Origin of the sequence: Shewanella sp. A32, assembly GCF_029167175.1 — a bacterium.
Classification (GTDB): domain Bacteria; phylum Pseudomonadota; class Gammaproteobacteria; order Enterobacterales; family Shewanellaceae; genus Shewanella; species Shewanella yunxiaonensis.
Genome location: NZ_JARFTS010000019.1, coordinates 1 through 57501, shown reverse-complemented (window position 1 = coordinate 57501; position 57501 = coordinate 1). Strand labels below are relative to the sequence as shown.

Genomic DNA, 57501 nt, shown 5'->3' with positions numbered 1-57501 from the left:
ACATAAGCCTGACCGTGAATAGTGTCTGGTTGATAACCATCACCATTCAAATCGATGCGTAAAGTCAGGTGTTGCTGTGCCTGTTGTGAGTCATCAAGATACAGCGCGCCGCTGCCCTGATGCGATTGACCATGATTCTGCCAGCGCAGATCGCCAATATGGATGGGCCGATAATGGATCTCTTTGGATAACAGCTGCACCGTAGCATCACCAACGGAAAAGCGCTCCAGTTGTTCCAGCAGCAAAGAGTACAACCAATCCAGATTGCCGCCATGTTGGGGAGACGTATTGTCCGCGGCGGCCGCATTCAACTGATCCATGTCGAGCGCCAGTTTTACCCCGTCAAAGATGACATTTTCCACTTGCGGCTTGGCCGTGAGCAGGGTTTCCCAGAAATCTAATTTAACTTGGACATTCTGCACCACCAACGTGATTGGCAGATGTTCCTGTTTTGGCAATACCAGTTTTTCGATAGTGAGCGATGGACCATAAGCCTGCCAGTGCGCCGACAGTTGCCCCAGTTCGACACGGACACCGTAGTGTTGCGCTATGTAGGCGGTAACTTGCTGACGAGCCTGATCCAATTGCGGCAACAACCCCCGGATCAAGCTCACCAATAAAGCAAACAGCAGCAGTGAGACCGCCAGCATTTGCCAACAGAAACGACCAATCTTATAAGGGCTAAAGCGTAAATTCACTACACCATTACCACGTCATATTTGCTCTGCACATACATGGGTTCACATTGAATACGTACCCGTTTACCGATATACACTTCCAGCTCGGCGACTGTATGTGCCTCGTCTGCCGACAACACTTCGTAGACCGCAGGCGCACAATAGATAAGAAACTCATCGGCCTGATAGGTTCGATTCAAGCGGATAATTTCCCGGAAAATATCAAAGGACACGGTTTCAACCGTTTTCATCGTGCCGGTACCGCGACAAGCCGGACACTCACCGCAAAGAACATGCTCCAGGCTTTCCCGGGTACGTTTGCGGGTCATTTCCACCAGTCCTAAACCGGAAAAACCAGAGCCAGAGATATTGGTTTTCACTCTGTCGGCGCTGAGTGCAGAGGTCAGGCTACTAAGCACCCGCTGTTTGTGTTCCTCTTTCATCATATCAATAAAGTCGATAATGATGATGCCCCCCAGATTTCGCAGACGCAGCTGACGAGCGATGGCCTGAGTGGCTTCGAGATTGGTATTAAAGATGGTTTCTTCCAGATTGCGATGCCCCACAAAACCGCCGGTGTTGATATCTACTGTCGTCATCGCTTCGGTCTGATCGATGATCAGATAACCACCGGATTTAAGCTCGACTTTGCGCTCCAGCGCCCGCTGGATCTCATTTTCTACATCATAAAGATCGAAAATGGCTGCTGGACCGCTGTAATGCTCAATCTTGCCCGCCACATCGGGCATAAATTCTTGGGCAAACTGCAGCAATTCTTCATACGTGCTTTGTGAGTCCACTTGCACCGAGTCTAGATCCACTCCGACAAAATCCCGGACAATCCGCACTGGCAAGGCCAAGTCCTGATACAGTAAAGTGGCCCCTTGGCGTTTACGACGCTCACTGACTTTGGCCCACACCCGCCGCAAAAATGCGGCATCCTGCGCTAATTCTTCTGCGCCTACGCCCTCTGCTGCGGTGCGGATAATAAAACCGCCATCAGCGTCGACGAACGGCAATGCAATCTCCTTGAGACGCGCGCGCTCGTCTTCGGATTCAATCCGCTGCGATACCCCCACATGACTGGAGCCCGGCATAAATACCAGATAGCGAGAAGGTAAAGTGATATCTGTGGTTAATCGTGCGCCTTTGGTGCCCAATGGATCTTTTACCACCTGCACCATGATGTCCTGGCCCTGGCGTACCAGCTCGGCAATATTACGCACCACAAAATTGCCTTTTTCGGCATCAGCAACACATTCGGTATGTGGAAAGATATCAGAGGCATGTAGGAATGCGGCTTTATCTAGGCCGATATCGACAAATGCGGCTTGCATCCCTGGCAACACCCGGCTGATTTTGCCTTTGTAAATGTTGCCAACCAAGCCACGTTTCATGCGCCGTTCAATGTGCACTTCCTGCAGCACGCCGTGTTCCACCAGCGCGACTCGGGCTTCGGTAGGTGTCACATTGATCAGCAGTTCTGATCCCAGCTTGCCGGGAAGCCGCTGTTTCACTTCACTGCTGTGTTTCACATTAAGCCCTTATTGAAAGTCGATAGGATGATTTTATCGTTAGCAGGCGGGGAAATCTGCCAGAAATTGCGATTTTATGTCAATGTGGCCTTACAGCAGCTGCATCTTTTGTAACAAGATTCTGGTCTCCACCAGTGGCAATCCTACCACAGCAGAATAACTGCCGTTGATACGGGAAATAAAACTTCCGCCCAGCCCCTGTATACCATAGGCACCCGCCTTATCCATAGGCTCGCCACTGGCAACATATGCGGCAATTTGTGCTGCCGTCATATTGCTAAACGTCACTGTGGTTGCGACCAATGCCGACTCAGTGCAGTGCCCATCAGTAACCGCCACCGCCGTCATGACCTGATGTTCGCGGCCACTCAGTTGACTAAGCATTGCTATCGCTTCTTCAGCATCAGCGGGCTTACCGAGGATATTATCGTCGACAACAACGATGGTGTCGGAACCTAATGCGACAGTATTGGGGTGTTGCCAGCGGTTGAGTCCTGCTGCGGCCTTTTCTGTGGCTAAGCGCATGACAAAAGTGGCCGCGGCTTCTCCCTGATGACGCGACTCATCAATATCCGTGGCGAGTACATCAAAGGAAAAGTTCGTAACTCCCAGTCCCAGTTGCGCCAGTAATTCACGGCGACGGGGCGAGGCTGATGCCAACAACAATTTTTTCATTATCGAACCTTGTAACGACGCCGAAACCGCCGCAGCACCCAATATATCCAGGGCCACAGCACCATGCCCGAAACCACGGGCAGCAATTGCTCAAGGTCAAATTCGCTGTGGAAAATAATAAACTGCAGCCAGAAGACAATCAGATGATAGAGCAACAGTAAGAAAGCGATAATCAATGCCTGTTGCCATACGGAAAAATTGCGTAACTTCTGATAGTTAACAACTATGATGTAGATGATCAACGAAAAAGTCAGCGACCGGATACCGAGGTAAGCGCCCAACAATACGTCCAATATGGTGCCCAAGACCCACGCGGTCAGGATGTTATAACGGTGCGGCAATGCCATTGCCCAATAGATCATCACCAGCAATAACCAATCAGGACGGGATGCTTCAACCAGTTCCGGCACCGGCATAATCTGGAACAACAAGCCGATTAACATCGAGAACCACACCACTAAACTGCCGCGAGTATTTTCCAGCATCATGGCGTTTCTCCCTTGGTGTCAGCGTTAACTGCCGGCACCGCATCCTCTTTGTTAACTGGAGCAGAATGCTGTTCTGGCCAGATCAGCAGCAGATAACGGATGCGATCCAATGCTGCCATTGGCTGCGCCATCACTTTCAGATAGCTTTGACCATCATCATCCTTTACCGAGATCACCCGTGCGACCGGGTAACCTTCCGGAAAGCGATTGCCAAGACCTGAAGTCACGAGCAGATCACCAACTTTGATATCGGTGCTTTTCGGCACATAACGTACCTCAATTTCATCCACTTCACCGGTACCATTGGCGATCAGTCGCACATCATTACGGGTGATCCGCACCGGGATCCCCTGCTCAGGATCCGACAGCAATAACACCCTTGCGGTGAGCTCACTGACCTGAACCACCTGACCAACAATTCCCTGCGCGTCCACTACCGGTTGGCCGACGAACACCCCATCGCGAACACCATGGTTGATCACCACGTATTGATGGAAAGGATCTGATGCCACTTCCATCACTTCGGTCACCATCTTGCGCGAGTCCATATGAACCGGCGACCCTAGCAGCGCGCGCAGGCGTTCGTTTTCCTGACGCAGATGTTCAAAACGTTGCAACCGTTCGCTCATCAGCAACTGTTGCCGCATCAGTTCCTGGTTTTGGGTTTGCAACATATCGCGGGTAGCAATGGCTTCAGAACCCCAATCCAGCAGGAGTCCCGGCACATTGGCGAGGTATTGAATAGGACTGAGAAGGGACGCGAGTGATTGTCGAACTGGCTCTAATCGATTACTGGTCAACAGCAATACCACCGACAGAATAACTGCCAGTGTCAGACGAAACTGATTGGACACACCACGGACAAAAATAGGTTTCATCACAAAAACCAAGGCGGTGATTTCACCGCCTTGTTTATCGACCTATCAGGTCTCTTCCGAGAACAGGTCGCCGCCGTGCATATCAATCATCTCAAGCGCTTTACCGCCACCGCGAGCCACGCAAGTGAGAGGATCTTCTGCCAGCATGACTGGAATTCCAGTTTCCTGCATCAGCAGCCGGTCGAGGTCACGTAACAACGCGCCACCACCAGTGAGCACCATACCGCGCTCAGAGATATCAGAAGCCAGTTCTGGTGGTGATTGTTCCAGGGCCACCATCACGGCACTCACAATACCTGACAGCGGCTCTTGCAGCGCTTCAAGGATTTCATTGCTGTTAAGCGTGAAGCTTCTAGGTACACCTTCTGCCAGGTTGCGACCACGTACTTCAATCTCCAGCACTTCATCACCTGGATAAGCAGTGCCGATAGTGTGCTTGATACGCTCTGCGGTCGCCTCACCGATCAGGCTGCCGTAGTTACGACGAACATAGTTGATGATCGCTTCATCAAACTTATCACCACCGATACGGACGGAAGAAGAATACACCACGCCATTCAGGGAGATAATAGCAACTTCTGTAGTACCACCACCGATGTCAACGACCATAGAACCAGTCGCTTCGGATACTGGTAAACCAGCGCCGATCGCCGCGGCCATGGGTTCTTCAATCAGATAAACTTCGCGGGCACCGGCCCCCATAGCGGATTCTTTAATGGCACGGCGTTCCACCTGTGTTGCACCAACAGGTACACACACCAGCACGCGTGGGCTTGGACGGAAGAAGCCGTTGTTGTGCACCTGTTTAATGAAGTGCTGCAACATCTTCTCAGTCACGTAGAAGTCGGCAATCACGCCGTCTTTCATAGGACGGATCGCCTGAATATTTCCCGGTGTTCTACCGAGCATCTGTTTAGCTTCCATCCCTACAGCGGCAACAGATTTCTGACCGGAACTATTACGCTCAGCGCGGATCGCCACTACAGAGGGTTCATTCAGCACTATGCCTTCGTTACGTACATAAATAAGTGTGTTGGCTGTACCCAGGTCGATCGAAAGATCATTAGAAAAAATGCCACGCAGCTTTTTGAACATGTAACTTGCCTGTATTCTGTGGAATCAGAAGAGAAGGATTTTAAAATCAGCTAACTTTATCAATGCCACCCCCATACCACAAGCTTTGCTGACCCAACATTTGCGAATATTCGGATTTTTTTTAACTCGAGTCATGATGGTGGCCGATGACAATATTCAGTACTGTAAAACTTGGCGGATTTAGCGCTAGTTATTTGGCAGAGTCAAGTTATTTACCGACAGCTTAACTACGCTCATCTGACTTCGCGCCAGTTAATAATCCGGTCATTGCCACGATAGCGACCGAAATAAGCACTGGATCTGGGGTCAAGTAATTCCTTGTTTACACCATTCCAGTTCCAATACCATTGCAGCCATTCCGGCACGGGTAAAGGCGCGGTGACTTTACCCCGATAAGCACCATTGGCCTGCCACAGTAGCTCAAATTGACCACCGCTAACGGCAGCGTCGCCGCCACGGCTGATGCTTTGACCACTGCTTAATGCTGGATCAAACACATAGCCTAGCGCTGCATTGTCACTTTGCGTCACCAATGTTGAGGTCACGGTACTGCAGCTATCACTGGTATTTTGTTGCCAATTGCTGCCATTCCAGTATTGCGACTGGCCTGTCATCGACAGTGTCTGGTTTTCCGGGCCATAGGTGTTAGCCACGACAATGCGGCCATGACGCATATCCAGGGGACCCAGTTGCTGAGATACGCAATCAGCGGCGGTCTGACAATCACCTGCGGATGTCGCATTCATGTCGGGCGATAACATCGGCACACTATCGCTGTCGCTGACGTCAACCCCAAGGATCAGATGACTAAAGGGGCCATCGACACCCGGGGCGGTTGTCCGAGCAAAGGTTGGGGTTCCCGCGTAAGTCAGGCTACCGAGCTGCCAGCTCGTGCTGAGACTGCTCAAACGTCCAGAGAGATCAACACCATCATCATTGTTTTCTGCATGCAATACCGGCACACCTTTCGCAAACGCGTCAATGTAGTTGCTGGTTTTGGTACCTGCACTATTCAGTGCCGTCAGGGTAAAACTGAGTGAAAACGGTTGGTCCATGTAGCTAAAGGAGCCACAACTGTTGCTCATCGCCACACTGGTTAATTCAAATGCAGCAGGATAAAAGCGCCCAATTGCCACTGAATAAGCCGGGGCAAGTACAAAGGCATTACTGCCAAGATAAGTTTGGTCGCTGTAGGCGCTAAAACTGAATACACCTACCTCGCTGACACTCTGATTAACTAACGTCCCAGCAGTACCCGCATGTTGATCGTAACTGCTGACCCCCAAGCTACCTGGAAGCCCGCCAGTTGGTGCAACTAACTGATGACCCAGTGAGACATTGGCCATCGCAAAAGAGGGGGTATCAGCATTGTCACAGATGTCGGTATCACCATCTGACTGCCAGGCTTTGGCGGTGACGATTAACGGGAAGCTGGCTCCGGCTTTTTTGTAGGCAGCACAGGTTGCATAATCGGCATTTGTGCACTCAGCATTACTTTCTTGCGGTGTAACACACAACCCCACTGGAAAACTGACAAACTCGTCAGCGCCGCTCACGTCCATTCCTGCATCATCGCCGCTACCGAGATACTGCGCGTTAAGTTGCATTTTACCGGCATCTGCGTAGTTCACACTCACCGTTGCTTGGCCTGAGCTATTAAACGTCAGCATCTGACTGCTGGCAGTCGCAGAGGATGTGGCAATGGTTTGGTTGTTCACGGTCATCGGTTGCGGCGTATAACCGCTGAAACTGGCGGGATTGATATAGTCGCTCCAGAAACGGATAGCTTTGCTGCCCACAAAAGCGGGGATACACTGCTGACTGCTGTCATCTTTTTTAACCGCACTGATGAGCACGGTTGCTGGCTTGGCGGCAAGTTTATCTGGTACATCAAATACCAAACCCGCTTCCGCAAAACTCATGGTACAGGCCGCTGTAGTTGCCGTGCCACTACCGGCAACACATAACGTATTGCCTGTTGCGGTGGGAGTAGAATCTGCAATGCCAATCGTAATAGGTGCAGTATCATTTTTCTTTAACTGAATCGTGGCGACACCATCGGTAAAAGAAAGCCCATTACCCCCAACCCAATACCCATTACTGACAGCAGTCGGGCTGACACTGGCATTAATAGTCCCAGTGTAATAACTGCTGCAACTGCTGTCTTTACATGCGTAAACAGTGATGGTTTCCGGAGCGCAGACTAAGGGTGATGACGCATAATGCAGTTCAAAATGATCGATAGTGTCAGTACTTTGTTGGGTACACATACCGCCGAAATCGGCCTGTTCCACTACGCTAAGATCAACCGTAATCGAATTCCCTTTTGGATCTAAGATGCCGCCCGCGGCAATTGCACCATCGAGCTTAAAGCTACCATTAACGGTAGCTCCGGGCGCCAAATACAGGATGCCATTGATATGCGAATCACCCTGGATATCCAAATTATGACGAATGTAGATTATCAGGTTGGCACCACTGTCTAAGGTATTAAGATTGGCATTTCTCAATGACAGATTGTCAAAATATAAACGTGTAGATATGCCTGATACGCTTAATTGATCGTCTGAACTGCCATTACCAATGACCGAACCATTGGCATAGTTATAATCACCAGCCGTAAAGGAGCATGGTGAGCTTTTTGTGCAACTCAGGTCGCCCAAACTACTGCCTAGCGATGATGGTGGATATAAACCATAAGGTGAGTGTTCACCAGTGGGTGGATCAGTGAAAATGGATTCGCAGCTGGGGACTGTTACAAGCGAGCCATATGCAGCATCGTTTACCTGACTGTTGGAATTCATCAGCAAATTTTTACTGGTGATACGCCCATTCACTACGTCTGAGCTGTTAACGGTGACGGTTCCATCACTATAAATGTAACCGTTAAAGACAATATTGCTGCTATTAAAGGTCACCGAATCATAAGCGATCAGCGTCAATAAATTAGTTGCCTGCGGATTAATCTGAGTAGCAGTGCCAACGTTTACCGCATTTTTCACGAATAACCTGACATTGCCATTGAGATTAATGGTATTAGCGGAGCCGTTAAACGTAAGTGATTCAACCCAATAATCACCCGCGGCGAGATTCACCGTCGTACCATTTAACGTCAGGCTTTTGATGTAATACACACTGTTATCGGAGGAAAAATTCAAGGTACAGCCACTACGATTGAAATTCAGCGACCCAAAATTTTGCTGCCCCCCCGTTCCCAGCGTTATCCCGCCATCACAACTATCGTAATTAACCCCGTTGGTATCAGTTGAGCTAATAAATTGATTATTGGTTGCGCTTAAGTTCAGTCCCGCAATATCTTCCTTTGAAATACTGCAATCTGACCGCGTTCCCAACCCTGTGTCACAATGTAAGCCACCTACACTCGGATTAAAGGTACTGGCACAATAGTTAAGCGCTACACCGCCGGTGCCATTAATGTGAGCTCCTTGGTTTACGGTAATCTGTGCGCTGTTCTGGCAGATACTGCCAATACCGTGATGACCTTGCACGACAGCGGGAAACAGCTTAGCGTAATTAATGGTCTCAAACGCAGAAGCGGTAACAGGCAAGAACAACAGTAGTAATAGCCAGCAGAATCTAGTCACGGGCCTCAACCTCCACACTGCGATTAACGCGTAAACACTGATTGCTTGCACCATCACAATTACCGGTTTCACACACAGCGGTGCTGCGCACAATATATTGGGTGACATCATCGGCCGTTTGGCTGACACAACTCAGAGATACACGGCAGCCATGAAACCCTGTTACATCTGGCGGAGCCCAGCTTGCGCCAACCGCGGCACAACCGCTGCTTGTTCCGGTAACAGGAAATAATTTTGCCAACGCCGCGTCAGCGCCACTATTGGCCGCATTAAAAGCCCGCAAACTCCAGACTTCAATATTGATGCCTTCATCAGCATTGCTGCCAATACGCAATAATGCTGCCGCCAATATCGACATCACCACTATCACAAAAATCGCAATCACCAGAGCGCTGCCCTGCTGGCGCGAATAGCGCTGGCATTGCAAGAGTTTATGGGACATTGAACACCTGCACCTGGTGCTGATATGTGAAGGACTCTCCCAGAATACTGAATCGGGGATGCAGCTGTACAATGGCGTTGTTGGTTAAACTGGCCGGAGCCAAGGCCAGGGGTAATTCTGTGGCAAAATCATTGCTGAGATCTTCAGCCATCAACACGCCGGTAGTAGCCGGTGGCAAAGGCTGCGTCGCAGCGTATCCATAATTGTCATAACGACGGATCTGACCACTAGCAAAAAAACAGTAACTGACCGGTTGTTCTGCTGCATACCAACGTTTGCCGGGAGAGGCTTCGGCAAAACTTACGGTACTATTGAATACAATCTCGGTAACGGCACCAGTTGTTGAGAAGCTTTTTATATCGAAACGCTTGCCATTGGTTGCAGCATAAACATCCGCATTGGAAAGGGGATACACCAGCAGTTGCATGCCATTTTGCAAAGACGTTTGCGGCGTAAACACGCGCATAGTATTGCTGCTGTTATCTGGTGTCTGAGGCAGACTCAGATAACTTCCCGCAACACTTACCGGCAAAAATTCCAAACATTGAACGCTACCATTATCTGCGAGACGCACACTGCCCGGAACGGCATTCTGTAACTCCCGCGTCATGCGCGCCAGAACAAAACGACTGCTGCCGATGATGCGATCCACCGCGCTGGAATCCATAAAGATGCGCGTACCAAAGATGACAAAACTGCTGATGCCAACCACCAAAATGCCCAGGATGATAATCACGGTTACTAATTCGACCAGCGTAAACCCTTTGGCGTTATGCATCAGTAGTTACTCCTGAGCGCATTAAACTGGATAGCTTCGCCTGCGGGCGTTGTAACTGTGATGGTAATCAGCTTACTGATTTTCGGATCATCACTGCTGATGTTGACAACCAAGCCATAGCCTGGGTAAGTATCGTGATAAGTCTGACCGCTATTAAGCATCTCTGAATTTTCGTTCAGACCATCATAATCATCCACAATACTGTAATTATCGCGATTCTTTACTGTATGACTGATGGAACAAGGATTATCAGCCTGGCTACCGCACGCTGGCACACCGCCGAAGCCAGTATTTTTATCATAGGTTTTACCCCAGATTTCATTCAGTACTGAACCTGCCAGTTCGCTGGCACGCACTCGTTGTAAGGTGGCGGCCGCGCGGTCACTCTGCGGAAACAACACGCTGGTCAGCAACACCATCACAATACTCAACACCGACATACCGATGACCAGCTCAATCAATGTGAAGCCTTGCCGCTCAGCCTTCATGGATATAGCCCTCAGACTCAATGGCAATCCCCAGCGTTTCATCCGCAATCACCTGCAAGCAGGCGCCGCTACAGCTTAGGCTTCCGGGTAAAAAGGTACTGCGACCATCGCTATCGAACTGGATGGAAAATGTCGCATTATTGTGAAATTCAAGGTGTGAATAACCACGAAACCATCGAGTATTATCTGGGTGCGGATCATTATCAGGAGGGTCTTCATCTGTGGGTTCACTAAAAATCAGGGTATTACAATCACTTTGCAGATGATCAACCCGAAAACCCGTGTCATTAACCTGCAGCCGATAACAACGATCGGGATTATTCACGGCGAGCATCTGCGCGCGTCGCAACTCACTGATAACTTGCTGCCGTAAGGCATAGGCGCTGTACGAGCCAGCGCCGATGAATCGAGGTAACACCACCATCGACAGAATTGCCAGCAGCAGAATTGTCACCACGAGCTCTATTAATGTGAACCCGAGCTGTCGCTTTGGCAGGTTTAAGTTTGTAGGAAAGATCATTTGCACGATTTAATTCCTTAACTCAACTGCCTAATGTTTGACAATTACTTATCAGCAGCCAGTGGTAACTGATGATACTGACACAGTTCCACTTTCATTTTTATATTCAACGTAACATGTACCTATCGCTGAGTTTCCATATGGGAAAAAATCAATGATATTTGTGCTTTCACTGTACTTCCAATCTGCGGAAGATGTCGTATCAGTGCTTGCAACAGCCTTAATATCCAATAAATTCGCGAGTGAGCCTGTCCATATAGCTTGAGCATGACCTATATCTAATAGAACTGTATTAGTATTACTCCCATCAATGCTGATAGTTGGATTTTCAGATCCTGCAGTTTTATTGTTACCCGCGATAAGCGATTTAGAGTAAACCATCGAATCCGCCCCTTTAATGGCAGCCTCCAAACCTTTAACAGTAGAAGCTCTGGCATCAGACTGCAGATTAATAAACTTAGGTGCTGCGACAACGGCCAGGATCCCCAGGATGATGATCACGACGACTAATTCGATCAATGTAAAACCTTGTTGCTTTCTCATAAAAAAACATCCCTTAAGCATTTATAAAAATATTAATTGGTAAAACTCAATACCTGGCCGGTACCCGGATTATAGGTAATGCCTTTAGCACCCGAGGTGGTCAAATCTGGGGTAGGCGTTGGCACACCGCTGGTTTGATTCAGTGTCAATGAAGACACCTGATAGAACACACACAAATCTAGATTGCTGACAACGGTACCGCTGATAGAGGTGGCGCTGCCGCCCTGACCGCTCATCACCTGCACCACATAACGCTGATCTTGCGCATTCTGGGTAGCCAGCACGTTCTTTGGCGCACTTTGTAGCACGTTATTGAACACTTCCTGACAGCTAGAACTCGACATTCCCGTTACTGAAGTATTGGTCAAGCCAGTCGGATAACCAAAACGCGTATCCAACGCAATACTGGTGCCATCCAGCGTCACCGTATTATTACGACGACCATCAACTTCCCATTGGGAACGTACAAAGGCGACTGCCGTGGCCAAACCACCAGTGACGCCTTCAAGACTGGCATTCTCAGCATCGTCGGTTACGTTAAGAAAACGTGGAATAGCCGTCGCCGCCAACAGCCCCAGTATCACGATCACGATGACCAGTTCAATTAATGAAAAACCTTGTACATTCCGTTTCATCTAAGACTCCTTTTCAACAGGAAGCTCAATTTTATCAACTATATATTTAATTGCATCACTGTTCTGTCTGCGCCGTCAAAAAAATGACTCTTCCAGTCGACAATTGATAGTTAATGCGTTGCCCCGAACTACCACGATACTGACATTCTTTAGTATCTGTTTGATAACTCACGTCTAATCCGGCCTGAACCGCTGAAGCTCCTAACAGTTGCAGCCACAGTTGATCGCATCCGGTGACATCCAAAGTTACCGGTAACGGCCAGCCACCTTTGTCCATCAGCAGTGACTCGTGTTGACTGGTCGCTTCTGGCAGTTGCCAGTCAGCCTTTAACATGGCCGGCTTGCCCTGTGTCAGCCATTGCGAGCGCACCATTGCCAGCAGATTCAACAAGCGATTATGTTCAACCTGTAATCCATTATCTGCCACCTGTTGCAGCCCATTAAAATAGCGGCTGCCAAGAATGCCCAGAAACAATAACAACAACACCACGGCAATCAGCTGGCGGAACACCGACATCAAATCATCATCAGCGCTGCGCTGCGGCCCTGCCATTAATGGCCACCTTTGACCACACTGAGCATATCCCACATTGGCAGATAGATGCCCAATGCCAGTACCAGCACAATCGCCGCCACAATGCCGATCAGAATCGGCTCCAGTTTGGCGGTAAGGTTCTTCAAATCAAAATCCACTTCACCTTCATAGAAGTCAGCAGCGTCATTTAACAGTTGATCAATCTGACCGGTTTCTTCACCGACAGCAACCATTTGCAATACCAGCGGCGTAAACAGGTGGCTGGCATTCGATACCCGCAGCATCGACTCCCCGGCCTCAATCCCGCGGCGCATGTCGACGATTTTGTCATGCATGTAACTGTTATCCACCGCATCGGCGACCAAACTTAGCGCCTGCGTCATCGGCACGCCTGCGGTGAGCATCATGGCGAAACTCCGACAATAGCGGGCGAGCGTGGAACGTTCAATAATCGAACCGACGGCAGGAATATGTAACTTCCATTGATCCCACTGCTTTTCACCGGATGCTGTGTTGTGCCAATAACGGATTCCCAACACTACCGCCAGCAAGCCAACGAGCAACAACGGCCAGTAATGCACAAATAGGTTGGAGGTTCCGATAAGGATGCGGGTGGGCAGCGGTAACTCCGCGTGAAATCGCGCGAACATCTCGGCAAATTTGGGGATGACCATGATATTGAGGATCACCAATGCCAGCGCCACTGCGATCAGCACAAACATAGGGTAACGCGTTGCGGATTTGATCCGACGGCGGGTTTCCTGTTCGCGATCGATATACACAGATAACTGCAGGAACGCATCTTCCAGCATGCCGGTGTTTTCGCCAACATGAACCATCGACACAAACAGCGCATCAAACACATCAGGATGATGATTCATCGCCGATGACAACGTACGCCCGGCGGTCAGTTGTTCTGATACATCCTGTAGGGCTTCTTTCATCCGCTTGGAGTGAGTAGTCTCAGACAAGCCAGCAATCGCGCGTAAGATTGGGATGCCGCTGCGCGTCAGCGAATACATCTGCCGAGTAAAAATCTGTAACTCATCCAATCCGACTTTGCGGCGCAACAGACTGGCAAAATCCAGCTGCTGCTTGGGCTTAATCTCCTTCAGTTGCAAGGGGATCACCGCGCGAGACATCAGCAAGTCGGCAGCCGCACTCTCTGACGCCGCTTCTAGCTGGCCGCTAACTGCGGCGCCGTGACCGTCTCTGCCACGATATTCATATAGTGCCATCAGCGGCCCTCATCCCGAGACTGTAGTGCCTGCGCCAGTGATTTAGGATTGTCGGTAACATCTTCCACCAGCTTAGCGACTTCTTCGATAGTTGTAAGTCCACGCTGCAGGTATTCCAACGCCGACGCTAATAGCGGCGTAAACAGCGGACTGGCTTTTGCAGCATCGGCAAATACCTGCGGATTACCAGTACGCATCGCGTCGATCATCGCTTCATCGAGTTCCAGTAATTCAAACACGCCGATACGCCCCCGATAACCGGTACCGGAACAACTCTGGCAACCGGTACCAATACGGAAAGTGGCTTCACTAAAATCCTGCTGACTGACACTGGCAAGCCAGGCGCGCTCTTGCGGCGACGGCTGATAAGGTATTGCACAGTTTTTACACACGCGCCGCACTAAACGCTGGGCAATGATGACTCGCAGTGCGCTTGCCACCAGATAACCGGCGGCCCCCATATCCAGCAAGCGCAAGGCGCTGGTGATGGCGTCATTGGTGTGCAGTGTGGACAACACAAAGTGACCGGTCAGCGCACCGCGCAAACCGATTTCCACGGTTTCGCGGTCACGCATTTCGCCGACCATGATAATGTCCGGATCCTGACGCAACGTGGTTCGCAGTACGTTGGAAAAATCCAGCCCAATCTTATGGTTGACCTGCACCTGGTTGATACGCGGCAACTGATATTCCACGGGGTCCTCAACAGTAATAATTTTACTCTCGGCTTTGTTGAGTTCGCTGAGAATGCCGTAAAGTGTGGTAGTTTTACCGCTACCGGTAGGCCCGGTGACCAGTAACATACCATGAGGCCGTTTTATCTGCCGTCGCACCCGGTTAAGAATTGCCGGAGGCATCCCGGTTTCATTGAGGGTCAACAATCCGGCTGATTGATCCAGCAAACGCATTACCACGGATTCGCCGTGTGTGATCGGCATGGTGGACATACGGATATCAATCTGGTGGCCTTTAATTTCGATATGAAAACGACCGTCCTGTGGCAGGCGCTTTTCTGAGATATCCAACCCCGCCATTAGCTTAAGTCTTAGTACCAGCGCTGAGGCAATATTGACTTCCTTCAGCACGGTCTCCTGCAGCAGACCGTCGACACGCTGGCGAATGCGCAATGACTTGTCGCCAGGTTCAATATGAATATCGGAAGCACGCACTTGCACCGCATCTTCAAAAATGGTCTGCAACAACTTAACGACGGTGGTTTCGTTATCGCTGTCACCTTGCGTCAGCGTCGCGAGATCAAACTGTTCGTCAGCGGCGTATTCTTCTTCCAACTGCCCCGCCATTTCCGCGATATGGCCGGTCAGGCGATACAGGTTATCAAATGCATCGAACAGCTGTTGCTCTTTGACCACGGCTAATGTCAGACGTCTGGGGGCCAGTAGCAGCTCCAGTTCATCCAACGCCTGCAGATCAGCAGGATCGCTCATTGCCACCTGCACTGAGTCGCTGGTTGCCGAGATCACCAAGGCCCGAAAGCGTCTGGCTTGCCCTTCGGTGAGCAGATTGACCACGCTTGCAGGAATCGCCAGGCGACTGATATCCATCAGCGGAATATTCAGCTGCTGCGACAAAAATTGCAGTAGCTGATCCTCAGAGATGTAAGCCATATCAATCAGCGTACGCCCGAGCTTGCGGCCGGTTTTCTTCTGCTCCGCCAGTGCACTCAGTAACTGTTCTTCCGTGATGATCTGTTCCTGAACTAACAGGTCACCAAGGCGCATTTTCAGCTTTGGCTTCACTGGCTATCTCCTATCTGGGCGATTCGGTTTTCTATATAAGCTCGAGCTTCCACTGACAAATTATCTCGTTTTAATGCGTCACGGTAAGCGTCAGCGGCAGCAGGGTAACGCTGTCCAGCGTCCAATCCGTGCGCCAGCCCCAGCCACCAGCGGCCATCATTGGGGGCGGTTTCAATCAGCTTACGATAACTTTGCTGCACCAGCGGCCAATTTTGGTTTTCCTGCCCAAGTTTGGCTAACGTCAGCCACTTATCGGTGGCGAATCCCGAGTCATCAGCAATGTGATGCAAACTGGCGGTGGCCGCTGCTGTTTTGCCCTGTGCCGACTGCACGCGGCCAAGCAGCAACCATAACTGCTGTTGCGTGGGATAAGCGCTGACGCCAGTTTGCAGCAACTCTTCGGCTTGTGGCAATTGACCACTGCCATAATAAAGTGCCGCCAGTTGTGTTCTGGCTTGATGCAGTGCCGGATAAATCTCAAGCGCTCGCTGAAATGCAGCGACTGCGGCTTCCAAATCGCCATTTTGCTGCGCTGACATGCCATGTTGATACTGCTTTCGGGCTAACTGCTCGGGAGTCAGTTTCACTTCCGTAATTTGCATCTGTTGCGGCTTCGCGGTAGCGACACTTGCCTTCGCCGCGACAGTAGTGTTCTTAACGGATGAGGATGCAGCTTGCGATTTAACGGGGGTTAACCCTGTGGTTTTTACCGTGTGTTCAATGGCGACGTCAGGCACGCTTTGTGTAGTTTCTGTCGCACTTGCGCGCGGTGATGGCAAAATCTTTGCGGCCTCAGCAACCGCCTCATCAGCAGTTACTGGCTCAGCAGACGGAGCGGCTAGGGTTGAACTAGTCGCATCAGTGATACCTGCCGGTGACGCGTCAGCCGCCTTGTCGGCGACAACCGGTGACACATTCGGTAACGCAGTTGGCTCTATGCCTTTAGACGCGAATGGGACAGCCGCTGTATGGGTACTGGCAATGACGGCTGGCAGATTGCCAGAAGCTGGCTTCGCCCCGATTTGGCGCCAGCCATACCCCCCTGCGGCTACCAACACTACGCCAATGGCGACGCCAATGAAGATGCCACGCCAAGAAGCTGTAGCCGATACAGTGGTTGTCGTTGTGTTGGGGATCCCTCGCAAACTATGAGGTTGCTGGCGTTTATCGAGATCTTTCAACATCTGATTGACGACACTCACCATGCCACTCCTTTTAATAGTCCGACGGCGACTAATAACACCAGCACTACAGTCCCGGTCCATAACCAGCGCCAATCAGACGCGTGAGTGGCATCTTCGGTATCGGCAATGGCGGCGCGCAAGTGCTTATCACTGACTTGCTCGAGGCCAGCACCATAACTCAATAACAAGGCTTTGTGCGCTAACACATTAATGAGTCGCGGGATCCCTCTTGAGGCTTGCGCCAATAATTTTTGCGCTCTTGGGTTAAACAAGGGGCGGCCCTGATAACCTGAAACTGCTAACCGATGCCGTAAATAAGCGCCAACTTCTTCCCGCTGCAACGGACGCAGTTGATAACTAAAAGTGATACGTTGCCGTAGTTGGCGAAATGCCGGTTGCGCCAGCCGCTGATCCAGTTCCGGCTGACCAAATAACACCACCTGCACCAACTTACGTTGCTCAGTTTCCAGATTGGTAAATAAGCGCAGCGCCTCCAGACTATCATCCGGCAACGCTTGAGCTTCATCGAGGATCAGCACAATCTTTTTATCCTGGGCGCTTAGTGCTAACAGTTGTTGCTGGATCAGACCGGTCAGATGTAACTGGTCACGCACTTCATCCAACACAATTCCCAGTTCCTGAGCCACTGCCGCACGCAACTCCTGAGGACTGAGATAAGGATTGGGCAACCAAGCGCAGACAAATTCATCCGAAAGTTCATTGAGTAACTTGCGGCAGATTAAGGTTTTACCGGTGCCGACTTCGCCAGTGACTTTGATAAAACCTTCGCCGGTTTGCAGCGCGACCTGTAACACCTGCAATGCCTCGACATGCGGCGCTAACCCGAAAAAAAATTCGGTATTCGGAGTCAGGGCAAACGGCATGCTATGCATACCAAAGTGCTGCAAATACATGACACCTCAGCCTGTTAGTTACTCTGCGGATACCAGCGATTTAGCAACGACTGGGATCGTTTTAGCTCCTGTTTCCAGGTATCCCCCTCTACGACAGTGGGCTTTAACAAGATCACTAATTCTGTCTTCTCGACCGCTTTTACCTTGTTAGTAAACAGCTGCCCCATTAACGGAATATCGCCCAGCAAGGGCACTTTAGAGACCTTCTCAGAAGTGTCACTCTTCATGAGTCCGCCAATCACAACCACATCGCCGGACTTGGCGCGGATGACCGTATCAGACTCGCGAATTTCACTCTGCGCTAACGGCAGATCCAACGTTGAATCCCCGACTTGAATGCTTTTTTGCTGGTCATTCACTTCGGTCACCGACGGGTGGACATGCAGTAACACATTGCCGTCATCATCGATTTGCGGCGTGACGTCCAGCGCAATCCCGGAGAAAAATGGGGTTAACTGAACATCCGGGGTGGTCACAGAAGTTGATGAACTGGCCACGGTGGTAGACGACACATCAGTGACATAATACTCATCGGTACCGACTTTAATCACCGCCTTCTGATTATTAGAGGCGGTGACACGGGGACTGGACAACACATCCACATCCCCCTGAGTATCCAGTAAGGTAATCAAGGTCGAAAAATCAGCGCCCGTCAGTGACAATGAGGTCACGCCACCCAGTGTTTTGGAGATGGTGTCGCTGAAAGACCCGGCACTGGTATTAAAGCTGACTTTGGTATTGCCGTTACCCAATGCACTGCCGAGCACGTCCTGCCACTGAATGCCCTGTTGATAACCATCGGACAACCGCACTTCGAGAATTTTGGCTTCCAGAATCACCTGCCGTTGCAGATGCTCCTCGGATTGCTTGAGGAAGTTATGGATCTGCCGTAGTTCATCAGGGTAGGCGCGCACTGTGACCAACCCGGCCTGTGGACTGACGACCACACTGCGGCCATCGTCACTTTTACCAATAATCGCTTCCAAGGTTTTTTGTAGCTGGCCCCAGAAATCGGTCTTGGTTTTGGAACTGATGTAAGTGCCGTTAGTGGTGTTGCTCTGATTGTTATAACCATTATTACTGTTGCTGGAGCCACTGCTGCCGCTGCTACCGAACATATTGTTGTTATTGTAATTGCGGTTGTTAGTGTTGTTATTGTTACTGTCGGTGATGCGACCGGAACTGACGGATGTCAGAGACAGGCCAATGCGTTCCATATCGAGATAATTGACCGGGAAAGTTTCCGTGCGCATACCGGCGGGAAAGATCTGCAACACTTTACCGTCCTGGCTGATCTCATAACCATAGATATCCTGCACCACTTTCAGCACTTCACTGAGGGTAACGCCCTTTAATGACAGCGAGATAGTACCGGTAACATTGGGATGGATGGCAACGCTCAGCGGTGTCCCTTCGACCAGGCTGGCAAAAAATACCTTGGCATCCACATCGTGTGCCGACACATTAAACCGCCGCTCTGCAGCGACCTGAGTATGCAACCCCGTCAGTAAGCCGTTACCGGTCAGTTCCTGTTGCAATTGAGCCGGCAATGGCGCCGCTGGCGGCACTGTTTTGCTGGGAGCTGGCTGCAATGATTCTTTCAACGCAGAGCGCGACGCCTCCGGCGCCGGACGCGAGGTCTGACAAGCCGCCAACGTCAAAGCAAGCAACGGCACGATAAAAAAAAGTCTGCTCATGAATTATCTCTTCTTATTTGGCTCGGTGATTGTCTGAAACAGGCGTAACTTGCGGCCATCCGCCAGCACGACTTCGTTAGCATGTATCGCGCTGATGCTTGTTCCCTGCAGCCGGTCGCCCCGGCGATAAAGCTGATTATTAATCACCGCACGGGTCCCGGAAGGTCCTTGAACTACGCTATTCAGCACTAACGTGACAGGCGCGTTAGTGCTACTGCTGGACATACTCTGCAGCCCATACGGCGGCAAAGTAGGGTCCCGCAGACTGGCAGCCCCGGCCATCACGGGTAAAAGTGTTGAAATTGTCACAACCGCTTTAATGGGATGCCACACTGATAAAGTCCTTATTAATGCTGACGGTATAAAGGGCGAGTTTGACGCTGGCTTTCGGGAACTGCTGCACCTGATAGTCCAGGCTCTGCCAGTAGAGCTTTTCAGGCATATTTTCGACGGTACGGATGAATTTCAGCACCGAAAAATAATCTCCATCAAAGGTCAAATTGATGCCATGGCTGTATAGATTCATCTGCCCATGTTGATCATCACCGACCACCAGTAACGGCGTCGGCGCAACGGAATGAAACGCTTCTAATTTCACGCCCTGCGTTTGCGCCAACAGCTTCGTCAGCAATGATGGCATGCGTTCCGCCGGGATCAGATCAACGGTTTCATTGTTCAGGCGTTGGTCCTGTGCTGCGATTTGCTGCTTTAATTGCGCAAGTTGTGTTCGCAGTGGCTGATTGGGATCCTGCGCCAGTCGGTTCTGCATCAGGGAAATTTGCTCGGTGTTGCCCTTCACCATTTTTTCTGCGGCGTGCAACTGTTGCTGCTGTAACAGATGTTTCTGCCACCAGGATTCCAATGGCAGATACAAAACCACTGCTATCACCAACCAACAGGCCAACGCGACCATTACCCGTTCGCGCCGCGAAAGATGATCAAATTTTTGTGGCAGTTCGGCTAACGCACTCATTTTTTATCCGCCTCCTTGCTATCGGTGGTCAGCTTGAATGCCAACGGTTGGTGTTCGCCACGATTCATGGTCATGGAGGCGAAAGCCTTACCTTGGAAACTGTCAGTGTGACTGAGGCGTGCTACCCAATGCGGCACATTTTCTGGCTTCAGCGTATAACCTTCAAACAGCAATTTTGGGGGTTCAAATTGTATGTGTGACAGCCAGATACTGCCGTCAGCGACCTGTGCCAGCTCTTGCAGCATGTCGGTAAACCCCACCGATTTAAATTGCTCACGCTTATCCAATTCTGTCAGCAGTAATGACTTTAATTGGTGTTCCTGAGTTAACTGTGTCACTTGCTGCTGCAACAGCGAATCGGGCTGATGTTTAGCTAAGGCTTGCTGCAGTGCGGTTTTTTGCTGTTCAAGAGCAGCATTTTGTTGTTGCACCGTCTGCAGTTGTTGCTGCAGCGTCTGCTGCTGCCACCAGCCCAAGATTAACGCCACAGCCCCTAACAACACCAGCAGTAATGACAAGGATACGGTCTTAGCAAAACTCAGGCGCAATTTCGCCGGTAACAGTTCGGGGGAAAATAGATTGACCCGGGTCTTACTCATAAACGCCCCCGCAGTAATTCCGTTAAGGCCAGTTCTGCCATTTTTGCCCCGACGTTTTCACAATTCACCGTCGCCACCGGTTGGTTAAAATTAACCGCAATGGCATGCGCCAGTGCCTGTGACGCCCCTTCGACGAGCAGCTCAATTGAGGCGACCGGAGGCTGTCTTAACTGACTCTCAAAAAAGTCCATCGACCGTTGAATTTCCAGACTCAGATTATCAGCAATACCGTAGCGAAGATCCTCAGCCGTGGCGCTATCCAACTCCTTAAAACCGCGGATCCGGCGATGCATATAAAGCTCGCCACTGCGCACCACAGTCAGCAGCACTTCCTCGCCGGGAATATGGCTGATCACTAGTCGTGCTTGGGAGGCGTCGGTAAACAGATTAGCGGGCATAAGCTCTTCGACTGAGATCCCCGCAAAGCTCATTCCCTCGGCATCCGCCGCCTGCACCATGGCACTGAGCTGAGGTTTGTCGGTGATCACTACTTGTAATTTGTTGCTGCCGGCAAGGGGAGACTCAAAATAATCGAGATAAATATTTTGCGGTGGCATTGCCACAATGTCCTTCACCGACCATAGCAGCGCCTGTGTAATTTCGTTGTCAGGCACAGCGGGTTTATCCACTGCCACCTGTTGGTAGGATTCCTGACCCAGTACCACTTGCAGCAATGACGGACCAATATCTGCTGCCAATTGACGAAACAATAATGGCCAGTTTCGAGGACGCGGATAGCGGGAAATAAGAGGTGATGTATCGGCAGCTGACTGAAACACCCACACATGTTCAGCACCCAGAAATACCCCTGTTGGCTTAGTTGCCTGTTGGGCTCTGAAAAAAGGCATTTTTATTAGTGAGTTTTTTGCCATATTTAGATTTGATTCCACATCCTGTAAAAGTCGTCTGATAGCGCCCGTACCAGCAATTCAAAAGCGTCAAAAAAATGTCAGCGACGCCATTTTACACACTAATTTTTTCATTTTATAAGGAATATTTGCGTAAACCCTGCAGCAACGCAAGCTCTGGTCAATAAATCGCATGGTTATGCCGGCTCTGGATCACCAAACCACGGACCTTGTGCGGCACTGACCCCCAGTACCCGCAACGTCTGCCATTCTTCTAGCTGTTCAACCCCTTCGGCCATAATTTCAATATCGGTTTTATGAAGGCCCCCCAGTAAACTACGAATAAATAGCTGATTTTCTGTGCGTAAATGGATCTGTTTGATCAATGAACGATGCAATTTCACCAACGTAAAGCCGCCTTCCACAATGTACTGACTGCTGATCACTTGTTGCCCAACATGATCGACGCACAATCTGGCCCCCATTTTGCGGATTAACCGCAGTTTCGGCGCTAACGCTGCCGGTGCGCCGCTGGCAACCGCTTCATCAATTTCAAAAATCAGTCGAGGTGCCAGGTCGCGATATTCCAGCAGTAAGGTTCGTAGCCAACGCATAAACTCGGCATTCAACAGCGAATCTTCGGATAAATTAATGCTAAACACGGCATCGGCATTGGCTTTGGGTAACAGATCAAACACCACGCGTTCGATGGTCTGGCGTTCGATTTTTGCTATCAGCCCACATTTTACCGCCATCGGTAAGAACAAAGTGGCTCTGACCAGATTGCCATTAGGCTCTTTCGCGCGGGTGAAAACTTCCTGATGATGGAGGTTACCATCTACATCAACAACCGGTTGTGTAAAGGCGACAAAGCGTCGCTGCTCCAGTGCCAGCTCCAGAAAACTGCGCCAGCGCACCGAACCTCTGGCAAATTCAGCATCCACAGCGCCTTTGTCGTACATAAACCAGGTGTTGATGCCCTGAATTTGCGCTGCTCGCAACGCCATTTCTGCTTCTTCCAGCAATTGTTGCTGATTATCACCCAACTTGAAATAAGCCGCACCGAGATGACAGCTGTTATTACGATTTCCCATCTCCCGCGGCAACAGGCTGGAACACAATTTCATTACCTTTGCCGCCAGTTGTTCCGCTTCCGCCAAACTGATCTGCGTCACTACAATCGCTAACTGGTTGTAACTGCGCCGGGCAAAAACACTGTTGGCCTGGCTATGAAGCAAACGGCTGATGTGGGCGACATTCAGGTTAAGATAATCCACCATCTGACCATCACCGTTCAGTTGTTCCAGTTCTTCAAACTCCAGTAATAACAACACGCCATGCGCCATCATTCCGTGAGCGTTACTCAAGGCATTAAGGCGGTTATCCAGCAGTAAGCGGTTACCGATGTGAGTATCATGATCGAGGAAGGTGTTAGTGCGAATAAAATCATCAAAGCGGGCCCTTTCTTTGCGCGCATCCGCTAACTCATCCAACAGTTTACTCAATGCCCGGTTGATGAAACGCGGACGACTGGCACTGCTCAGATTACGCGCTCGGGAATAATGCCCCTGCAGAATCAGGCGGCAACGTTCGGCAACTGTTTCCATCCCGTCCAGTTGCTGCGAATACCAGTGGTAGCCCAAACGCAATACCACCACCAAAGTTAACAGACTCAGCAGCATGACGACCCAGTCGCCCATTTGCGGGTAATAATGGTGAAAGGGAGAGCGTAGCAGTAATTCCACGTCGATATTATGTGCCGCGTCCACCGTAAAACGCATGCTATAGCGACTGCTTTCCACAATCGGGCCGCGGTATTGTTGCAATAATTTGCGCCCCTGCCACAGACGCAACTCCACCACATCCGTTAACGCCAACATACTGGGTAACCAGGGATCAGCATCCTGGAGTTGGTTATCTTGATACTGATGTTGCAACTGTTGCTGTAAGACCTGCACCTGAAGCAATTGCTGCTGACTGACAAAACGCCAGTAACCAGCCGCAGCGAACGCCATACCAACAAATAACAACGTCAGCACAGACCACAGCCAAAAGCGGGTCAGACGGGTGGTCAGCATACGGGTCAGATTCATTATCAGGCGTTCCTGCCAATGTTATTGGGCATCCGAACACAGCTCAGTCAACCTGAACTGCGATTTTACCTGTTTGATTATTAAGCGGTATTACACAAATGGCAACAGTGATAACAAGGAGAGTAGGCAGTGGCACACCATCGCGCCACTGCCATTGAGGTTAGAGAAGGTAATCTGCCGGCAACACTTTAATCTGTGCCGCACCTGAAGCGATAGCTGCTTCGGCGACCGCGCGAGCTACACGAGGTAACAAACGTGGATCCATTGGCTTTGGCAATACATAGGTCGGACCAAAACTCAGAGAGCTGACGTTAGGATAAGCCGCCAACACCTCTTCTGGTACCGGCTCACGAGCCAAACCTGCAATCGCCTGCACCGCCGCCAGTTTCATTTCGTCGTTGATACGACTGGCTCTGACATCCAGTGCGCCACGGAAAATAAACGGGAAGCACAACACATTGTTGACTTGGTTAGGGTAATCACTGCGACCGGTTCCCATAATCAGATCATCACGTACGGCATGAGCCAGTTCCGGTTTAATCTCGGGATCGGGGTTAGAGCATGCGAAAACAATCGGCTTTTCTGCCATTAATGCGATGTCATCGGCACTCAATACGTTGGCGCCAGATACGCCCAAGAACACATCAGCCCCTTTAATGACATCCTGCAACGTACGTTTGTCAGTGTTGTTGGCAAACAGTGATTTGTATTCATTGAGGTCGGTACGCCGTGTATGGATCACGCCTTTGCGGTCGAGCATGTAGATGTTTTCCCGCAAAGCGCCACATTTTACTAACAATGACATACAGGCAATCGCTGCGGCTCCGGCGCCCATGCAGACAAATACAGCTTCAGCGATCTGTTTACCCTGGATTTCCAACGCATTGAGCATGCCTGCTGCAGTCACAATCGCAGTGCCATGTTGATCGTCATGAAATACCGGGATATTACAGCGTCTGATCAGTTCCTTTTCGATTTCAAAGCATTCAGGGGCTTTGATATCTTCCAGATTGATCCCGCCAAAGGTGTCAGCAATCGCTTCTACGGTATTGATAAACTCTTCATTGGTGCGATGTTTAACTTCAATATCGGTCGCATCAATATTGGCAAAACGTTTGAATAACAGTGCCTTACCTTCCATCACTGGCTTTGACGCCAAAGGTCCGAGATTACCAAGACCAAGAATGGCGGTACCGTTGGTAATCACCGCAACCGTGTTGCCTTTATTGGTGTAACGATAGGCATCGTTGGCATTGGCGGCAATTTCTCGTACGGGTTCTGCCACCCCTGGACTATAAGCTAACGCCAGATCCATGCTGGTAATGGCTGCCTTTGTTAATGCAACCGCCGTTTTTCCGGGAACAGGGAATTGATGGTAATCAAGTGCTTTTTGACGTAAATCGCTCATGGTAAATCCTGATACAGGGCAAAGTATTTTAATAATTATTCGCGAACCGAAACATTAAGAGCAAAGCATCGGAACGCCTGAAAATAGGGCCTGTAAAGATACTTGAAAGCTTAGGTGAATAAAACTGCTTCTGGCTTTTTTTTTACTATAAAAATAAGAATTTATCTAATAGATGCCAAAGCGAAGTAACGCGTGTGCAAGAGAATAGAAGCCAAATTCCAAGAATGTATTAAAACAACATTCAGCGCCCCCTAAAAGCGGCTATTAATGGTGATGTTGCAGCTAAATTTAATTAACTTACTGATCTCTGATACTAACTGACATTTTCATTGGTAAAGCGCTTTTTGCGTAACGACAACTCAAGCGGGGGCAGTAACAACCGCTAAACCTGCTTGCGCAACCTGACCACTTATGGACAGATATTGCCCCCTACAGTGCCAATCTTGTTGATGAAAAAGCACGGGGTGTGACACGCGAACAGTCGATGCCCATCCGTTTACTGCGTGAAATGCGCTCAACGTTTAACAGCAAGCGGTACAGCAAAGGATGTATATCTGGCTCAGCTAAACACACGCGGTTGCCTATTTTGCGCACTATGTTTGCTGCATCGGCTTACCTGAAAAGGTGTTTATCCTTTTGCTAGCTCACGACTGATAGGTATTAACAGTGATTGCCGCCGAGCAAAACGCAGACACCCAGCCGATTTTGTTCCATAAAAATATAAAAGCAGTTATTACTGTTAGATATCAAATCATTACAAATAATCTTAGAGATAAAACTTTGCTTATTCGACAGTGTTATTTGACAAAACATCACAATAAATAGCACTATATAGCACTATTAAGCACTTATATTTAGCTATTTTATGTCCTTACCCGTAGAGCAATACCTGTCAGTCCCGATTCCTGAATCACTCTATCTTGCATTAGCACAACATTATCCCACTGGGGTCGCAGCCAGCATCGCTAACATTCTAAGCGACCATTTAGCCAATAAAGATGAAAACTCCCGACAGGAATATAGTGGCGAAGGCAGTTTCCAATGGGCGCAACTCACGCTGCCACACAAAACGCAACTGCGTACCAAATACTACGGCAAGTATCTAATAGCCGATATTATTAACGGCAAACTGATCTGGAACAGCAAAAGCTATCTTTCCGTGAGTGAACTCATCAACACCATGCGTGGTGGCACCCGAAATAACGCTTGGAGATGTACTGAAATAAAATATCCCAATGAGACTAGCTGGCTGTTGGCCGATCGCTTAAGAAGCCATGAAACCAAACGCTTTCCACTCTAACGTGGTGGCAGGAAGTGAAGTAGACGGGGCAGTTAAAGCATAGGTTTGGCGGCGGTGAACAGAGAGAAAAGCCTGACGCTCAGATACAACAAGGGCCGTAATCCTTGCGGTTACAGCCCTAGAATCAGCTTGCCAGGCGCATGACCTGAACAGCGCTAGTCGTATTATTTTTTGCCCAGCACACCGAAACGTTTGTTGAACTTTTCGATACGACCACCGGTGTCAACCACTTTCTGGGTACCGGTGTAGAATGGGTGACAAGCACCACATACGTCCAAGTGCAGATTTTTACCTGCAGTGGAGTGAACTTTGATCACGTTACCGCAAGTGCAGGTAGCAGTGATTTCTGCATAGTCAGGATGGATACCTGGTTTCATTTGGGATTACCTCAATAAAAGGCCATGTCGCTCTTCCAACCCGAAGTCGGACACCACATGCGGTTATACACAGTTTAGGGCGCAGAATGGTACAGTAACTGCGCTTTAATGGCAATAGCCTACATCAACGCCTCAAATTTTTCCTTTGCCCGAGTCTTGTCAGCATAGAGCTCCCATTGGGGGGCCGCTGGACAATGTAACCTTACATCACTTCTGAGGTTGCCCGGCTTCCCTTTAACAAACGCCTTGGGATTTGCCGCCATAATCGCCAAGGCGGCCGCATACACATTGGTATGCCACTGCTTAGCATACTGGGTTGCCAGACGCCATAAGGTTTCAGTCCCATGGTATTCCAGCGTGCATTGCCCGTCTCGGGCAACAGCGGCTGGCACTACGGGCGCGGCTTTAGTGGCTGGAGTTATTGCCGGCTTGGTTGCGACAACAGCGGATTCTGGCACTTTTTTACCCGTGGGGTTGCGGTACAGTGAAAAGCGCGACGGATCAGGAGGATTCCCTACCGGAACAGACTTGGCAAACACCGGCAACTGACCGATTTCCAACCACTGCTCCCCCTGATATTGTTGTACCAGCAATAAGGCATTAGGATCGTTGACTTCTTCGACACCCATCAACAACAACATGTAGTTATTGATCTGCTGCACCATGAGTTTTTCTTCACCGCTTTTCTGCCGCAGAATAAACTGCAGACGATCCGGATCTTGCGGACCAGCCACAATATTCACCTTAATTAGCGGTGGTTTAGCTAAATCAAACAGTCGTTGATTGATACTGACATGGCTGACCTCGGCCTGCGCCAGCGGCATGAATATCAACCCAAACACTGAGGGCAAAAGCTGCCACAGCCAACGGGGCCAACCGCTTGGTTGCTGTAAATTCATCCTGCTTTCCCCCATAACTATTTAACATTGCTAGTTTATTTTAGATTATTTTGCTCAGGACTGGTTCTGTTATGCCTGCCTGAGTACACTGAGCGTCATGCCTCTTTTGATGAATCCTGATCACCATGCCGCAGTTTGCTGAAGTTGCTTTGCCAGTGCCGATGCGGCAGAACTTCACCTACAAAATCCCGCCCGACCTTGCCTGGCCACTGGAAGTCGGCATGCGGGTGCGCGTCCCGTTCGGACGGCAACAACTGATCGGCCTGGTCGTCAGCACAGCTGATGAATGCTCCTTAGCGCCGCAGCAGCTAAAAGCGATTACCGCGGTATTGGACAGTTCACCATTATTGTCTGACCCACTGTATAAACTCACTTTGTGGGCGGCAAGATATTATTTATGCAGCCAGGGCCAGATGCTGACCCAAGCGCTACCGGTCGCGCTGCGCAAAGGTGCCAGTGCCGCACCAGAATTTATCAGTTACTACGCACTCACGGACAAGGGCACCGCAGCCACACTGGAGAGCCTCAAACGCTCACCGGCGCAGCAAAAAGTATTGCAGCAGCTACAACAAGGCGAACTGACTACCGAAGAAGCACAAGTTCTGGAACTCAGCAAAACCGCCATCAAGGCGCTAAAAGATAAGGACTGGATTGGACTTTACGAACGGCCGCTCATTGCTGACCGCCGCTGGCGTGAACAGTTGGAGCTGGGCGAACAGCCACTCAAATTGAATAAGCAGCAAGCAGTGGCGGTCGCGGCACTGACCGCGCAAGCCGGTTATAAATGTACTCTGCTGGAAGGTGTCACCGGCTCCGGAAAAACCGAAGTCTATCTGTCGTTGCTGGAAACCGTACTGAAGCAAGGCAAACAGGCATTGATCCTAGTGCCGGAAATCGGCCTGACGCCACAGACCATCAATCGCTTCAAACGTCGCTTTAAAGTGACCATTGCGGTGATCCATTCCGGACTGACTGATAAACAGCGACTGGATGCTTGGCGACAAGCGCGCTGTGGTGAAGCGGCGATTATCATTGGCACCCGTTCCGCCTTGTTTACGCCGATGATGTGGCCGGGAGTGATTATTCTCGACGAAGAACATGATGCCAGTTTTAAGCAGCAGGAAGGTGTGGGTTATCATGCCCGCGATCTGGCGGTCATGCGCGGGCATCTGGAAGATATTCCCGTATTACTCGGCAGCGCCACACCGTCACTGGAAACGCTGCACAATGCCCTTAATGGTCGTTATGCCCATCTGCAATTAGGAGAGCGCGCCGGTGGTGCTTTGAAAGTGCGTCAGGGGATTATCGATATCCGCAATTTGCCGCTGCATACCGGAATGTCACAGCCACTACTGAACGAAATGCGCTTGCACCTGCAAGCGGGTAATCAGGTGTTGCTGTTTCTCAATCGTCGCGGCTTTGCACCAGCGCTCATCTGCCACGAATGCGGTTATCTGCATGAATGTGACCGCTGTGATGCCTTTTTCACTGTGCATCAATCACTCGGGGAGATCCGCTGCCATCACTGTGGCAATCAATACGCAATCCCGCGTCAATGTCATCATTGCGGCAGCACCATGTTACAAGGACAAGGCATTGGCACCGAGCAGCTGGAAACCATGCTTACCAAAGAGTTTCCGGATTATCCGGTAGTGCGAATTGACCGCGATACCACCAGCCGTAAAGGTTCTTTGGAAAAACAGCTGGCAGCCATTCACCGCGGTGAATATAAGATTTTGGTGGGTACACAAATGCTCGCCAAAGGTCACCATTTTCCTGATGTCACCTTAGTCGGATTGTTGGACGTGGACGGTGCGCTATTCAGTGCTGATTTTCGTGCGCCGGAACGTTTCGGCCAGCTATATACGCAGGTGGCCGGGCGCGCAGGTCGCGCCAGTAAACCCGGCACCGTGTTGCTGCAAACCCATCAGAGCGACAATCCTCTACTCAAGGATCTACTGCATCGCGGCTATGGCGAATTTGCCCGTACACAACTGGCGGAGCGTCAACAAGCCTTGTTGCCTCCCGCATGGCACATGATCCTGATAAAAGCTGAGGCGCATCAGGCCATTGATGCCGACACCTTTCTGGCTGAGTTTGCCGCGTTGCTGCCGCAAGATAATGAATTTGAAGTGATTGGCCCGATGCCGGCACCGCTGGATCGCAAAGCTGGCAAATTCCGGCGGCAACTGCTGGTACAAGCTGCCGATCGCAGACGTTTGCAGCAGGTATTTGAACAGTTACTGCCGCAAGCAGAAGCCCTGACTAGCGCCAAACGCTGCCGCTGGAGTCTGGACCGAGATCCGCAGGATCTGCTGTAACTCCGCCAAAGTTCACTACCGCTAACTGAAAACCACGCCACAAAAATGCCCGCAAGCGTAGCAATCTTCCTGCCATAACGGCTAGAATGTGCGGTTATTCGTTATCACCCTATTTTTGTAGTCAGTACCGACAGAACGCCAATGAAATCACATATCCAATCTTTGCTTGAACAGACAGTAGCCAAGTTAAAACAACAGGGAATTATCCCTGAAGATACTGATCCGCGCATTCAGGTAGACCGAACCAAGGATAAAAGCCACGGCGATCTGGCCACTAACCTGGCAATGATGCTGACCAAAGCCGCCGGTAAACCGCCACGGGAACTGGCACAGTTGCTTATCGACAATCTGCCAGCCTCCAGCCACGTGGCTAAAGTGGAAATCGCCGGTCCTGGATTTATTAACTTCTTTATTGATGAAAATGCACTGGCAAAACAGCTGCAAGCAGCCTTGGCCGATGAACACTTGGGAGTCGCACTGCCGAGCGCACAAACGGTAGTGGTTGATTATTCCTCACCAAACCTTGCCAAAGAGATGCACGTGGGACATCTGCGTTCCACCATTATTGGCGATGCGGTGGTGCGTGCGCTGGAGTTTCTCGGTCATAAGGTGATCCGGCAGAACCATGTAGGCGACTGGGGCACTCAGTTCGGCATGTTGCTGGCCTATATGGAAGAGCTGCGGGCAGCTAATGGTGCGGAATCTGAAGTGGAATTGTCGGATCTGGAAAGCTTTTACCGCGCCGCCAAAGTGCGATTTGACGAATCAGAAGCATTTGCCACCCGCGCCCGTCATCTGGTAGTCGAACTGCAATCTGGTGACGAGTATTGCAATAAACTGTGGCGCGAATTCAACGAAATCTCGCTGAGTCATTGCCACAAGGTTTATCAGCGCCTCGGTGTCAGTCTGACCCGCAACGATGTCCGTGGTGAAAGCGCTTATAATGACGACCTGCCACAAGTGGTAAAAGATCTCGATGCGCAGGGCTTACTGACCGAAAGTAACGGTGCCAAAGTGGTGTTTCAGGAAGCCTTCCGCACCAAAGAGGGCGAACCATTACCCGTAATCATCCAGAAAGCCGACGGTGGTTATCTGTATGCAACTACCGACTTAGCTGCCATGCGCTACCGTTCGTCAGTGCTGCACGCCGATCGGGTGCTGTATTTTGTGGATCTACGACAGGCGCTGCACTTCCAACAGGTTTTCAGTCTGGCTCGCACTGCCGGGTTTGTGCGTCCAGAAATGTCATTGGAACATATGGGCTTTGGTACCATGAATGGTGAAGATGGCCGACCATTCAAAACCCGTACTGGCGGAGTAGTGAAACTCATCGACCTGCTGGATGAAGCCCATGACCGTGCGCTGGAACTGGTGCGTAGCAAAAACCCTGATATGGATACTGCAACACTGGAACAGATTGCCGCAGTAGTTGGCGTTGCCTCAGTGAAATACGCCGATCTGTCAAAGAATCGCGCCAGTGACTACATCTTCAGCTTCGATCAGATGCTCAGTTTTGAAGGTAATACCGCACCGTATCTGCTGTACGCCTATACCCGTGTGGCCGGTATTTTCAAGAAAGCTGAAGATATTGACCTGTCTGCCGCCACCATCGTACTGGAGCACGACAAAGAGAAAGAACTCGGTAACAAACTGGCGCAGTTCAGTGAAGTGCTGGCACGGATGGTAGATAAAGGTCAGCCACATCTGCTGTGTGCTTACTTGTATGAACTGGCAGGCGCTTTCTCCAGCTTCTATGAAGCATGCCCGGTGTTAGCCGCCGATACAGCCGCTCAGCGTGACAGCCGTTTGTTACTGGCGAAACTGACCGCTAATACCCTGAAACAGGGACTGGCGCTGTTGGGCATTGACACATTGGAACGGATGTAACGCCATGCGCAGCGATTACGCCAACAGCAAACCGCGCCGACAACAGCGCGGTAACCACAAAAAGCCTCTGCCTCCTCAACGCCCGCCGATGCTGCTTTTTCTGGTGGTATTGGTGGTAGTCGCTGGCTTTGGTTATTTTTTATGGACGCTTAAAAACGGCAGTCCGACACCAATTACACAGGAGCCGGTACAAGTCGAACAGCCGCAAAAGCCGGAACCGCATAAAGATCCTAATGCACTGCCGCCCAAACCCAAGGAAGAGTGGACCTATCAGCAAGAGCTGGAAAATAAGCAGGTAGATGTGGATTTACCGGAGAAAAGCGATCAGCCCTCTCGGCCTTATCAAATGCAATGTGGTTCGTTCCGAAAAGAGTCTCAAGCACAAGAACTGAAAGCCAGAATCGCCTTTCAGGGCATGGAGGCCCAGGTACATAAAGTCGATGGGAGCAGCGGCGCTTGGTATAAAGTGGTGCTAGGCCCATACCAAGGCAAGCGTAAAGCGGAAACTGACCGCCACGAACTGCAGCGCGCCGGTATTAACGGCTGCATGATCTGGTTCTGGGAAAGCTGATATTGACTTAGAAAATAGCCGCAAACCATTGGTTTGCGGTTTTTTATTACCAAACCTCACGCTGTACCGTTAAAAACAGCCGCGTTACTGCTTGATATTCAATACCTCACCCCCATATTAACCTCTATCGCACCCTGACAGCCGAGCTGTCAGTCAGCCAAGAGGATTTATCGTGACTACAATCGTATCAGTGCGCCGCAACAATCAAGTGGTAATGGCCGGTGATGGCCAGGTTTCTTTGGGAAATACCGTGATGAAAGGTAACGCCCGTAAAGTTCGCCGTCTCTACCACGATAAAGTGATCGCCGGTTTTGCGGGCGGCACTGCCGATGCCTTTACCCTGTTTGAACGGTTTGAGGCCAAACTGGAAATGCACCAGGGCCACCTGATGAAAGCCGCAGTGGAGTTGGCAAAAGACTGGCGTACTGATCGGATGCTGCGCAAACTGGAAGCGCTGCTGGCGGTCGCCGATGCTGAGTCATCACTGATCATCACCGGTAATGGCGACGTGCTGCAGCCAGAAAATGATCTGATTGCGATTGGCTCCGGAGGTAATTTTGCCCAAGCCGCCGCCATTGCCATGCTGGAAAATACCGAACTTACGGCACGCGACATCTGCGAAAAGGCATTGACCATCGCTGGCAATATCTGCGTGTTTACCAACCAGTTCAAAACCATTGAAGAACTGAATTACTGAATTCTGCGTGAGGAAGCACCATGTCTGAAATGACGCCCCGCGAAATCGTCCACGAGCTGGATGCCCATATCATTGGCCAACAGAAGGCTAAACGTTCCGTGGCGGTCGCCCTGCGTAACCGCTGGCGCCGAATGCAGCTTGATGCAGCATTGCGCCCGGAAGTGACCCCCAAAAATATCCTGATGATTGGCCCTACCGGCGTAGGTAAAACCGAAATTGCCCGCCGTTTGGCAAAGCTTGCCAACGCGCCATTTATTAAGGTCGAAGCCACCAAATTTACTGAAGTGGGTTATGTAGGCAAGGAAGTGGATCAGATTATTCGCGATCTGACCGATGCCGCCGTGAAGATGACCCGCGAGCAGCAGATGAAAAAATGTCGTACCCGCGCCGAAGAAGCTGCCGAGGAACGGGTACTGGATGCACTGTTACCTAAACCTAAAAGCGACTGGGAAAGTGAAAAAGAAGACAGCTCTCACACCCGCCAGATCTTCCGCAAAAAGTTACGCGAAGGGCAACTGGATGACAAAGAGATCGAAATCGACGTCGCCGGACCACAGATTGGCGTGGAAATCATGTCGCCTCCTGGCATGGAAGAGATGACTAATCAGTTGCAGAGCCTGTTCCAGAATATGGGACAAGGCCAGACCAAACGCCGCAAGCTGAAGATTAAAGAAGCCATGAAGCAGCTGACCGAAGAGGAAGCCGCCAAGCTGGTGAATCAGGAAGATTTGAAAGATCAAGCCATTGAACTGGTGGAACAGCACGGTATCGTGTTCCTCGATGAGATCGATAAAATCTGTAAGCGTGGTGAAACCTCTGGCCCCGATGTCTCCCGCGAAGGGGTACAACGTGATCTGTTGCCACTGGTAGAAGGTTGCACCGTCAATACTAAGCATGGCATGGTCCGTACCGATCACATTCTGTTTATCGCCTCTGGTGCTTTTCAGATGTCCAAACCCTCAGATCTGATCCCAGAACTGCAGGGACGACTGCCTATTCGCGTGGAACTTGATGCGCTGACTGCCAGCGATTTCAAACGCATTCTGACCGAACCACATGCGTCGTTGACCGAGCAGTACATTGCATTGATGGCAACCGAGGGTGTGGCCGTCGAATTTACCGAATCAGGTATCGACTCCATTGCGGAAGCCGCATTCCAAGTAAATGAAAGCACTGAAAATATCGGTGCACGTCGTCTGCACACCATCATGGAAAAACTGATGGAAGACATTTCATTTGAAGCCGCTGACAAATCAGGTAACCATTACGTGATTGATGCTGACTACGTTAATGCCCATCTGGAAACGCTGGTGCATGATGAAGATCTCAGCCGTTTTATTCTGTAATAGCTGTCATTCACGAAAAAACCGCCTTCTGGCGGTTTTTTTACGCGCGGGTTAAAGCTATCTGAACAGATTTAAAAAAGTGACCAAGACGATTTTGTCCAATGGCGAATTACCCTCGCTTTTTGCCGACAAACAGCTGCTGGTTGCAGCACCGTAGCGGGATCTCAATCGCAGCGGATAATGCCATTACGGTCGAAGGATTGATAAAACATGTCGCCAACACGAGCTATTAGTGTAAAACCACTCGCAAGACACCCGACATTGTTTATGGGCAGGACTAATCCTGTATCTGGCGTATTCGATGGGTGCGCAGCCAGAAATCTTCCTGACAATGATTAGTGATCGCCTTACGTTGTGGCGTGATCGCTGTGCCTGTTGGCATACTGATGACAGTATAAATACTCCAGCTTTCTGCACATAGCTGCTCATCTTCGATAGCGTCTTGTTCGGATTGATGTTTAACCACGACACCATCGGCAAACCGATAAACCGTTTCAATAGCAGTCACCGTTATCCCATCGTCTTTATAGGAACAATCCTGCTGTTGTTGCGATACGATAAAATCAGTTTGTTGGTGAATGGCATCGATATAATGGAACAGAGACATCATGCTTTTACCTCTCAAACGGAACCATAACTGACGCTTTTATCACGGTTATTCTGGCCATCCAATTTACATTAGCGGATGATAATGCATCCGTGATAATGAATATCATTTTGGTTGAACAACAGATGCGTTTGGTGACCAGTGAAACCATGATGCTATCGCACCGAACGACAATGTTTAGCGAATATTATTGCAACTGGAGTGTTATATGAAAATTTCTGTGTTTATTTGTGCCGGCGTATCACTGTTGGCCAGCTCACTGTTAACCGTCCAAGCGAAAGAATTCTCGCTGACCAGCCCGGATATCACACCTAACGGTACGATTCCCACCCGATTTGAAGCTAACACCTTCGGCTGCCATGGTGAGAATCGGTCTCCAGAACTGAACTGGAGCGATGCGCCGGCAGATACGCAAAGTTTCGCGCTGACAGTTTATGATCCTGATGCGCCAACCGGTTCTGGGTGGTGGCATTGGATGGTGCTGAATATTCCCGCCAATGTGCACCATTTGCCCGCTAATGCCGGAGCAGTTGGCGATAATGGGTTACCCAAAGGCGCTACTCAGGTACGGACCGATTACGGGGTCAAAGCCTGGGGCGGTACTTGTCCCCCGGTTGGTGACAAACCCCATCGCTACATCTTTACCCTTTATGCGTTGAAAGCGTCTGCACTGGAATTACCCACCGATGCAACCGCGGCATTAGGCGGATTCATGATCAATGCGAATGCGCTGGCAAAAGCAAGTTTCACGGGTTATTACGGCCGTTAATCCAACGTTACTGACAACATCCGTCTGAATTCTCGGATGTTGTCAGGTCAAAGATGAACAATAGCTGGAGCGGCAACGCTTAATTTAGTGCGTCGCAAACGCTGCAAATGCTTGCAATTGTTTTCCCAGAAATTCACGTGTGGCGGCATCAGTAAGTTTACCCTCACTGATTTTGCCCATCGCCTGCCCGATCATTGCTTCTGGCTTATTCATCACTTTGGCATCAAAAAATACCAGGATCTGCCGCAAGTGATATTGCATCCGCGCACCACCAATTACGCCCGGAGAAGCACTTTCGATCATCACAGGTTTACCCTCTAGCGGCTGCGGTGAGACCCGGGATAGCCAATCGAGCGCATTTTTCAACACACCAGGAACAGAGTAATTGTATTCAGGAGAGACAATAATCAGACCATCCGCCTCGGCAATACGGTATGCCATTTTCAACACTGCATCGGGAAAACCCTGTGCTTGCTGAATATCGGCATTATATAAAGGAAAATCGCCAATAGATCCTAATGGTTGAACTTCTACATTGGCGGGTGCCAGTTGCGGTAATGCCCTGGCAACCGCGGCGTTCAGAGAATCCTTACGCAAACTTCCCACCAATGTGACAAACTTCAGCGGTTTTTGACTCATAAACCTGACTCCTTGTTAATGGCAAATTGCTTTCACCATCATACGCCGGAGTCAGCGGTACTGTCACATGGGGGGAATATGCGCTAAGCCATAAGCGCCCACAGGCTAATTTTTCACACCCGAAAGGCCATACCGTCCGCCAACCACTTATTGACCGGTAATTTCCGTACTGTCACAGCCACATAGATTAATACCATGGATGGTAAACAGTGCGGCGTATCAGTTCTCAACATCCCTTGGGTAACAACAGCCATATCCGGTATCATGCGCTTTTTGCTTAACGCAGCAGACCATTTACGCATTGGAACAGGCATGTCAGGGCAAGTACAAACCGCACCATTCTCATTACGTGATTATCGAATCGTAGCGCTTTCGGTGCTGGGGGGTGCTTTAGAAGTTTATGACTTCATTATCTTTGTGTTCCTGTCGGTCACTATCGCCGATGTATTTTTTCCACCCTCAGTCCCGGCATGGTTGCGGTTGGTACAGAGTCTGGTGATCTTTTCAGTCGGTTACCTGGCAAGGCCACTAGGTGGCATTGTGATCGCGCATTTTGCGGATAAATTTGGCCGCAAGCATATGTTCAACTTCACGGTAATGTTTATGGCAATGCCTTGTTTGCTGATTGGTGTGTTACCGGGCTATGCAGAAATTGGCATTGGGGCACCACTACTATTGTTGCTGGCGAGGATCATTCAGGGGGCGGCTTTGGGTGGTGAGGTTCCCAACGCCTGGGTATTTGTCGCGGAACATGCGCCCAAGCAACATCGCGGCTATGCCTTGGGTCTATTACAAGCGGGACTCACTGTGGGATACATGTTGGCAGCGTTAACGGCCACGTTGATAACCCGCAATGTGTCAGATGCAGAGCTGCAACAGTGGGCCTGGCGCATCCCGTTTATTATCGGTGGCATCTTTGGCTTTATTTCGGTGTGGCTGCGGCAATGGCTCAGCGAAACGCCGGTATTTATTGCGTTGCAACAAAAACAGCAGTTGGTACAGAAGCTGCCGCTGTCTGCGGTATTTCACCAACACAAATACGCGGCCATTCCAGCAGCCTTACTGACATCCATGTTAGTCTCGGCAGTGGTGATGATGGTCGTCGTGACGCCGATAGCACTGCAGAAATTCTACGGTATGGATGCGGCAACCACATTTGAAATCAGCTGTATTGCGATTTTATTTCTCAATGTAGGTTGCGTGATTGCGGGTAAACTGGCGGATTGGCTGGGACGTTGGCCAACTGTAGCGCTGTATAGTGTAATGCTGGCCATTGGCACCTCAGTGTTAACGCTGGTACTGGATGCCTCGCCCAAAACACTGCTGTTAGGATATGCCATTGCAGGGCTGTGTAGTGGCATTATCAGTGCCGTCCCTGCAGTGGTAGTGCAACTCTTTCCACCCGCTGTCAAAGTTACCGGTATTTCACTGGTGTATAACCTGACCTATTCCATCTGTTCCAGCATTATGCCGCTGGCATTACTGGCATTGCTGCATGCGCACCGCTGGGGCATGGCGGCGTTCGCTTGGGGGATGATGCTGCTTGGTCTGGCAACCGCGTATCTGTTCCGGCATGTCCGACGTTATAGCCATTAGTCAGGTTGTCGCTGCCACCGATGTTTTTTGCCGAAACCAAGCCGGTTATCAACCATTTTTACTGTCTGTAACGCCAGTCGCCATAGCGGTGCTGACTTTACTTTAGCCACAGGAAAGCGCTGACAATAAAGCTGTCTGATTGCGGCGCTCTCAGATTCAGACACCCTGGATGCGATGGCCGTATACTGGATGCCCTGAATGTGCAGCACCGATTGGGTCTGATCGGCGATAGTACCGGAGATGATAGGGTCGACCATCATCGCCTGTGTGTGACGACTATTGTCAGCAGTCATCAGATAGCAACACATGCTATCTACATCAAACACATAAAAACAGCTCGCACACCAAAGACCCTGTTGGTCTTGGGTGCAGAGTGTTAGGACATGTTGCTGTTGTAAATATTGGCTGATGGCATCTGGCACAGCGACCATTGTCACTCCGGATTTGGCAAGATACCCCATCATAAAGCACAACTTATCTCAAACCCAATATTGACTTGCTGTGGTTTGAGCAGCTTAGGCAGCGCCCCAAACTTCCTCAGCGATTTCTACCACCAGTTCCAACTTCCGCCGCTGTTCATCAAAAGCGATGTTATTGCCATGCACTGTAGACGAGAAACCGCATTGGGGTGATAAACATAACTGTTCTAGAGGGGCATATCGTGCCGCTTCATCGATACGGCGCTTAATATCATCTTTAGATTCCATCTGGCCAAATTTACTGGTGATTAGCCCCAATACCACTTGTTTACCTTTTGGCAAATAGCGCAATGGGCGAAAATCGCCAGAACGTTCGTCATCATATTCCAGAAAGAAGGCATCGAGTTGCATTTTCGCTAACAACGCTTCCGCCACCGGCTCGTAATTACCTGCCGCCGCGTAGGTACTGCGGAAATTGCCACGACACAAGTGAATGCCTAGGGTCATACCCTGTGGTTTATAGGCCACAACACGATTAATAAAATCGGCATAACGGTATGGCAGTTCATTAGGATCATCACCTCGGCGACGGGCGGCAGCACGCATCTTCTCGTCGCACAGATACGCAAGATTGGTATCGTCCATCTGCACATAGCGGCAACCCGCATCCGCCAATGACTGCAACTCGGCACCATAAGCCTTTGCCACATCTTCATAAAATTCGGGTTCCAGCTCTGGATACGCTTGCTGACTAATCCCCGCTCTGCCGCCACGAAAATGCAGCATGGTCGGTGAAGGCAAAGTGACTTTCGGCATCAGTGTCGCATCACCTAATGCCAGGGTTTGACGCTGTAAATACTCAAAGTCTGCCAGCTGAATGTTTTTAATGTGGCGTACCTTGTCCATCACCTTAATCACTGGCGGTGCCAATTCCAAACTACCATCCTCTCGCGTGATAGTGCGAGGCTCTTCACTCGCCACTCCGCCCAGTTGTCGCAGAAAATCCACGTGAAAATAGGTACGACGAAATTCACCATCAGTAATAGCCTTGAGTCCAACATCGCGCTGCATTTGGACAATTTCCGCAATTGCACGATCCTCTATTTGCCGCAACTCTGCGGCCCCTATGCAATATTTGGCGTGGGCTTCTCGGGCTTTTATCAGGTAATCAGGACGTAAGAAACTACCGATATGATCGGCGCGAAACGGTAACGGGACAACAGAACTCATGGTTCCTCCGACGGCAATGTGAGATAGAGGCAGCGCTCATGCTAGCATCAGTGACGTGGCTATCCGCAGTCCCGAGTTGCCTGACCTTGCGCTACTTGAATAGGTTTCAGTATGCGCGAATTTCATCTTGAAAAATTTTCATCATTCTTTGCATTTGAAGCGCTGAGGGGGAGTGATTCGGCCGATGCCCACTTGACCTGAAATGGCCACGACCGGCACTATGCAATTTTGCGAGAGGAACTACCGAATCACATGCCTGCCGAACTTTATATCTTACGCCACGGTCAGACCCGATTTAACGCTGAGCGCCGCCTGCAGGGGCAGTGCAACTCTCCGTTGACTACACTGGGTGAGCAACAGGCCCGGGCAATGGGCATCACCTTGCAACAGCAGATTAGCGACATCCACCAATGGCGAATTATCAGCAGTCCGCTTGGGCGTACCCTACAAACTTCCCAGCTGGTGTGTGAAGGATTAGGCATTAGTCGCACCGCAATCGCTACCGATGCGCGGGTACAAGAAGTGGGCTTGGGGCAATGGGAACAATGCCAGATTAGCGAGATTCTCGCCGCAAACCCCGAATTACAACATCGGCAGGACTGGTATTTACAGGCCCCCCAAGGTGAAGGATTTGACGCCACTTGTGTGCGCCTAAAAAGCTGGCTGTCTGAACTCAATGCGACCGATAAACTGATTGTAGTCAGTCACGGGTTGACTGGCATGATCTTGCGGGCACTACTGCTGAACATCCCCTACGATAAGATTTGGCTGCAGGAGCGGCCACAGGATGCGCTATTTCATTATCGGCAGGGAACCCTGCAGCGGATTGCGGTTGAGCCGCAGTTGTTGCGACAACCAAACGCCGCATTAGCCGGTTAGTACCAACGTGATGGTCTGGTTGTTCTGTGACATTTCCGGGTTTCCTTTTCAGCGAAAGCGCGCCACCATATAGACATTAGTAGTTATTGGATCAGCGAGTCTCTCATGAGTATTCATAAAGTCACCGCCCTGAAACTCAAACGTAAATCACGCCTGTTGGAAATTGGGTTTGATGATGGTAGTGAGTATCAACTTACCTGTGAATTTTTGCGGGTTAATTCACCGTCTGCCGAGGTACAGGGGCATGGCAACCCCACACTGGTAACCCACAAAAAAAACGTCAACATCAAAGCGATTGAGCCGGTGGGTAACTATGCGGTCAAATTGATTTTCGATGATGGCCACGATACCGGTCTGTTTTCATGGGATATTCTTTATAACTACTGCGTTAACCGTGAAGCGCTGTGGGAACAGTATCTGGCACGGCTCCGGGCAGAAAAAGGCAGCCGCGAGCCGTTAATCGATATGAAAATTCGTTACAGCTAAGCCTTCAGCGGGAAAGCGGCCGGGTCAGCGGTTGCCCCAAAGCTTGCGAATCCTGACGGGAAAACCAGCTATCCGGCAACCGCACCTTTGACCACATATCGCGGCACAGCGCCTGGGTATCCTGCCAGTCACCTTGTTGTAACCAGCGCACCAGCATATCACCTACATCCGGATAGCAAATTGGCTGCGGATTGCTAGCCCGTAGCCACCGCCGCAGTGTTTGACGGCTGAGGCTATGCATACTCTCTGCTGCTGCGAGTAACTCCAATGCGGCAACATTGGATAACTGTTCAAACTGCCCCATTAACGGTTTTACCAACAATTTTTTCCCCAGTGCCATCGCTTCGCTGGCCAGTTCAAAGCCCGCATTACCAATCACGCCGCCACAACGCGCCATTGCCTGCTTAAAGCCGTCACGATTAAAGCCATGCCAATGGATATGTGCAGGAAGTTGCTTGGGTGCTGCGCCGCTGTGGTAAACATGAAACTCGTGACTATCAAACGGCAGCAATAACGCCCGAATATCCCCAGGGCTTTCGAATGGCAGGTACACCAAAATTTCGTGAGTGGCTTCGCTGGTAACAGGCGCCACCTCGACAAACGGTGGCAAAATCGGAAAGCCGAAATGATGCCAGTGACATCCCAACGCCAGATTAACCGGTGCGAAGTACGCCAATAGTCCCGCATTGAACCAGCTGTTGCCCACTTTTGGTACAGGCCAGCGCAGCGCCGCTTGATGACTGATACCGATACAGGTAACGCCCTGCCGTCGCGCGGCCCAGGCGGATATTGGCTCAAAATCATTAAGTACCAGATCATAACCGGACAGATCCAGATGCCGGATATCGTGCCACAACCCCAGCAGCGAATTGTGTTTGATCGTTGCCGGAATATTGACTTTGCCACGATGAGTGGCAAACGACAGTCCCGGCAACGCCTGAAAATCACCAAAGGGCTGCATATCAAAGTATTTATCCGCAGCTCTGCCGCTAAACAGATAGTCCACTTCCATGCCATGTGCGGCCAACGCTTTTGCCATCACTCGTGCGCGACTCAAATGACCGTTACCCGTCCCCTGCACACCATAAAGAATCCGCATTCATCAACCCTGTACCAATTGTCCGGCCCAATAGCCGGAAGAACAGCCAAGCAGCATGCCAGCCACGATATCCAATGGGTAATGCACCCCAAGCACTATCCGAGAACTGCCTACCAGTGTTGCCCAACAAAATACAGGGATTCCGAGTTGTGGGTATACCTGCATTACGGCACAGGCAAACACAAAGGCACCCGCTGTATGACCAGAAGGCAGGCTATAGCGATCGGAGGGTTCGAAATTGTTCAATAACCCAACAGGAAGGCAGTGACAGGGACGGATACGGCGAATGGTATTTTTCAGCAGCAAATAGCACGGCAGTTCCATCAGGAAGCTCGCCAATAACAGATTGAAAAAATATTGGCCGTCCCGATGCAGCAACAGCAGTAACACCGACAGATATAGGTACGTCGGGCCATTACCCGTCGCCGACAGTTTTAAAGCGACCGGGGCTAGCCGGTATTTCTTGCCCCAATATAACAGCAGACAAAATCCACGGCGGTCCAGTTCAGCAAGGTGTAACAGCATGGCGCCATCTCCATCCAGTCATCTGCGGTAGAGACTAAGAAGCGGGGATGACGCCGGCGTGACAAAAGCCCGAAGCTTTTATGACAAATGCAACATTAAGATAACATTGCGGAATGACGGTAGGATTTAAACAGATAGTAAAGATTCACGCATGCCCCAAATGCATTCATAGAGACGACCGGCCACGAGTCAATCGCTAAACCGTAAGCCACAAATAAACCACATCCGCCCAGGTTAACCCAACGCAGTCGCACGATGTCTTTCATCATCAGCGATAATGCAACCATCAGCGATGCACTGTAGCCAACCAATTCAACAGTGTTGATTGTTGCCATATTCAGATACCTCAAACCAACAAGGCCCGCTGCCATCCGTGAGCTAATTGGGGGGAACCGTGATCCCTAAAGCACATTAAAAAACAGGGGAAAGGAAATTTCAGGGGGCATATACTAACAGGCAGCGTTTCTTAGACGTAACGAAAATTCATGGTTCACTTAATCAACGCCATCAATTCTGGCAGCGGCCAGGTAAGACAATTGCGTGATTAATGGCACTTTTCTTTTAACGAATCCCTTATATACTGACTTTTAATGCGCTAATCAGTGCCTTCTCAGGCCAAGCGGAAAAACAGGAGTTTGATTATGGAATACAACACTTCAGAACTTTGTGACATGTACCTGGATGTTGTTGACGTTGTGGAACCCATGTTCAGTAACTATGGTGGCTGCAGTTCTTTTGGTGGCGCTATCAGTACCGTGAAATGCTATGAGGATAACGGGCTCATCCTGGAGGTACTGCAGGAGGATGGCGAAGGTAAGGTGTTGCTGATCGATGGTGGCGGTTCACTGCGTCGGGCGCTGATTGATGCCGCTGTTGCCGAACTGGCGGTTAATAATAACTGGGAAGGTATTATCGTTTACGGCAGTGTGCGCGAAGTTGATGCACTGGAAGATCTGGATATTGGCATTCAGGCGATTGCCTCAATTCCGGTAGGTGCGGATGCCAACGCTACCGGTGAAATCGATGTGCCGGTAAATTTTGGTGGCGTTACTTTCCTTCCTGGCGATCATATCTACGCCGACAATACCGGTGTTATCCTGTCGCCAGAGCCGCTGGATATCGAATAAACCGCGCGAACAGGCGTAACCATGAAAAAGTCGGCATTGCCGGCTTTTTTTGTTGCCGCATATTGCCGCTAATATCGTCACCGCTGGACTATGTTCTTCTGGCAGATTGTGGTCTAATGCTCAACCTGATTGTGACAGGTTTTTCCTGCAGTGATCACAGCTTGGCAGCGCTAAGATTCAGCCAATCACGCTGAAGGCATACACTGCCAGCCATCATTAGTTAGTCAAAGGAATACTCGATAGATGTCTGAAGATTCTTCCAAAAGCACACATTTTGGTTATAAAACCGTTGATGCCGCCAAAAAGGCCGAGATGGTAGCGGGCGTGTTTCACTCTGTGGCGACGCGCTACGACATAATGAATGACGTCTTGTCCTTCGGTATTCACCGACTCTGGAAACGCTTCACGATTGAATGTGCTGGTGCACGTCCGGGGATGAAAGTGTTGGATCTCGCCGGTGGCACAGGCGATCTTACTGCCAAATTCTCTCATCTGGTGGGCGATACCGGGGAAGTAATACTGGCCGATATCAATGATTCCATGCTGAAAGTGGGTCGCAGTAAACTGCGCGATAAAGGCGTGGTCGGCAACGTCAGTTATGTCCAAGCCAATGCCGAAGCCCTGCCGTTCCCGGATAATACTTTTGATATCATCACCATCGCTTTCGGTCTGCGTAACGTAACCGACAAAGATGCTGCATTACGTTCGATGCAACGGGTGCTGAAACCCGGTGGCAAGTTGCTGGTGCTGGAATTTTCCAAACCACAGCACGCGATTATGAACAAAGCCTATGACCTGTACAGCTTCAAGATGTTGCCGATGATTGGCAAATTGATTGCTCATGATGCGGACAGTTATGAATACCTGGCAGAGTCCATTCGTATGCATCCGGATCAGGAAACCCTGAAAGGTATGATGGAAGCGGCCGGGCTGGAACAGGTTGATTACATCAACATGACCGACGGCATTGTGGCGCTGCATCGGGGTTACAAATTCTAAAATGGCAGAACTGAGCCTGGAAACCCAGTGGCGACTGCTAAATTGCGGCGCACTGGAATTGGCACTGACCAAACTGGTGCAAGCTGCAGGAGTGGAAGCGCTGCGGCTCAAACCGTTACATGGCAAGGTGTTTTGTTTCCAACTGCAGCAGTTATCCTGGCCGTTATATCTGGTCTTTGCCAACGACATCCAGGTGCTGAGCGAATATCAGGGCAGTGTCGATGTCAAAGTGATTGGTGATGCTGCCGACCTGTACCGTCTGCGCGAAGGTGAAAGCCTGACCGAGTTAATTAAACAGGACAAATTACGCATTGAAGGGGATCTGACACTGTTACAGCAGTTCAGTCACTTCCTGCAGAATGTCAGACTGGATATTGCAGAGCCGCTATCCAAAGTCGTGGGGGATGCCCCGGCGTATTGGCTCAGCAACGGTGTCAGTCAGGCCAATATCCATCTTAAACAGATACTCAATAAAACCTGGTCTCATCTTGGTCAGTTAGCAACCGAAGAATATAAGGTGGCACCGCATAAGCTTGAATTTATTCGTCATTGCGACAGAATTGAGGAGCTAACCGCGGCTGTAAATGCACTGGAACAGCGGATTGCCACATTGAAGGATAAAATCAGCCCATGAGTTTCACCAGTATCAAGCGCGCTTATCAGGTTATCAGTATTGCCCTGCATTACGGTCTGGATGAACTGTTACCTCCAAAACTCACGCCTTGGTACTTCCGTTTATGGCGCCTAAGCCTGTTTTGGTTGCGTAACAAACACAAAAAGAAACCCGGTGGTGAACGCCTAAAACTGGCCTTGCAAGAGTTGGGGCCGGTTTACATCAAGTTTGGTCAGATGCTGTCTACTCGTCGCGACTTACTTAGCGATGAATGGGCCTACGAGCTTGCCATGTTGCAGGATCGAGTGCCGCCATTTGATTCAAAGCTCGCCCGCGAAGCCATCGAAACCGAGCTTAAAGCGCCGATAGAGTCCCTGTTTGATGATTTCGATGAAAAGCCGCTGGCATCGGCATCCATTTCCCAAGTACATACTGCGACACTGAAATCCAATGGCAAACCCGTAGTACTGAAGGTACTGCGACCAAACGTCGAGCAGCAGATCGTAGCCGACTTGCAGCTCATGAGTCAGACTGCAGAGTTGTTAGAGTCGCTACTGGGGCCCAATAATCGCTTGCGTCCAGGTGAGGTAGTGGAAGACTATCGCACCACCATCATGGGCGAGCTCAATCTGAAACTGGAAGCGTTAAACACCGTCAGACTGCGCAACAATTTCCTCGATTCCAACGCCTTGTATGTGCCTTATGTTTATGAAGAGCTGAGTCATCCGCGACTGCTTGTACTGGAACGCATCTACGGCATTCCTGTTTCTGATATTGCGGCACTGCGCGCTCAGGGTACCAACCTCAAACTGTTAGCGGAAAAAGGGGTGCAACTATTCTTCACTCAAGTTTTTCGCGATAACTTTTTCCATGCCGATATGCATCCCGGCAACATTTTTATTTCACGCGAGCATCCGCAGGATCCTTACTATATCGGCTTGGACTGCGGCATCATGGGCACCCTCAGCGATACCGATAAACGCTATCTGGCGGAAAATTTTCTGGCATTTTTCAATCGCGATTATCGTCGCATCGCCCAGCTGTATGTGGAATCCGGCTGGGTCTCTCCTGACACCGACCTGTTAGCCTTCGAGCAAGCGGTCAAGGTTGTCTGTGAGCCGATGTTTAATAAACCATTGAATGAAATTTCATTCGGTCATGTGTTACTGGAGTTGTTCAGAACCGCTCGCCGCTTTGATATTGTGGTGCAGCCACAGTTGGTGTTGCTGGAAAAAACACTGTTGTATATCGAAGGATTAGGGCGCCAGCTGTATCCGCAGCTAGATTTGTGGCAAACTGCCAAGCCATTTCTGGAAAACTGGATGGCAGAGCAGGTAGGCCCTAAAGCGATGCTGCGTAAAGCCAAGCTGCAACTGCCGTATTGGTCAGATAAGCTGCCGGAAATTCCAGAATTGATTTACGACAATTTGCGATTGGGCAGGAATCTGCTCGGTTCACAGCAGCAAATGTTAGATAAGTATTTGAGACATCAACAGAAGTCACATAAAAGCAACTACCTATTAATCACTTCTGCTGTTTTGTTGATCTGTGGCACTATATTATTTAGCCGTGACGTTACACTTTGGCTGTCTCACGGATGTCTTGCTGCTGGTGTGGTATGCTGGCTTATCGGATGGCGGTCTCGGCCGAGAATTCGAAAATTTTAATTCGTATTTGCTAATTAAACGTTCATAATAGAACCGATCAATGAGTTAAGAGGAAACCTTCATGGGTGGTATCAGTATTTGGCAACTTCTCATCATCGCATTAATTGTTGTACTGCTGTTCGGTACCAAGAAGCTGCGCTCACTTGGTAGTGATTTGGGCGGTGCTGTGAAAGGATTCAAGAATGCTATGTCCACTGAAGAGCAAACCAAGTCTATCGAAGATAACGCAGCGAAAAGCGAGTCTGCAGAGGCAACTGAGAAGAAGCCTGAGTCCAAGGACAAAGAACAGGCGTAATTTCTCATGTTCGATGGTATCGGTTTTTCCGAGCTGCTGTTGATTGGGATCTTGGGACTGGTCGTACTCGGTCCCGAGCGCCTGCCGGTTGCAGTTCGCACAATATCTAACTTTATCCGGACCATGAAGCGCATGGCCAGTTCAGTTAAGGATGAGCTTGAGCAAGAGCTTAAGCTGGAGCAGCTGCACGCCGATTTAAAAAAGGCGGAAAGCAAAGGTCTGGGTAATCTGTCTCCTGAGTTACAAGAATCCATTAATCAACTCAAAGAAGCAGCAAAAGCGGTCAATCGTCCCTATGAGATTGATGGCGACAAGTCTAAGCCTGAAGAACCTCAAATGACACTCAAGCCACCTTTTGAGGCTGATGAACCGGCAAGTGCTGCCGTCGACACGTCTCGTGGAGTCACTGAAGAAGCTTCATCTACATCAGCTACTGATAAAAAATAGCGGGTAAATAAATGTCGCAACAGCAACCGTTAATCAGTCATTTGCTGGAGCTGCGCAATCGATTGCTCAGAGCCACAGCCAGTGTATTAATTGTGTTTCTGGCAATCGTCTACTGGGCCAAAGATATCTATCATTACATCGCCGTCCCCTTGCTAAAAACGATGCCTACTGGTGGCACGATGATTGCCACCGATGTGGCGGCACCGTTTTTTGCGCCGTTTAAACTGACCTTGGTATTAGCATTTTTTATCGCGATTCCTTACGTGCTATACCAAATCTGGGCCTTTGTTGCCCCCGGTTTGTACAAGCATGAAAAGCGCCTGATCGCACCGTTACTGTTCAGCAGTACCGTGCTGTTTTATCTGGGTATTATCTTTGCCTACTTTGTGGTATTTCCATTGGTGTTCAGCTTTTTCACCAGTGTTGCCCCAGAAGGGGTGCAGGTCGCTACCGATATCAACAGCTATCTCAATTTTGTACTGAAGTTATTCTTTGCGTTCGGTTTGGCCTTCGAAATTCCTATCGCGGTAGTGTTGTTATGTTGGGCTGGCGTTACTACCCCGGCAGATTTGAAAGCACAGCGACCTTACATTATTGTAGGGGCATTTGTTGTGGGAATGTTGCTGACACCACCCGATGTGATTTCACAGACCATGTTGGCGGTTCCGATGTTGTTACTGTTTGAAGGTGGGCTATTTGCTGCCCGGTTTTACAGTAAAAAGCCTGACGCCGAAGAAACCGAAACCAGCGAGGACAGTCAGTAGTCAGTCACTGCAGCATCACCTATCATCTTGATAAAAAGGATAACTAGATGCGTTATTTTCTGATAGCTGCAGTCACTTCACTGTTCACTTTCCATGTACAGGCATCTGTGGAACAACAGTTAGCACATTGTTCCACTATCACAGATCAGTCAGCAAGGCTGGCATGTTATGACCATCTAGCTCAGGCGGTTACCCAAGCGAAAAAGACCATCCCCGCTAATGAGCCTGCGATGAAACCCAAGGATTTGCTGGTTCCCTCTGAGCCTATCGCCGAAAAGTCAGTATCGGCACCAGAAAAGCCCGCTGCACCTATCCCGACTCCCGCCACGCCAAAGAATAATGAAAAAGCCGTAGCTCAATTTGGTGCACCCGTTGAACGCGCTGATGCCGCCCTGGAACAAATTCAGGACGTTGTTACCAAAGTCAAAAAGGGATTACGTGGCACCTTTACGATCACGTTATCTAACGGCCAAGTTTGGCAACAGATTGACAGCGAATCGTTTCGCATTAAAAACGGGCAGAAGGTCGTCATAGAAAAAGCCGCCCTGGGCTCTTTCCTGCTAAAAGTTGAAGGCAGTAACCGCACCATCAGAGTGAAACGTCTGCAGTGAGCCGCTATATGGACATTGCTGTCAATCTTATTGGCAGCAAACTGGAACAAGATCTGCCTCAGGTAGTTAACGATGCTGCTGAGGTAGGTGTTTCGCCGCTGTTACTTATTGGCAGTGATTTGGACGAAAGCGAGCGTTGTACGCAAGTATGCACACAATATCCCGGACAACTATACGCCACAGCTGGCGTGCATCCCCACCATGCCGATAATTGGAACGCTGGCAGTTCAGCAAGGCTAAAAGGGCTATGCGCACAAGCGCCAGTGGTAGCTATCGGGGAATGCGGGTTGGATTTTGATCGCAACTATTCCAGCAAAGACAAGCAACTGGCTGCGTTTGAGGCTCAACTCGCAATAGCCGCAGAATTACAGTTACCAGTATTGATGCATCAACGCGATGCTCACCTCGATTTTTTAAAAATACTCCGTCAATATCGCTCTGCGCTCCCCGCAGCCCTACTCCATTGCTTCACCGGCGATCCGCAACAAGTTCACGATTATAACGAACTGGATCTTTATCTTGGGGTCACAGGCTGGGTGTGTGATGAACGAAGAGGACAATCGTTAGTTGATGCGCTGCCTTATATTCCCGGCAATCGACTGGTATTGGAAACTGATAGTCCTTATTTATTGCCCCGAAGTATGCGTCCGAAACCAAAATCTGGACGAAACGAACCCAAATATCTGCCCTATATTGCTGAGTATGTTGCGGGCATTCTGCAACAATCACCAGAGCGACTCGCACAGCAATGTTACACAAACAGTCTTAGATTATTTGGCCTGGAGTCATCGGTATGATTCGCTCGCTGAAAATCCTTTTTCTCTTGATGACAGCCTTCAGCATAAACGTAATGGCTCATGGAATTGTGCCGTTGATGGTCAATCAGCCCAATACTACCCGCATTGACTTAAAGCAATACACACTACATCTGCATACTGGTCCTGACAGGACATTGTCACAGGTAATGGCAATGCCAGACTCCGCATGGCAACCCGCCACACAACAACGCTTATTATCACTCGGTAGTGACGGTGACTGGTACCATTTTCAGCTGCTGCAAGAAACCACAGAGTATCGTAACTGGTTAGTTGAATTTGATAATCCTGACATTGATGAGTTAACGCTGTACCACTTTATCGATGGCCGATTGCAACAGACGCTGGTTATGGGTGACACCAAACCCTTTCATGAACGCCCAATACTGCAGAACAATTTTGTTTATCCTTTTACGATGGGTAACAACCAGCGACATGATTTTTGGCTCAAAATTGAAACGCAAGGCACAAGTTATTTACCGATTATTTTATGGGCACCAGACCAGATGCTACAACATGTCAGTAACGACTACATGGTGCGCGGTATGCAACTAGGGATCCTCGGAGCTATTGGTCTGTTTGCACTTTTTATGGCAACGACTACCGGGTCTTTCAGTTACGGTTATTACGCGGGTTACGTGCTGACAATGACATTGTTAGTCGCCAGTATCAATGGCACTGCCTTTAGCCATCTGTGGCCTCAATACCCACAACTTCAAAACCACATCATTGCGCCACTTATCCCATTAGTGATGGCCTTTAATGTCTTGTTTACCGAAAAGGCCCTGCAATTAAAATACTACAGCTTAAAGTTGTTGAGATTATCGCGATGGTTAACGTTACTTGCCCTGTTATTGGTGCCTGTGGCATTAGTTATTCCATACAGGATTGCACTATACCTCGATTTAACAGCCATTGCGGTTATCTCAGTACTACTGTTACTCATGAGCGTGATACAAGCCTTCACGGGTAACAAACTGGCCCGGCTATATGCATTATCATCGTTTGCAAAAGCTTTCGGCGTGCTAATCAGTACGTTTATGTACATCGGTTGGTTGTCGATACCGATGAATCCGTTAACCCCGGTAATGTTAGGATTAACCACCGAGGTTGTCTTTATGGCTGCAGTATTGGCGATACGCTACAACGATGAGCGCAAGTCAAAGATGCGCATTCAACACGAGGCGTTGCGGCAAGCAGAACGAATTCGAGAGGCGAAAGAAGAAGCGTTACTGCTGGAAGCCAAAAGCAATGAAAGGCTTGAACGCATGGTGCAGGAACGCACATTGGAACTGGAAGTTGCCATGCGGGAATTGAACGATGCCAACCACAAATTGATGGAACAATCGCAATTAGACGCGCTCACCGGAGCCCGTAACCGTGCGTCATTTGATAAGAAGCTTCAAGCGGAAGGACGTATTAGTCGTCGCCAGCAAACGCCGCTGGCAATGTTGATGCTCGATATTGATAAATTCAAAGCAATTAACGACACCTATGGCCATTTAGCCGGCGACCAAGTGCTAAAAGCCGTCGCAGACACACTGCAAACGCACCTTAAACGTCCGGGAGATTCAGCCTCACGTTTTGGAGGGGAGGAGTTCGCGGTGATTTTGCCCGGTACCGATGAGGAAGGCGCTAAACAATTAGCCGAGCGTTTACGCACAGCGGTGGCGCAATTGTCGATAGCTTGGGGCAATCAGGTTATTGACCTCACCGTCAGCATTGGTGTCAGTGCTGAAGTCATCAATGCCGATAGCGATACCACGCTGCTGCTCAGCCATGCAGATGAGGCATTGTATGTTGCGAAACATCAAGGGCGTAACCAAGTCTCTGTCTATAGCAATCAGGCAAATACATCGATTGCTAACTCCCAGTAAAAGCAAAAATTGTACCCTAAATCAAGTCAATAAACGCTCTCCGTGATTTATAAATAGGCAGCAACAATTCAGCTAATTTAGTGATCCTGCTAACAATCATAACGTTTGTCCCTTTGTCAAAACCGGCAGTAATGATTGAATCATCAACTTGGTTTAGAACGCGTTAAGGAAGTACAATGCAGCATAATGTAAAAGTATTGCTGGCCACCACCGCGCTGTTTTTCAGTTGCCAGACGCTGGCTGACGATGGTTGTAATTTCAAAGAGAATGAAGGCGGCTTTATGGCAACCTGCAAGCAGGAGCAAAAAGAAGTAATCCTGACCGGCGTTATCGACGGGAAAAAATTGGTCACTGAACTACCGCCATTTGAAAGTGGTTACCAGACTTATCAAGTGGACACTGCCGCGATTGCACCGCTGAAAGCGGTCACTAAACCAACGCAGATTGTGGTAATTATTGGTACATGGTGCCCAGACTGTCACCGTGAAACACCGCGCTTTATCAAGATCATGGAAGCGGTTAATAATCCGAATATCTCAGTGAAGTTTATCGGTGTCGATCGCAAGAAAAAAGATCCAGAAGGTCTGGCGGCAAAGTATGAATTCCAACGTATTCCTACCTTTATGGTCATTCAGGACGGTAAAGAGATTGGTCGTATCGTTGAACGCCCAACTGAATCATTGGAAAAAGATTTAGCTAAAATCCTGGGATAATCTGCAGACCGAGATGATTTAAAGGACCGCTTTGCGGTCCTTTTTGCGTGTAGCCATGGCGAGTATTACTTTATAGCAGGCTGACTAGCCACTCGCCTGGACAAACTCAGCAATACGCCTTCGCGCAATGCCCCACCCGATAATGCCAAATGCTGGATGCTTAAAAGTTCAAACAATGCCAGCAGTATTGCCACGCCGGCGGCAAAAGTGGGCGCACGTTCACGGGATAAACCATTAATATTGGGGAGTTCTAACGATATTTCGGCGAGAATTTCTAGCTTCAGCTGCTGCAGTACTTCGATAGTGATGATTTCTGAGACTTGTCGATGCTGCAATAATTCGACAACGGACTGCACCGCACCTGACGCACCAACAACTGAATGCCAACCGAGCGATAGTAACTGCTGTCGATATTCACCCAGTGCATTGGCAATGCTCTGTTTTACATCATCAAAATCCATTTGTTGTAGTGGTGCAGAGCTAAAAAAAGCACGATTATATGTAACACTGCCAAACGGCAAGCTGGTCTTAAACAGTAATTGCGCACCATCACCAATAATAAACTCAGTACTGGCACCGCCAATATCAATGACCAATCGACGACCATGCCCTTGCGTGGTGGCCACCATCCCCTGATAAATTAACTCCGCCTCTTTCATACCGCAGATAACTTCAATGGGATGACCAAGAATAGGTAACGCTTTGGCATTAAATTCGTCAGCATTGTTGATACTGCGCAGCGTGGCGGTCGCAATCACCGCAACGTTGGTATTTGGCACACCATGTTGCGCCAGCATTTCCGCAAACATCGCCAGACAATCCAGTCCGCGTTGCATCGCCGCTTCCTGCAATCGACCATCGTTACCAATGCCTTCAGCAAGACGCACTTTACGCTTGTATTTAGCAATGACCTTAGGCTGGTTGCCCACCGTATGAGCCACCAGCATATTAAAACTATTAGAACCTAAGGTGATTGCTGCGTAGAGACTCAAATATGTCAGTTCCTACGATTACGATCCGGACGCCGTCCGGTTGAACGCCCACCCTGTGTACGCTCCCGTTTGCTTCGCGGAGCCGTACGACGGTGCAACTTCACCGGCGCAGGAAGATCCTCCAATAGTGCATCACGATCATAGGAGGTTACCGGAATAACATGCTCGATGTAACTTTCAATCGCTGGAAGATTCAGCGCATATTCTTCGCAGGCAAAACTGACTGAGGTGCCCTTCTCACCCGCACGGCCGGTACGTCCGATACGGTGTACGTAATCTTCACAGTCGTCTGGCAGATCAAAGTTATATACGTGGGAAACATGCGGAATGTGTAACCCTCTGGCAGCAACGTCAGTCGCAACCAGAATATCCAGTTCGCCTTTTGTGAATTGCTCGAGAATTTTCAGACGCTTCTTCTGTGGAACATCCCCCGTCAGCAAGCCGACGCGATGACCATCGCCTTCCAGCCAACCCCACAAGTTTTCACACTGATGTTTGGTATTGGCAAACACAATGGCTTTTTCTGGCCAGTCTTCTTCGATCAATGTCAGCAGCAATGGGACTTTATCTTCCATTGATGGATAGAACAGTTCTTCCTTGATGTTCTTCGACGTTTTTTCTTCCGGCGCGATTTCCACTTTAACGGGATCATTCATGTGATCATATGCCAGCTCCTGCACCTTCATCGAAAGCGTGGCAGAAAACAACATGTTTAGTCGTTTATCAGCGGCAGGCATGCGGCGGAACAGGAAACGGATGTCCTTGATAAAGCCCAGATCGAACATACGATCCGCCTCATCGAGAACCACCGCCTGGATGGCACCAAGATTGATCACCCCTTGACGTACATAGTCAATAATACGCCCGGTCGTTCCCACCAGAATATCGACCCCAGCATCCAGCATTTTTCGCTGGGCATCATAACCTTCACCACCATAGACTATCCCGAGCTTCAATCCGGTATGCTTAGACAACAGCTTGCCATCTTTAGCAATTTGGATTGCCAGTTCTCTGGTTGGCGCCATAATGATGGCTCGAGGTTGATTCAGCTGACGATTTTCTGGGACGGGATGTGAGAGCAGGTAATCGAACGTGGCAACGAGAAAAGCTAACGTTTTACCTGTACCAGTTTGCGCTTGGCCGGCAATATCTTTACCTTCCAGTAATACCGGTAGCGACAGCGCCTGAATCGGCGTACAGAATTCAAAGCCGTTTTCTGTCAGCGCCTGAATCACTTCAGGGTGCAATGGCAGATCAGCAAATTTTTGTTGAGATAAATGTGTTTCGCTCATAGCGGAAGCATACCAGTTTTGGGTTGCAATAAGATACTCGATAGTTTGAAATAGCAACAAGGAAAAACGATTACTTGATTTACCGTTTCTCGGCCCCAATATACAGGTAATGCCGATTACAGACCAGTAATGGCGAACCAATGGAGATGATCATGAGTGATAAAATTATTTATGTAAGCGATGACAGCTTCGAATCCGAAGTATTGAAGTCTGACAAGCCAGTACTGGTAGATTTTTGGGCCGAATGGTGTGGCCCCTGCAAAATGATTGCGCCAATCCTTGATGACGTAGCCACTGAATATGATGGCAAACTCACTGTCGCCAAAGTTAACGTGGACCAGAACAACGCTACTCCAGCGAAATATGGCATTCGCGGCATCCCAACACTGCTGCTGTTCAAAAACGGCGAGCTAGCCGCCACTAAGGTTGGCGCACTGTCCAAGACTCAGCTGAAAGAGTTTATCGACACGCAAATCTAACGCGGATTAAGTGATACCCGGCACGCATTGACAATAATTTGCTTGCCGGGTATGAAAACCGCTGGACGCTCCCGCTTTATAGTGCTAACTTATTAGCCAGATTCTATCTAAAACCCACTTCTCGCAGTTCAATCAATTTTCTTCAAATCCATTTTGAGTGATTGAGCACGCGCGTAAGCTTTGTCGCTATAAACAAGACCCACCAAAATGAATTTAACTGAATTAAAAAACAAGTCTATTGCTGACTTAGTCGCTCTGGCCGAGGAAATGAACCTCGAGAATATGGCCCGTGCCCGCAAGCAGGACATCATTTTCTCTATTCTTAAAGCTCATGCCAAAAGCGGTGAAGACATTTTCGGCGGTGGTGTGCTGGAAATTCTGCAGGACGGCTTTGGCTTTCTGCGTAGTGCCGATGGTTCTTACCTTGCCGGTCCTGATGATATCTATGTATCGCCAAGCCAGATACGCCGCTTTAACATGCGAACGGGCGATACTATATTCGGGAAAATCCGCCCGCCCAAAGAAGGTGAACGTTACTTTGCATTGTTAAAAGTTAACGAAGTCAACTTTGATAAGCCTGAAAACTCCCGCAATAAGATCCTGTTTGAAAACCTTACCCCGCTGCATGCAGAAGAACGTTTGCGTATGGAACGTGGTAATGGTTCTACTGAAGATATCACTGCCCGTATTCTCGACCTTTGTTCTCCTATCGGTAAAGGTCAGCGCGGTTTGATTGTGGCACCGCCCAAAGCCGGTAAAACATTACTGTTGCAGAACATCGCTCAGTCCATCACTTACAACAACCCTGAAGTGGTGTTGATGGTGTTGCTGATTGACGAACGTCCTGAAGAAGTTACCGAAATGCAACGTCTGGTGCAGGGCGAAGTGATTGCGTCTACCTTCGATGAACCCGCCAGCCGTCACGTGCAGGTTGCTGAAATGGTGATCGAAAAAGCTAAGCGTCTGGTAGAACACAAAAAAGACGTCGTGATCCTGCTGGACTCTATCACTCGTCTGGCACGCGCTTACAACACCGTCGTTCCTTCATCAGGTAAAGTACTGACTGGTGGTGTGGATGCCAACGCTCTGCATCGTCCTAAGCGCTTCTTCGGTGCCGCCCGTAATATCGAGAACGGTGGCAGTCTGACCATTATTGCCACTGCGTTGATCGATACCGGTTCAAAAATGGATGAAGTCATTTACGAAGAGTTTAAAGGTACTGGTAACCAGGAACTGCATCTGTCTCGTAAAGCCGCAGAAAAGCGTGTGTTCCCAGCTATCGACTTCAACCGTTCAGGCACTCGTCGCGAAGAGAAACTGACTACGCCAGATGAACTGCAGAAAATGTGGATCCTGCGTAAGATCCTGAATCCAATGGACGAAGTCAGTGCCATGGAATTTTTGATCGACAAACTGGCGATGACTAAAACTAACGAAGAATTCTTTACCGCAATGAAACGCGCTAAGTAAAGATAAAACCGTTTGTCTCGTCCTAATATAGGTTGACAGTTTTTAGGCCAGCTCCCGTAGCTGGCCTTTTCTATTGTGCACCTGATTG

At 49.7% G+C, this 57501-nt stretch carries 59 protein-coding genes (1 of these 59 only partly in view); 23 read left to right on the top strand and 36 right to left on the bottom strand.

Features of this window, described 5'->3' with window-relative positions:
- The 25 genes from PY479_RS13285 to PY479_RS13165 all read right to left on the bottom strand — a co-directional run.
- Window positions 1-698, bottom strand: the start of a protein-coding gene (locus PY479_RS13285) for a YhdP family protein (protein WP_275484062.1). 3562 nt of this gene lie to the left of the window's left edge; only the first 698 of its 4260 coding nucleotides appear in the window; it begins with the start codon at window positions 696-698; its stop codon lies off the left edge, out of view.
- Window positions 698-2170 (bottom strand): ribonuclease G, encoded by a 1473-nt coding sequence (rng, locus tag PY479_RS13280; RefSeq protein ID WP_275484073.1) that lies wholly within the window; start codon window positions 2168-2170, stop codon window positions 698-700. The genes PY479_RS13285 and rng overlap by 1 nt, the downstream gene beginning before the upstream one ends.
- Before the next feature lie 132 nt (window positions 2171-2302).
- The gene (locus PY479_RS13275) at window positions 2303-2887 is read right to left on the bottom strand and encodes a Maf family protein (RefSeq protein ID WP_212594601.1); all 585 of its coding nucleotides are present in this window, start codon (window positions 2885-2887) and stop codon (window positions 2303-2305) included.
- The gene (gene mreD, locus PY479_RS13270; protein ID WP_212594602.1) at window positions 2887-3375 is read right to left on the bottom strand and encodes a rod shape-determining protein MreD; all 489 of its coding nucleotides are present in this window, start codon (window positions 3373-3375) and stop codon (window positions 2887-2889) included. Before mreD ends, PY479_RS13275 begins: the two co-directional genes overlap by 1 nt.
- Window positions 3372-4253: a rod shape-determining protein MreC gene (gene mreC / locus PY479_RS13265; RefSeq protein ID WP_212594603.1), complete on the bottom strand. Its 882-nt coding sequence runs from the start codon at window positions 4251-4253 to the stop codon at window positions 3372-3374. Before mreC ends, mreD begins: the two co-directional genes overlap by 4 nt.
- A 45-nt stretch (window positions 4254-4298) precedes the next feature.
- Complete coding sequence (locus PY479_RS13260) at window positions 4299-5348, bottom strand: rod shape-determining protein (RefSeq protein ID WP_212594604.1); 1050 nt, start codon at window positions 5346-5348, stop codon at window positions 4299-4301.
- A 233-nt stretch (window positions 5349-5581) separates the two neighbouring features.
- Window positions 5582-8953 carry a DUF6701 domain-containing protein gene (locus PY479_RS13255; protein ID WP_275484061.1) on the bottom strand — a complete coding sequence of 1124 codons (3372 nt, stop codon included), beginning with the start codon at window positions 8951-8953 and terminating at the stop codon, window positions 5582-5584.
- Window positions 8946-9395 (bottom strand): MSHA biogenesis protein MshP, encoded by a 450-nt coding sequence (locus PY479_RS13250; RefSeq protein WP_275484060.1) that lies wholly within the window; start codon window positions 9393-9395, stop codon window positions 8946-8948. Before PY479_RS13250 ends, PY479_RS13255 begins: the two co-directional genes overlap by 8 nt.
- Window positions 9385-10173 (bottom strand): prepilin-type N-terminal cleavage/methylation domain-containing protein, encoded by a 789-nt coding sequence (locus PY479_RS13245; protein ID WP_275484059.1) that lies wholly within the window; start codon window positions 10171-10173, stop codon window positions 9385-9387. Before PY479_RS13245 ends, PY479_RS13250 begins: the two co-directional genes overlap by 11 nt.
- Complete coding sequence (locus PY479_RS13240) at window positions 10173-10703, bottom strand: type II secretion system protein (protein WP_275484058.1); 531 nt, start codon at window positions 10701-10703, stop codon at window positions 10173-10175. The genes PY479_RS13245 and PY479_RS13240 overlap by 1 nt, the downstream gene beginning before the upstream one ends.
- Window positions 10651-11181, bottom strand: coding sequence for a type II secretion system protein (locus tag PY479_RS13235; protein WP_275484072.1), 531 nt, complete (start codon window positions 11179-11181; stop codon window positions 10651-10653). The genes PY479_RS13240 and PY479_RS13235 overlap by 53 nt, the downstream gene beginning before the upstream one ends.
- Before the next feature lie 51 nt (window positions 11182-11232).
- A complete protein-coding gene (locus PY479_RS13230; RefSeq protein WP_275484057.1) occupies window positions 11233-11724 on the bottom strand; it encodes a prepilin-type N-terminal cleavage/methylation domain-containing protein in 492 nt (163 codons plus the stop codon).
- Between the two features lie 32 nt (window positions 11725-11756).
- Window positions 11757-12359, bottom strand: coding sequence for a prepilin-type N-terminal cleavage/methylation domain-containing protein (locus PY479_RS13225; RefSeq protein ID WP_275484056.1), 603 nt, complete (start codon window positions 12357-12359; stop codon window positions 11757-11759).
- Window positions 12360-12414: 55 nt separating this feature from the next.
- Complete coding sequence (locus PY479_RS13220; RefSeq protein WP_275484055.1) at window positions 12415-12912, bottom strand: MSHA biogenesis protein MshF; 498 nt, start codon at window positions 12910-12912, stop codon at window positions 12415-12417.
- Window positions 12912-14132: a type II secretion system F family protein gene (locus tag PY479_RS13215; RefSeq protein ID WP_275484054.1), complete on the bottom strand. Its 1221-nt coding sequence runs from the start codon at window positions 14130-14132 to the stop codon at window positions 12912-12914. Before PY479_RS13215 ends, PY479_RS13220 begins: the two co-directional genes overlap by 1 nt.
- Window positions 14132-15889, bottom strand: coding sequence for a type II/IV secretion system protein (locus PY479_RS13210; protein WP_275484053.1), 1758 nt, complete (start codon window positions 15887-15889; stop codon window positions 14132-14134). Before PY479_RS13210 ends, PY479_RS13215 begins: the two co-directional genes overlap by 1 nt.
- Entirely contained in the window at window positions 15886-17094 is a 1209-nt protein-coding gene (locus PY479_RS13205) for a tetratricopeptide repeat protein (RefSeq protein ID WP_275484052.1), read from the bottom strand. The genes PY479_RS13210 and PY479_RS13205 overlap by 4 nt, the downstream gene beginning before the upstream one ends.
- Entirely contained in the window at window positions 17088-17987 is a 900-nt protein-coding gene (locus PY479_RS13200; protein WP_275484051.1) for an AAA family ATPase, read from the bottom strand. The genes PY479_RS13205 and PY479_RS13200 overlap by 7 nt, the downstream gene beginning before the upstream one ends.
- Window positions 17988-18001: 14 nt before the next feature.
- Window positions 18002-19684 (bottom strand): pilus (MSHA type) biogenesis protein MshL, encoded by a 1683-nt coding sequence (mshL, locus tag PY479_RS13195; protein ID WP_275484050.1) that lies wholly within the window; start codon window positions 19682-19684, stop codon window positions 18002-18004.
- A 3-nt stretch (window positions 19685-19687) separates the two neighbouring features.
- Window positions 19688-20017 carry an MSHA biogenesis protein MshK gene (locus PY479_RS13190; protein ID WP_228730367.1) on the bottom strand — a complete coding sequence of 110 codons (330 nt, stop codon included), beginning with the start codon at window positions 20015-20017 and terminating at the stop codon, window positions 19688-19690.
- Complete coding sequence (locus tag PY479_RS13185) at window positions 20001-20657, bottom strand: MSHA biogenesis protein MshJ (protein WP_275484049.1); 657 nt, start codon at window positions 20655-20657, stop codon at window positions 20001-20003. The genes PY479_RS13190 and PY479_RS13185 overlap by 17 nt, the downstream gene beginning before the upstream one ends.
- Complete coding sequence (locus tag PY479_RS13180; RefSeq protein WP_275484048.1) at window positions 20654-21256, bottom strand: PilN domain-containing protein; 603 nt, start codon at window positions 21254-21256, stop codon at window positions 20654-20656. The genes PY479_RS13185 and PY479_RS13180 overlap by 4 nt, the downstream gene beginning before the upstream one ends.
- Window positions 21253-22128 carry an MSHA biogenesis protein MshI gene (locus tag PY479_RS13175; RefSeq protein ID WP_212594619.1) on the bottom strand — a complete coding sequence of 292 codons (876 nt, stop codon included), beginning with the start codon at window positions 22126-22128 and terminating at the stop codon, window positions 21253-21255. Before PY479_RS13175 ends, PY479_RS13180 begins: the two co-directional genes overlap by 4 nt.
- Window positions 22129-22301: 173 nt before the next feature.
- Window positions 22302-24197 carry an RNase E specificity factor CsrD gene (gene csrD, locus PY479_RS13170; RefSeq protein WP_212594620.1) on the bottom strand — a complete coding sequence of 632 codons (1896 nt, stop codon included), beginning with the start codon at window positions 24195-24197 and terminating at the stop codon, window positions 22302-22304.
- Window positions 24198-24357: 160 nt separating this feature from the next.
- Entirely contained in the window at window positions 24358-25605 is a 1248-nt protein-coding gene (locus PY479_RS13165; protein ID WP_212594621.1) for a malic enzyme-like NAD(P)-binding protein, read from the bottom strand.
- An 865-nt stretch (window positions 25606-26470) separates the two neighbouring features.
- On the opposite strand from PY479_RS13165, the gene PY479_RS13160 reads away from it, so the two are divergent.
- Window positions 26471-26905: a hypothetical protein gene (locus tag PY479_RS13160; RefSeq protein WP_275484047.1), complete on the top strand. Its 435-nt coding sequence runs from the start codon at window positions 26471-26473 to the stop codon at window positions 26903-26905.
- Between the two features lie 164 nt (window positions 26906-27069).
- Here PY479_RS13160 and rpmE read toward each other — a convergent pair whose 3' ends face one another.
- Complete coding sequence (gene rpmE / locus PY479_RS13155; protein ID WP_212594622.1) at window positions 27070-27282, bottom strand: 50S ribosomal protein L31; 213 nt, start codon at window positions 27280-27282, stop codon at window positions 27070-27072.
- Between the two features lie 119 nt (window positions 27283-27401).
- Window positions 27402-28181, bottom strand: coding sequence for a hypothetical protein (locus PY479_RS13150; RefSeq protein ID WP_275484046.1), 780 nt, complete (start codon window positions 28179-28181; stop codon window positions 27402-27404).
- A 125-nt stretch (window positions 28182-28306) separates the two neighbouring features.
- On the opposite strand from PY479_RS13150, the gene priA reads away from it, so the two are divergent.
- The 5 genes from priA (at window position 28307) to hslU (ending at window position 35003) form a co-directional block, all read left to right on the top strand.
- Window positions 28307-30502 (top strand): primosomal protein N', encoded by a 2196-nt coding sequence (gene priA / locus PY479_RS13145; protein WP_275484045.1) that lies wholly within the window; start codon window positions 28307-28309, stop codon window positions 30500-30502.
- Window positions 30503-30643: 141 nt separating this feature from the next.
- A complete protein-coding gene (argS, locus tag PY479_RS13140) occupies window positions 30644-32389 on the top strand; it encodes an arginine--tRNA ligase (RefSeq protein ID WP_212594625.1) in 1746 nt (581 codons plus the stop codon).
- Window positions 32390-32393: 4 nt separating this feature from the next.
- Complete coding sequence (locus PY479_RS13135; RefSeq protein WP_275484044.1) at window positions 32394-32960, top strand: SPOR domain-containing protein; 567 nt, start codon at window positions 32394-32396, stop codon at window positions 32958-32960.
- Window positions 32961-33132: 172 nt separating this feature from the next.
- Window positions 33133-33657, top strand: coding sequence for an ATP-dependent protease subunit HslV (gene hslV, locus PY479_RS13130; protein ID WP_212594627.1), 525 nt, complete (start codon window positions 33133-33135; stop codon window positions 33655-33657).
- A 20-nt stretch (window positions 33658-33677) separates the two neighbouring features.
- Window positions 33678-35003 (top strand): ATP-dependent protease ATPase subunit HslU, encoded by a 1326-nt coding sequence (gene hslU / locus PY479_RS13125; RefSeq protein WP_212594628.1) that lies wholly within the window; start codon window positions 33678-33680, stop codon window positions 35001-35003.
- Between the two features lie 277 nt (window positions 35004-35280).
- Here hslU and PY479_RS13120 read toward each other — a convergent pair whose 3' ends face one another.
- Complete coding sequence (locus PY479_RS13120) at window positions 35281-35613, bottom strand: hypothetical protein (RefSeq protein ID WP_212594629.1); 333 nt, start codon at window positions 35611-35613, stop codon at window positions 35281-35283.
- 205 nt (window positions 35614-35818) lie between these two features.
- On the opposite strand from PY479_RS13120, the gene PY479_RS13115 reads away from it, so the two are divergent.
- Window positions 35819-36379: a YbhB/YbcL family Raf kinase inhibitor-like protein gene (locus PY479_RS13115; protein ID WP_212594630.1), complete on the top strand. Its 561-nt coding sequence runs from the start codon at window positions 35819-35821 to the stop codon at window positions 36377-36379.
- Window positions 36380-36463: 84 nt separating this feature from the next.
- On the opposite strand, the gene PY479_RS13110 is transcribed toward PY479_RS13115, so the two are convergent.
- On the bottom strand, window positions 36464-37018 hold the full coding sequence (locus PY479_RS13110) for an NAD(P)H-dependent oxidoreductase (protein ID WP_212594631.1): 555 nt from the start codon (window positions 37016-37018) through the stop codon (window positions 36464-36466).
- A gap of 312 nt (window positions 37019-37330) precedes the next feature.
- Between PY479_RS13110 and PY479_RS13105 the strand changes: the two genes are divergently transcribed.
- On the top strand, window positions 37331-38614 hold the full coding sequence (locus PY479_RS13105) for an MFS transporter (protein WP_275484043.1): 1284 nt from the start codon (window positions 37331-37333) through the stop codon (window positions 38612-38614).
- Here the strand turns inward: PY479_RS13105 and PY479_RS13100 are convergent.
- Together PY479_RS13100 and PY479_RS13095 are read right to left on the bottom strand one after the other, a co-directional pair.
- Window positions 38611-39078 carry a YhbP family protein gene (locus tag PY479_RS13100; protein ID WP_275484042.1) on the bottom strand — a complete coding sequence of 156 codons (468 nt, stop codon included), beginning with the start codon at window positions 39076-39078 and terminating at the stop codon, window positions 38611-38613. The two genes, PY479_RS13105 and PY479_RS13100, sit on opposite strands and share 4 nt — an antisense overlap.
- Before the next feature lie 51 nt (window positions 39079-39129).
- Complete coding sequence (locus PY479_RS13095; protein ID WP_275484041.1) at window positions 39130-40263, bottom strand: 5-methyltetrahydropteroyltriglutamate--homocysteine S-methyltransferase; 1134 nt, start codon at window positions 40261-40263, stop codon at window positions 39130-39132.
- Window positions 40264-40515: 252 nt separating this feature from the next.
- On the opposite strand from PY479_RS13095, the gene PY479_RS13090 reads away from it, so the two are divergent.
- Window positions 40516-41142, top strand: coding sequence for a histidine phosphatase family protein (locus tag PY479_RS13090; RefSeq protein WP_275484040.1), 627 nt, complete (start codon window positions 40516-40518; stop codon window positions 41140-41142).
- 105 nt (window positions 41143-41247) lie between these two features.
- A complete protein-coding gene (locus PY479_RS13085; RefSeq protein WP_275484039.1) occupies window positions 41248-41628 on the top strand; it encodes a DUF971 domain-containing protein in 381 nt (126 codons plus the stop codon).
- A 4-nt stretch (window positions 41629-41632) separates the two neighbouring features.
- On the opposite strand, the gene PY479_RS13080 is transcribed toward PY479_RS13085, so the two are convergent.
- From PY479_RS13080 to PY479_RS13070, 3 genes are all read right to left on the bottom strand, one after another.
- Window positions 41633-42727, bottom strand: a complete 1095-nt coding sequence (locus PY479_RS13080; RefSeq protein WP_212594637.1) for an MJ1255/VC2487 family glycosyltransferase — start codon at window positions 42725-42727, stop codon at window positions 41633-41635.
- A 3-nt stretch (window positions 42728-42730) separates the two neighbouring features.
- Window positions 42731-43252, bottom strand: coding sequence for a phosphatase PAP2 family protein (locus tag PY479_RS13075; RefSeq protein ID WP_275484038.1), 522 nt, complete (start codon window positions 43250-43252; stop codon window positions 42731-42733).
- Window positions 43253-43347: 95 nt separating this feature from the next.
- A complete protein-coding gene (locus tag PY479_RS13070; RefSeq protein ID WP_212594639.1) occupies window positions 43348-43587 on the bottom strand; it encodes a YgjV family protein in 240 nt (79 codons plus the stop codon).
- Window positions 43588-43893: 306 nt separating this feature from the next.
- On the opposite strand from PY479_RS13070, the gene rraA reads away from it, so the two are divergent.
- The 11 genes from rraA to PY479_RS13015 all read left to right on the top strand — a co-directional run bounded on the left by rraA (window position 43894) and on the right by PY479_RS13015 (window position 53180).
- A complete protein-coding gene (gene rraA, locus PY479_RS13065; protein WP_212594640.1) occupies window positions 43894-44379 on the top strand; it encodes a ribonuclease E activity regulator RraA in 486 nt (161 codons plus the stop codon).
- A gap of 243 nt (window positions 44380-44622) precedes the next feature.
- Window positions 44623-45378, top strand: coding sequence for a bifunctional demethylmenaquinone methyltransferase/2-methoxy-6-polyprenyl-1,4-benzoquinol methylase UbiE (gene ubiE / locus PY479_RS13060; RefSeq protein ID WP_212594641.1), 756 nt, complete (start codon window positions 44623-44625; stop codon window positions 45376-45378).
- Between the two features lies 1 nt (window position 45379).
- Window positions 45380-46012, top strand: coding sequence for an SCP2 sterol-binding domain-containing protein (locus tag PY479_RS13055; protein WP_275484037.1), 633 nt, complete (start codon window positions 45380-45382; stop codon window positions 46010-46012).
- Window positions 46009-47658, top strand: a complete 1650-nt coding sequence (gene ubiB / locus PY479_RS13050; protein ID WP_212594643.1) for a ubiquinone biosynthesis regulatory protein kinase UbiB — start codon at window positions 46009-46011, stop codon at window positions 47656-47658. The genes PY479_RS13055 and ubiB overlap by 4 nt, the downstream gene beginning before the upstream one ends.
- Window positions 47659-47719: 61 nt before the next feature.
- On the top strand, window positions 47720-47953 hold the full coding sequence (tatA, locus tag PY479_RS13045) for a Sec-independent protein translocase subunit TatA (RefSeq protein WP_212594644.1): 234 nt from the start codon (window positions 47720-47722) through the stop codon (window positions 47951-47953).
- A gap of 6 nt (window positions 47954-47959) precedes the next feature.
- Window positions 47960-48400 (top strand): Sec-independent protein translocase protein TatB, encoded by a 441-nt coding sequence (gene tatB / locus PY479_RS13040; RefSeq protein ID WP_212594645.1) that lies wholly within the window; start codon window positions 47960-47962, stop codon window positions 48398-48400.
- Between the two features lie 11 nt (window positions 48401-48411).
- Window positions 48412-49164, top strand: coding sequence for a twin-arginine translocase subunit TatC (tatC, locus tag PY479_RS13035; RefSeq protein WP_212594646.1), 753 nt, complete (start codon window positions 48412-48414; stop codon window positions 49162-49164).
- A gap of 47 nt (window positions 49165-49211) precedes the next feature.
- Window positions 49212-49775, top strand: a complete 564-nt coding sequence (locus PY479_RS13030) for a hypothetical protein (protein ID WP_275484036.1) — start codon at window positions 49212-49214, stop codon at window positions 49773-49775.
- Window positions 49772-50572: a TatD family hydrolase gene (locus PY479_RS13025; RefSeq protein WP_275484035.1), complete on the top strand. Its 801-nt coding sequence runs from the start codon at window positions 49772-49774 to the stop codon at window positions 50570-50572. Before PY479_RS13030 ends, PY479_RS13025 begins: the two co-directional genes overlap by 4 nt.
- 53 nt (window positions 50573-50625) lie before the next feature.
- Window positions 50626-52467 (top strand): diguanylate cyclase, encoded by a 1842-nt coding sequence (locus PY479_RS13020; RefSeq protein WP_275484034.1) that lies wholly within the window; start codon window positions 50626-50628, stop codon window positions 52465-52467.
- A 176-nt stretch (window positions 52468-52643) separates the two neighbouring features.
- Window positions 52644-53180: a thioredoxin family protein gene (locus PY479_RS13015; protein ID WP_212594650.1), complete on the top strand. Its 537-nt coding sequence runs from the start codon at window positions 52644-52646 to the stop codon at window positions 53178-53180.
- A 65-nt stretch (window positions 53181-53245) separates the two neighbouring features.
- Here PY479_RS13015 and PY479_RS13010 read toward each other — a convergent pair whose 3' ends face one another.
- A complete protein-coding gene (locus PY479_RS13010; protein ID WP_212596690.1) occupies window positions 53246-54127 on the bottom strand; it encodes an exopolyphosphatase in 882 nt (293 codons plus the stop codon).
- Between the two features lie 50 nt (window positions 54128-54177).
- On the bottom strand, window positions 54178-55464 hold the full coding sequence (rhlB, locus tag PY479_RS13005; protein ID WP_212594651.1) for an ATP-dependent RNA helicase RhlB: 1287 nt from the start codon (window positions 55462-55464) through the stop codon (window positions 54178-54180).
- Between the two features lie 152 nt (window positions 55465-55616).
- On the opposite strand from rhlB, the gene trxA reads away from it, so the two are divergent.
- Both trxA and rho read left to right on the top strand, forming a co-directional pair.
- Window positions 55617-55943 (top strand): thioredoxin TrxA, encoded by a 327-nt coding sequence (trxA, locus tag PY479_RS13000; protein ID WP_275484033.1) that lies wholly within the window; start codon window positions 55617-55619, stop codon window positions 55941-55943.
- A 207-nt stretch (window positions 55944-56150) separates the two neighbouring features.
- Window positions 56151-57413, top strand: coding sequence for a transcription termination factor Rho (gene rho / locus PY479_RS12995; RefSeq protein WP_212594653.1), 1263 nt, complete (start codon window positions 56151-56153; stop codon window positions 57411-57413).
- Window positions 57414-57501: the final 88 nt, after the last annotated feature.

What these genes read in the sequence shown, in the direction of transcription:
- PY479_RS13275 (WP_212594601.1), bottom strand. Translation starts at nt 2,887, where the DNA reads ATGAAAAAATTGTTGTTGGCATCAGCCTCGCCCCGTCGCCGTGAATTA.
- mreD (WP_212594602.1), bottom strand. Translation starts at nt 3,375, where the DNA reads ATGATGCTGGAAAATACTCGCGGCAGTTTAGTGGTGTGGTTCTCGATG.
- mreC (WP_212594603.1), bottom strand. Translation starts at nt 4,253, where the DNA reads ATGAAACCTATTTTTGTCCGTGGTGTGTCCAATCAGTTTCGTCTGACA.
- PY479_RS13260 (WP_212594604.1), bottom strand. Translation starts at nt 5,348, where the DNA reads ATGTTCAAAAAGCTGCGTGGCATTTTTTCTAATGATCTTTCGATCGAC.
- PY479_RS13250 (WP_275484060.1), bottom strand. Translation starts at nt 9,395, where the DNA reads ATGTCCCATAAACTCTTGCAATGCCAGCGCTATTCGCGCCAGCAGGGC.
- PY479_RS13245 (WP_275484059.1), bottom strand. Translation starts at nt 10,173, where the DNA reads ATGCATAACGCCAAAGGGTTTACGCTGGTCGAATTAGTAACCGTGATT.
- PY479_RS13240 (WP_275484058.1), bottom strand. Translation starts at nt 10,703, where the DNA reads ATGAAACGCTGGGGATTGCCATTGAGTCTGAGGGCTATATCCATGAAG.
- PY479_RS13235 (WP_275484072.1), bottom strand. Translation starts at nt 11,181, where the DNA reads ATGATCTTTCCTACAAACTTAAACCTGCCAAAGCGACAGCTCGGGTTC.
- PY479_RS13230 (WP_275484057.1), bottom strand. Translation starts at nt 11,724, where the DNA reads ATGAGAAAGCAACAAGGTTTTACATTGATCGAATTAGTCGTCGTGATC.
- PY479_RS13225 (WP_275484056.1), bottom strand. Translation starts at nt 12,359, where the DNA reads ATGAAACGGAATGTACAAGGTTTTTCATTAATTGAACTGGTCATCGTG.
- PY479_RS13220 (WP_275484055.1), bottom strand. Translation starts at nt 12,912, where the DNA reads ATGGCAGGGCCGCAGCGCAGCGCTGATGATGATTTGATGTCGGTGTTC.
- PY479_RS13215 (WP_275484054.1), bottom strand. Translation starts at nt 14,132, where the DNA reads ATGGCACTATATGAATATCGTGGCAGAGACGGTCACGGCGCCGCAGTT.
- PY479_RS13205 (WP_275484052.1), bottom strand. Translation starts at nt 17,094, where the DNA reads ATGGTGAGTGTCGTCAATCAGATGTTGAAAGATCTCGATAAACGCCAG.
- PY479_RS13200 (WP_275484051.1), bottom strand. Translation starts at nt 17,987, where the DNA reads ATGTATTTGCAGCACTTTGGTATGCATAGCATGCCGTTTGCCCTGACT.
- mshL (WP_275484050.1), bottom strand. Translation starts at nt 19,684, where the DNA reads ATGAGCAGACTTTTTTTTATCGTGCCGTTGCTTGCTTTGACGTTGGCG.
- PY479_RS13185 (WP_275484049.1), bottom strand. Translation starts at nt 20,657, where the DNA reads ATGAGTGCGTTAGCCGAACTGCCACAAAAATTTGATCATCTTTCGCGG.
- PY479_RS13180 (WP_275484048.1), bottom strand. Translation starts at nt 21,256, where the DNA reads ATGAGTAAGACCCGGGTCAATCTATTTTCCCCCGAACTGTTACCGGCG.
- PY479_RS13175 (WP_212594619.1), bottom strand. Translation starts at nt 22,128, where the DNA reads ATGGCAAAAAACTCACTAATAAAAATGCCTTTTTTCAGAGCCCAACAG.
- csrD (WP_212594620.1), bottom strand. Translation starts at nt 24,197, where the DNA reads ATGAATCTGACCCGTATGCTGACCACCCGTCTGACCCGCTTTTGGCTG.
- PY479_RS13165 (WP_212594621.1), bottom strand. Translation starts at nt 25,605, where the DNA reads ATGAGCGATTTACGTCAAAAAGCACTTGATTACCATCAATTCCCTGTT.
- PY479_RS13160 (WP_275484047.1), top strand. Translation starts at nt 26,471, where the DNA reads ATGTCCTTACCCGTAGAGCAATACCTGTCAGTCCCGATTCCTGAATCA.
- rpmE (WP_212594622.1), bottom strand. Translation starts at nt 27,282, where the DNA reads ATGAAACCAGGTATCCATCCTGACTATGCAGAAATCACTGCTACCTGC.
- PY479_RS13150 (WP_275484046.1), bottom strand. Translation starts at nt 28,181, where the DNA reads ATGAATTTACAGCAACCAAGCGGTTGGCCCCGTTGGCTGTGGCAGCTT.
- priA (WP_275484045.1), top strand. Translation starts at nt 28,307, where the DNA reads ATGCCGCAGTTTGCTGAAGTTGCTTTGCCAGTGCCGATGCGGCAGAAC.
- argS (WP_212594625.1), top strand. Translation starts at nt 30,644, where the DNA reads ATGAAATCACATATCCAATCTTTGCTTGAACAGACAGTAGCCAAGTTA.
- PY479_RS13135 (WP_275484044.1), top strand. Translation starts at nt 32,394, where the DNA reads ATGCGCAGCGATTACGCCAACAGCAAACCGCGCCGACAACAGCGCGGT.
- hslU (WP_212594628.1), top strand. Translation starts at nt 33,678, where the DNA reads ATGTCTGAAATGACGCCCCGCGAAATCGTCCACGAGCTGGATGCCCAT.
- PY479_RS13120 (WP_212594629.1), bottom strand. Translation starts at nt 35,613, where the DNA reads ATGATGTCTCTGTTCCATTATATCGATGCCATTCACCAACAAACTGAT.
- PY479_RS13115 (WP_212594630.1), top strand. Translation starts at nt 35,819, where the DNA reads ATGAAAATTTCTGTGTTTATTTGTGCCGGCGTATCACTGTTGGCCAGC.
- PY479_RS13110 (WP_212594631.1), bottom strand. Translation starts at nt 37,018, where the DNA reads ATGAGTCAAAAACCGCTGAAGTTTGTCACATTGGTGGGAAGTTTGCGT.
- PY479_RS13105 (WP_275484043.1), top strand. Translation starts at nt 37,331, where the DNA reads ATGTCAGGGCAAGTACAAACCGCACCATTCTCATTACGTGATTATCGA.
- PY479_RS13100 (WP_275484042.1), bottom strand. Translation starts at nt 39,078, where the DNA reads ATGATGGGGTATCTTGCCAAATCCGGAGTGACAATGGTCGCTGTGCCA.
- PY479_RS13095 (WP_275484041.1), bottom strand. Translation starts at nt 40,263, where the DNA reads ATGAGTTCTGTTGTCCCGTTACCGTTTCGCGCCGATCATATCGGTAGT.
- PY479_RS13090 (WP_275484040.1), top strand. Translation starts at nt 40,516, where the DNA reads ATGCCTGCCGAACTTTATATCTTACGCCACGGTCAGACCCGATTTAAC.
- PY479_RS13085 (WP_275484039.1), top strand. Translation starts at nt 41,248, where the DNA reads ATGAGTATTCATAAAGTCACCGCCCTGAAACTCAAACGTAAATCACGC.
- PY479_RS13080 (WP_212594637.1), bottom strand. Translation starts at nt 42,727, where the DNA reads ATGCGGATTCTTTATGGTGTGCAGGGGACGGGTAACGGTCATTTGAGT.
- PY479_RS13075 (WP_275484038.1), bottom strand. Translation starts at nt 43,252, where the DNA reads ATGCTGTTACACCTTGCTGAACTGGACCGCCGTGGATTTTGTCTGCTG.
- PY479_RS13070 (WP_212594639.1), bottom strand. Translation starts at nt 43,587, where the DNA reads ATGGCAACAATCAACACTGTTGAATTGGTTGGCTACAGTGCATCGCTG.
- rraA (WP_212594640.1), top strand. Translation starts at nt 43,894, where the DNA reads ATGGAATACAACACTTCAGAACTTTGTGACATGTACCTGGATGTTGTT.
- ubiE (WP_212594641.1), top strand. Translation starts at nt 44,623, where the DNA reads ATGTCTGAAGATTCTTCCAAAAGCACACATTTTGGTTATAAAACCGTT.
- PY479_RS13055 (WP_275484037.1), top strand. Translation starts at nt 45,380, where the DNA reads ATGGCAGAACTGAGCCTGGAAACCCAGTGGCGACTGCTAAATTGCGGC.
- ubiB (WP_212594643.1), top strand. Translation starts at nt 46,009, where the DNA reads ATGAGTTTCACCAGTATCAAGCGCGCTTATCAGGTTATCAGTATTGCC.
- tatA (WP_212594644.1), top strand. Translation starts at nt 47,720, where the DNA reads ATGGGTGGTATCAGTATTTGGCAACTTCTCATCATCGCATTAATTGTT.
- tatB (WP_212594645.1), top strand. Translation starts at nt 47,960, where the DNA reads ATGTTCGATGGTATCGGTTTTTCCGAGCTGCTGTTGATTGGGATCTTG.
- tatC (WP_212594646.1), top strand. Translation starts at nt 48,412, where the DNA reads ATGTCGCAACAGCAACCGTTAATCAGTCATTTGCTGGAGCTGCGCAAT.
- PY479_RS13030 (WP_275484036.1), top strand. Translation starts at nt 49,212, where the DNA reads ATGCGTTATTTTCTGATAGCTGCAGTCACTTCACTGTTCACTTTCCAT.
- PY479_RS13020 (WP_275484034.1), top strand. Translation starts at nt 50,626, where the DNA reads ATGGCTCATGGAATTGTGCCGTTGATGGTCAATCAGCCCAATACTACC.
- PY479_RS13015 (WP_212594650.1), top strand. Translation starts at nt 52,644, where the DNA reads ATGCAGCATAATGTAAAAGTATTGCTGGCCACCACCGCGCTGTTTTTC.
- PY479_RS13010 (WP_212596690.1), bottom strand. Translation starts at nt 54,127, where the DNA reads ATGCTGGTGGCTCATACGGTGGGCAACCAGCCTAAGGTCATTGCTAAA.
- rhlB (WP_212594651.1), bottom strand. Translation starts at nt 55,464, where the DNA reads ATGAGCGAAACACATTTATCTCAACAAAAATTTGCTGATCTGCCATTG.
- trxA (WP_275484033.1), top strand. Translation starts at nt 55,617, where the DNA reads ATGAGTGATAAAATTATTTATGTAAGCGATGACAGCTTCGAATCCGAA.
- rho (WP_212594653.1), top strand. Translation starts at nt 56,151, where the DNA reads ATGAATTTAACTGAATTAAAAAACAAGTCTATTGCTGACTTAGTCGCT.